The organism is Streptomyces sp. NPDC002057, from assembly GCF_040296665.1.
GTDB lineage: Bacteria > Actinomycetota > Actinomycetes > Streptomycetales > Streptomycetaceae > Streptomyces.
Genome location: NZ_JBEOXR010000009.1, coordinates 57,672 through 115,342, shown reverse-complemented (window position 1 = coordinate 115,342; position 57,671 = coordinate 57,672). Strand labels below are relative to the sequence as shown.

Annotated in this window: 39 protein-coding genes (2 of these 39 cut by a window edge); 32 read left to right on the top strand and 7 right to left on the bottom strand. The window is 73.9% G+C overall.

The genetic code is table 11. The features are described from left to right. A protein-coding gene (locus ABT129_RS10525; RefSeq protein ID WP_351899187.1) for an arsenic transporter crosses the window boundary here: on the bottom strand, positions 1-469 show its 5' end (the start). 779 nt of this gene lie to the left of the window's left edge; only the first 469 of its 1,248 coding nucleotides appear in the window; the start codon lies at positions 467-469; the stop codon falls past the left edge of the window. Between the two features lie 206 nt (positions 470-675). Between ABT129_RS10525 and ABT129_RS10520 the strand changes: the two genes are divergently transcribed. The 9 genes from ABT129_RS10520 to ABT129_RS10480 all read left to right on the top strand — a co-directional run bounded on the left by ABT129_RS10520 (position 676) and on the right by ABT129_RS10480 (position 8,547). After that, the gene (locus ABT129_RS10520; RefSeq protein WP_351899185.1) at positions 676-1,590 is read left to right on the top strand and encodes a dihydrodipicolinate synthase family protein; all 915 of its coding nucleotides are present in this window, start codon (positions 676-678) and stop codon (positions 1,588-1,590) included. A 222-nt stretch (positions 1,591-1,812) separates the two neighbouring features. Continuing rightward, positions 1,813-2,817, top strand: a complete 1,005-nt coding sequence (locus tag ABT129_RS10515; RefSeq protein WP_351899182.1) for a proline racemase family protein — start codon at positions 1,813-1,815, stop codon at positions 2,815-2,817. A gap of 110 nt (positions 2,818-2,927) precedes the next feature. Further along, positions 2,928-3,614: a GntR family transcriptional regulator gene (locus ABT129_RS10510; RefSeq protein WP_351899180.1), complete on the top strand. Its 687-nt coding sequence runs from the start codon at positions 2,928-2,930 to the stop codon at positions 3,612-3,614. A 198-nt stretch (positions 3,615-3,812) separates the two neighbouring features. Further along, a complete protein-coding gene (locus tag ABT129_RS10505) occupies positions 3,813-5,039 on the top strand; it encodes an aminotransferase-like domain-containing protein (RefSeq protein ID WP_351899178.1) in 1,227 nt (408 codons plus the stop codon). Between the two features lie 10 nt (positions 5,040-5,049). Further along, positions 5,050-5,568: a MarR family winged helix-turn-helix transcriptional regulator gene (locus ABT129_RS10500; RefSeq protein ID WP_351899176.1), complete on the top strand. Its 519-nt coding sequence runs from the start codon at positions 5,050-5,052 to the stop codon at positions 5,566-5,568. Positions 5,569-5,718: 150 nt separating this feature from the next. Next, entirely contained in the window at positions 5,719-6,150 is a 432-nt protein-coding gene (locus ABT129_RS10495; protein WP_351899173.1) for a cell division protein SepF, read from the top strand. Positions 6,151-6,205: 55 nt separating this feature from the next. Continuing rightward, on the top strand, positions 6,206-7,525 hold the full coding sequence (locus tag ABT129_RS10490; protein WP_351899171.1) for an ATP-binding protein: 1,320 nt from the start codon (positions 6,206-6,208) through the stop codon (positions 7,523-7,525). Between the two features lie 28 nt (positions 7,526-7,553). Beyond that, entirely contained in the window at positions 7,554-7,934 is a 381-nt protein-coding gene (locus ABT129_RS10485; RefSeq protein WP_351899168.1) for a nucleotide pyrophosphohydrolase, read from the top strand. A gap of 127 nt (positions 7,935-8,061) precedes the next feature. Continuing rightward, positions 8,062-8,547, top strand: coding sequence for a DUF6099 family protein (locus ABT129_RS10480; RefSeq protein WP_351899166.1), 486 nt, complete (start codon positions 8,062-8,064; stop codon positions 8,545-8,547). A gap of 44 nt (positions 8,548-8,591) precedes the next feature. On the opposite strand, the gene ABT129_RS10475 is transcribed toward ABT129_RS10480, so the two are convergent. Further along, positions 8,592-8,837 carry a hypothetical protein gene (locus tag ABT129_RS10475; RefSeq protein ID WP_351899163.1) on the bottom strand — a complete coding sequence of 82 codons (246 nt, stop codon included), beginning with the start codon at positions 8,835-8,837 and terminating at the stop codon, positions 8,592-8,594. Between the two features lie 249 nt (positions 8,838-9,086). On the opposite strand from ABT129_RS10475, the gene ABT129_RS10470 reads away from it, so the two are divergent. The 17 genes from ABT129_RS10470 to ABT129_RS10390 all read left to right on the top strand — a co-directional run bounded on the left by ABT129_RS10470 (position 9,087) and on the right by ABT129_RS10390 (position 39,975). Beyond that, a complete protein-coding gene (locus ABT129_RS10470) occupies positions 9,087-10,010 on the top strand; it encodes an LLM class F420-dependent oxidoreductase (RefSeq protein WP_351899161.1) in 924 nt (307 codons plus the stop codon). A gap of 13 nt (positions 10,011-10,023) precedes the next feature. Then, complete coding sequence (gene mmuM, locus ABT129_RS10465; protein WP_351899159.1) at positions 10,024-10,950, top strand: homocysteine S-methyltransferase; 927 nt, start codon at positions 10,024-10,026, stop codon at positions 10,948-10,950. Between the two features lie 117 nt (positions 10,951-11,067). Continuing rightward, the gene (locus tag ABT129_RS10460; protein ID WP_351899156.1) at positions 11,068-12,666 is read left to right on the top strand and encodes a 3' terminal RNA ribose 2'-O-methyltransferase Hen1; all 1,599 of its coding nucleotides are present in this window, start codon (positions 11,068-11,070) and stop codon (positions 12,664-12,666) included. Next, the gene (locus tag ABT129_RS10455; protein ID WP_351899154.1) at positions 12,663-15,236 is read left to right on the top strand and encodes a polynucleotide kinase-phosphatase; all 2,574 of its coding nucleotides are present in this window, start codon (positions 12,663-12,665) and stop codon (positions 15,234-15,236) included. Before ABT129_RS10460 ends, ABT129_RS10455 begins: the two co-directional genes overlap by 4 nt. Before the next feature lie 634 nt (positions 15,237-15,870). Continuing rightward, positions 15,871-16,596, top strand: coding sequence for a Crp/Fnr family transcriptional regulator (locus ABT129_RS10450; RefSeq protein ID WP_351899151.1), 726 nt, complete (start codon positions 15,871-15,873; stop codon positions 16,594-16,596). Positions 16,597-16,718: 122 nt separating this feature from the next. After that, positions 16,719-17,669, top strand: coding sequence for a hypothetical protein (locus ABT129_RS10445; RefSeq protein WP_351899149.1), 951 nt, complete (start codon positions 16,719-16,721; stop codon positions 17,667-17,669). Continuing rightward, positions 17,666-20,113 (top strand): hypothetical protein, encoded by a 2,448-nt coding sequence (locus ABT129_RS10440; RefSeq protein WP_351899147.1) that lies wholly within the window; start codon positions 17,666-17,668, stop codon positions 20,111-20,113. Before ABT129_RS10445 ends, ABT129_RS10440 begins: the two co-directional genes overlap by 4 nt. Further along, positions 20,110-21,792 (top strand): hypothetical protein, encoded by a 1,683-nt coding sequence (locus ABT129_RS10435; protein ID WP_351899144.1) that lies wholly within the window; start codon positions 20,110-20,112, stop codon positions 21,790-21,792. Before ABT129_RS10440 ends, ABT129_RS10435 begins: the two co-directional genes overlap by 4 nt. Then, on the top strand, positions 21,789-22,412 hold the full coding sequence (locus ABT129_RS10430) for a Pycsar system effector family protein (RefSeq protein ID WP_351899143.1): 624 nt from the start codon (positions 21,789-21,791) through the stop codon (positions 22,410-22,412). Before ABT129_RS10435 ends, ABT129_RS10430 begins: the two co-directional genes overlap by 4 nt. Positions 22,413-22,420: 8 nt before the next feature. Next, entirely contained in the window at positions 22,421-24,865 is a 2,445-nt protein-coding gene (locus ABT129_RS10425) for a VWA domain-containing protein (RefSeq protein ID WP_351899140.1), read from the top strand. A gap of 22 nt (positions 24,866-24,887) precedes the next feature. After that, positions 24,888-28,463 (top strand): tubulin-like doman-containing protein, encoded by a 3,576-nt coding sequence (locus ABT129_RS10420; RefSeq protein ID WP_351899137.1) that lies wholly within the window; start codon positions 24,888-24,890, stop codon positions 28,461-28,463. Continuing rightward, entirely contained in the window at positions 28,460-31,078 is a 2,619-nt protein-coding gene (locus ABT129_RS10415) for a hypothetical protein (RefSeq protein ID WP_351899135.1), read from the top strand. The genes ABT129_RS10420 and ABT129_RS10415 overlap by 4 nt, the downstream gene beginning before the upstream one ends. Continuing rightward, positions 31,075-33,369 (top strand): hypothetical protein, encoded by a 2,295-nt coding sequence (locus tag ABT129_RS10410; RefSeq protein WP_351899132.1) that lies wholly within the window; start codon positions 31,075-31,077, stop codon positions 33,367-33,369. The genes ABT129_RS10415 and ABT129_RS10410 overlap by 4 nt, the downstream gene beginning before the upstream one ends. Next, positions 33,366-35,891: a hypothetical protein gene (locus tag ABT129_RS10405; protein WP_351899130.1), complete on the top strand. Its 2,526-nt coding sequence runs from the start codon at positions 33,366-33,368 to the stop codon at positions 35,889-35,891. The genes ABT129_RS10410 and ABT129_RS10405 overlap by 4 nt, the downstream gene beginning before the upstream one ends. A gap of 104 nt (positions 35,892-35,995) precedes the next feature. Next, complete coding sequence (locus ABT129_RS10400; RefSeq protein WP_351899128.1) at positions 35,996-37,228, top strand: arginine deiminase; 1,233 nt, start codon at positions 35,996-35,998, stop codon at positions 37,226-37,228. Positions 37,229-37,363: 135 nt separating this feature from the next. Then, positions 37,364-38,383, top strand: a complete 1,020-nt coding sequence (gene argF / locus ABT129_RS10395) for an ornithine carbamoyltransferase (protein WP_351899125.1) — start codon at positions 37,364-37,366, stop codon at positions 38,381-38,383. 119 nt (positions 38,384-38,502) lie between these two features. Next, positions 38,503-39,975, top strand: a complete 1,473-nt coding sequence (locus ABT129_RS10390; protein WP_351899353.1) for an amino acid permease — start codon at positions 38,503-38,505, stop codon at positions 39,973-39,975. Here ABT129_RS10390 and ABT129_RS10385 read toward each other — a convergent pair. After that, a complete protein-coding gene (locus ABT129_RS10385; RefSeq protein WP_351899123.1) occupies positions 39,932-40,462 on the bottom strand; it encodes an ATP-binding protein in 531 nt (176 codons plus the stop codon). The genes ABT129_RS10390 and ABT129_RS10385 overlap by 44 nt on opposite strands. Positions 40,463-40,708: 246 nt before the next feature. On the opposite strand from ABT129_RS10385, the gene ABT129_RS10380 reads away from it, so the two are divergent. Beyond that, the gene (locus tag ABT129_RS10380) at positions 40,709-41,536 is read left to right on the top strand and encodes an enoyl-CoA hydratase family protein (protein WP_351899121.1); all 828 of its coding nucleotides are present in this window, start codon (positions 40,709-40,711) and stop codon (positions 41,534-41,536) included. Positions 41,537-41,538: 2 nt separating this feature from the next. After that, positions 41,539-43,926: a bifunctional salicylyl-CoA 5-hydroxylase/oxidoreductase gene (locus tag ABT129_RS10375; RefSeq protein WP_351899120.1), complete on the top strand. Its 2,388-nt coding sequence runs from the start codon at positions 41,539-41,541 to the stop codon at positions 43,924-43,926. Between the two features lie 4 nt (positions 43,927-43,930). Here the strand turns inward: ABT129_RS10375 and ABT129_RS10370 are convergent, their stop codons facing one another. Genes ABT129_RS10370 through ABT129_RS10360 form a run of 3 tightly spaced genes read right to left on the bottom strand, consistent with a single transcriptional unit; the run spans position 43,931 to position 46,975 of the window. Beyond that, on the bottom strand, positions 43,931-44,344 hold the full coding sequence (locus ABT129_RS10370) for a hypothetical protein (protein WP_351899118.1): 414 nt from the start codon (positions 44,342-44,344) through the stop codon (positions 43,931-43,933). After that, positions 44,341-45,177 carry a PaaX family transcriptional regulator gene (locus tag ABT129_RS10365; RefSeq protein WP_351899115.1) on the bottom strand — a complete coding sequence of 279 codons (837 nt, stop codon included), beginning with the start codon at positions 45,175-45,177 and terminating at the stop codon, positions 44,341-44,343. The genes ABT129_RS10370 and ABT129_RS10365 overlap by 4 nt, the downstream gene beginning before the upstream one ends. A gap of 58 nt (positions 45,178-45,235) precedes the next feature. Then, complete coding sequence (locus tag ABT129_RS10360) at positions 45,236-46,975, bottom strand: AMP-binding protein (protein WP_351899113.1); 1,740 nt, start codon at positions 46,973-46,975, stop codon at positions 45,236-45,238. 186 nt (positions 46,976-47,161) lie between these two features. Here ABT129_RS10360 and ABT129_RS10355 point away from each other — a divergent pair, with 186 nt between their 5' ends. The 3 genes from ABT129_RS10355 (at position 47,162) to ABT129_RS10345 (ending at position 50,554) form a co-directional block, all read left to right on the top strand. After that, positions 47,162-48,496 carry an acyl-CoA dehydrogenase family protein gene (locus ABT129_RS10355; protein WP_351899112.1) on the top strand — a complete coding sequence of 445 codons (1,335 nt, stop codon included), beginning with the start codon at positions 47,162-47,164 and terminating at the stop codon, positions 48,494-48,496. Beyond that, entirely contained in the window at positions 48,493-48,906 is a 414-nt protein-coding gene (locus ABT129_RS10350) for a RidA family protein (RefSeq protein ID WP_351899107.1), read from the top strand. Before ABT129_RS10355 ends, ABT129_RS10350 begins: the two co-directional genes overlap by 4 nt. 97 nt (positions 48,907-49,003) lie before the next feature. Next, positions 49,004-50,554, top strand: coding sequence for an MFS transporter (locus tag ABT129_RS10345; RefSeq protein WP_351899104.1), 1,551 nt, complete (start codon positions 49,004-49,006; stop codon positions 50,552-50,554). A 91-nt stretch (positions 50,555-50,645) separates the two neighbouring features. Here the strand turns inward: ABT129_RS10345 and ABT129_RS10340 are convergent, their stop codons facing one another. Further along, positions 50,646-53,741 (bottom strand): FG-GAP repeat domain-containing protein, encoded by a 3,096-nt coding sequence (locus ABT129_RS10340; protein ID WP_351899102.1) that lies wholly within the window; start codon positions 53,739-53,741, stop codon positions 50,646-50,648. 437 nt (positions 53,742-54,178) lie between these two features. Between ABT129_RS10340 and ABT129_RS10335 the strand changes: the two genes are divergently transcribed. Beyond that, on the top strand, positions 54,179-57,671 hold the 5' portion of the coding sequence (locus ABT129_RS10335; protein ID WP_351899100.1) for an RHS repeat domain-containing protein. It continues 2,615 nt past the right edge of the window; only the first 3,493 of its 6,108 coding nucleotides appear in the window; the start codon lies at positions 54,179-54,181; its stop codon lies beyond the right edge, outside the window.

Sequence of the window (57,671 nt, the reverse complement as noted above, 5' to 3'; positions counted from 1 at the left end):
AGACGGGCAGGAGCAGCGACGCCGTGTTCGACAGGTGGGCGCTCGCGTAGACGTGGGGTCCGGGGCGGGCTCCCATCCGGGTGGCGGTCGCGAAGACCACCGGGGTGAGCAGGACGACCGTCGCGTCCAGGCTCAGTACGGCGGTGATCAGCGAAGCCAGGGCGAAGACGGCGCCCAGCAGCCGCTGGGGGCGGCGGCGCGCCCAGCGGGCCATCCAGGTGCCGCAGGCGTGGAAGAGCCCCTCGTCGTCGCAGAGCTTGGCGAGGACGAGGACGGCCGCGAGGAACCCGATCACCGGACCGAGCCGCTCGGCCTCCTCGCGTACGGCCTCGGTGGTGGTCGCGCCGAGGGCCAGGACGGCGCCGGCGGCCGGTACGGCGAAGACCGCCTCGGGCAGACGGTACGGGCGGACGACGGCGCAGATCAGCACCACGGCCAGGGCGAGTACGGACACGGACGTCACGAGCATGCGTTCGATGATGCGGGGTCGGGGTGGCTGGACGCTCCGGGGGTCCCCTGTCGGAGGGTCGGCCGCCCCCTCGGCCCGCCCGGCCCGGTCACGTCCCGCCCCGTTTGGGACGGGCTGATCAACCGTCAGAACTGAGGGGTGACGGAACTCTTGTGGCGCGTATCCGGATCAGTAAAATGTCACACACCATACAAGGGAGTTGCTTCATGGCCCACGAGCAAGCCGCTGTGCACCGCGCCCGTCCCTGGCACGGCATCATGGTCGCCACCGCGCTCCCCCTGCGCGACGACGGCTCCGTCGACCACGACGCCTACGCGCGCCACGTCGCCTGGCTGATCGAGCAGGGCTGCGACGGGGTCGTCCCGAACGGCTCCCTCGGCGAGTACCAGACCCTCACCGACGAGGAGCGCGCCCGCGTCGTACGGACCGCCGTCGAAGCGGCCGGGGACGGCGCGCGGGTGATGCCCGGCGTCTCCGCGTACGGCGGCGCCGAGGCCCGGCGCTGGGCCGAGCAGGCCGCGGAGGTCGGCGCCGGCTCGGTCCTGCTCCTGCCGCCGAACGCCTACCGGGCCGACGAGCGCTCCGTACGCGCCCACTACGCCGAGGTCGCCGCGGTCGGCCTGCCCGTCGTCGCCTACAACAACCCGATCGACACCAAGGTCGACCTCACGCCCGCCCTTCTCGCCCGGCTGTACGCCGACGGCAGCATCGTCGCCGTCAAGGAGTTCAGCGGGGACGTCCGCCGCGGCTACGAGATCGCCGAACTCGCCCCGGGTCTCGACCTGATCGTCGGCGCCGACGACGTCCTCCTCGAACTCGCCCTCGCCGGCGCGGTCGGCTGGATCGCCGGCTACCCCAACGCCCTTCCGCGCACCTGCGCCACGCTCTACCGGGCCGCCGTCGCCGGAGACCTCGACGTCGCGCTCCCCCTCTACAGGTCGCTGCATCCGCTGTTGCGCTGGGACTCGAAGACCGAGTTCGTCCAGGCGATCAAACTGTCCATGGACCTCGCGGGCCGGCCCGGAGGCGCCACCAGGGCGCCGCGCGTCCCGCTGACGCCGGAGCAGGAGGCCGTGGTCCGCGCCGCGACGGAGAAGGTCCTCGCGGACGGCCACGCGTAACTCCGCGGGCACGCGGGCGCGTGCGCACGTACACCGCGCAGGCGCGCAGATACGTGCACGCGCCGGCATGTGGATACGTACACGTGCACGCGTGCAGAGCGGACACGTACACGCGCACGCACGCAGACACGTACACGCGCAGCCACGTTTACACCCACACCCGCCCACACTTACAACCCGCCCACACCCAGACACGTACACACGCAGAATCGAAGGGACCCCATGCGCACCCGCCACGTCTACCACGCGGTGGACTCCCACACCGAAGGCATGCCCACCCGGGTGATCACCGGGGGCATCGGCATCGTCCCCGGCGCCACCATGGCCGAGAAGCGGCTCCACTTCGCCGCCCACCTGGACCACGTCCGCACCCTCCTCATGTTCGAGCCGCGCGGGCACGCGGCGATGAGCGGCGCGATACTCCAGCCGCCGACCCGGCCCGACGCCGACTACGGCGTCCTCTTCATCGAGGTCTCGGGTCTCCTCCCGATGTGCGGCCACGGCACCATCGGGGTCGCCACCGTCCTCGTGGAGACGGGGATGGTGCCGGTCGTGGAACCCGTCACGACCGTCCGCCTGGACACCCCGGCGGGGCTCGTGAGCGTCGACGTCCGCGTCGAGGACGGCCGGGCGCGTTCCGTCACCCTCACCAACGTGCCCGCCTTCGCCGCCGGGCTCGACCTGAAGGTGGACGTTCCCGGGTACGGAACCGTCACCTACGACCTCGCCTACGGCGGCAACTTCTACGCCTTCGTGGACCTCGACTCCCTGGGGCTGCCCTTCGACCGCGACCGCAAGGACGAGCTGCTGGCCGCCGGGCTCGCCGTCATGGAGGCGGTCAACGCGGGTCCCGACCGGCCCGTGCACCCGGAGGACCCGGCCATCGCCGGGGTGAAGCACGTGTACCTGATCGCCCCCGGCTCCGACGCGGTCCGGTCCCGCCACGCCATGGCCATCCACCCGGGCTGGTTCGACCGTTCCCCGTGCGGCACCGGAACCAGCGCCCGGCTGGCCCAGCTGCACGCCCGGGGGCTGCTCTCCCCGGACACCGACTTCGTCAACGAGTCCTTCATCGGGACCGAGTTCACCGGGCGGATCGTCGGCGAGACGGAGGTGGCCGGCCGGCCGGCCGTGATCCCGACCGTCACCGGTCGGGCCTGGATCACGGGCACGGCCCAGTACTTCCTCGACCCCGAGGACCCGTTCCCCGCCGGGTTCCTGCTCTGAGGCCCAGGTGCCTCCCTCCGGGGGCTCCCGGAATCCCCGACTCCCGCACCGGCGGAGGGAGAAACGTGACATTGTACGATGCTCCTCCGTGACTTCTCGGAGGACGCACGATGGGTGACCTGAAGCAGTACGGCCTCGTCAGAGCGCAGGAACGGCTCCGCGACCAGGTCGGGCACGCCCTCCGCGCCGCCCTGATCGCCGGTGAACTGCGGCCCGGCCATGTCTACTCGGCCCCCGGACTCGCCGCCGACCTCGGCGTCTCCGCGACCCCGGTCCGCGAGGCGATGCTCGACCTGGCCCGCGAGGGCCTGGTCGAGCCGGTCCGCAACAAGGGCTTCCGCATCACGGAGGTCAGCGAACGGGACCTCGACCAGTTCACCGAGCTGCGCACCCTCATCGAGGTCCCCACCGTCGGCCGCGTCACCCGGCAGGCCGACCGGGAGCGGCTGGAGGATCTGCGCCCGGTCGCCGAGGAGATCGTCGCCCGCGCCCGGGAGCACGACCTCATCGGCTACCTGGAGGCGGACCGCCGCTTCCACCTCGCGCTGCTCGCCCTCTCGGGCAACGAACGCCTCGTCGAGACGGTGGGAGACCTGCGCAAGCGCTCCCGGCTGTACGGTCTGACCGGCCTCGACCGGGCCGGCAAGCTGGTCACCTCCGCTGAGGAACACCTCGAACTCCTCGACCTGATGATCGCCGGGGACGCGCGGGGCGCCGAGGCCTGCATGCGCCGCCACCTCGGCCACGTACGGTCGCTGTGGGCCGACGCCCGGGACGAACCGGTCGGCCGCGAATAGAGAACGCTCCGAGGTCTCTCTCCGGCCCCGTCGAGCCCGCTCCCAAGGCCCGTCGAGAGAGCTCCCCGAAGCCGCCGAGGGTGTTCCCCGAAGCCCCCGAAGGCGCTCCCCAGTGTGTTCCCCAGGGCGCCAACTGCGCTGTCCCCAGGCCCAGTCGGTCGATCTGGACAGCACCATGAACCTCTATATGCTGACACCATGCTCTCTGCCGCCTCCGAGCCCGCGAACGCCACCGCCTCCCTCCCCTCCGCGCCCACGCCGGCCACCGCCTCCCGGCTGGCCGGCGTCGGATCGTCGCCGGTACGGGAGATCCTGGCGCTGACCGCGCGGCCCGAGGTGATCTCCTTCGCGGGCGGCCTGCCCGCCCCCGAGCTGTTCGACGTCGCGGGCATCCGCGCGGCGTACGACGGCGTCCTGACGGACAACCCGCAGTACGCGCTCCAGTACTCGACCACCGAGGGCGACCCGGAGCTGCGTACCGCCATCGCCGCCCGGCTCACCGCGCGCGAACTGCCCACCGAGGCCGACGACGTGCTCGTCACCACGGGCTCGCAGCAGGCCCTCACGCTGCTCACCACCGCGCTCGTCGAGCCCGGCGCCGTCGTGCTCGTCGAGGACCCCTGCTACCTCGCGGCCCTCCAGACCTTCGGTTTCGCCGGCGCCCGGGTCGTCCCCGTGCCCACCGACGACCACGGTGTCGTCCCGGAGGCCCTGGAGGAGATCGCGGCCCGCGAGAAGCCGACCCTCCTCTACCTCGTGCCCACCTTCCAGAACCCCACGGGCCGCACCCTTCCCGCCGAGCGCCGCGCCGCCGTCGCCGAGGCCGCGGCACGGCTCGGATTCTGGATCGTCGAGGACGACCCGTACGGCGAACTGCGTTACGACGGGGAGCGCGTCCCCTGGATCGCCGCCGACCCCGCTGCCGCCGACCGCACCGTGCTGCTGGGCTCCTTCTCCAAGGTGATGGCCCCCGGCCTCCGGCTCGGCTTCCTGCGCGCCCCGGCCGGGCTGCGCCGCGCCTGCGTGATCGCCAAGCAGGCCGCCGACCTGCACACCTCGACCATCGACCAGGCGGCGGCCGCGCGGTACCTGCGCGACAGCGACCTCGACGCGCACGTCGCGGTGATGCGGGCCGCGTACCACGAGCGCAGGGATGCGATGCTCGAAGGCCTGCCGGCCGCGCTGCCCGAGGGCAGCCGGTGGAACAGGCCGGAGGGCGGCATGTTCATCTGGGCGACCCTGCCCGCCGGTCATGACGCGACGGCCCTCCTGAAGACCGCGGTCGGGCACGAGGTGGCGTACGTGCCGGGGGCGCCGTTCTTCTGCGGGGAGCCGGACCCGGGCGCGATGCGGCTCTCGTTCACCACGCACTCGGCCGACGAGATCAGGGAGGGGCTCCGCAGGCTCGCCAAGAGCTTCGCGTAGCTTCGTGATCATGAACTCGTCGACGTCCGCCGCCGGAACACCCGCCGCCCCCACGGTCACCGACCAGGCGCCTGCCGACCCGACCCTCACCGGCGACCTGCCGGCCACGCAGCCCATCGGCTACTGGAGCGGTCTGACACACTCCGTCGTCACCGGGCACCTGCGGGACGCCATGGCCAGGATCGACACCACGCAGCCGCAGTACTGGGTGCTCAACCGCGTCGACGCAGGACCCCCAGCCCCGGGCCGCGGCGAGGTGATCACCCAGCTGACGCCGATCGCCGACGGTCCGCACGAGATCGCCCGCGTGGTCGACCAGTTGCTCCACCGGGGCTGGCTCCGGGCCGACGGGGAGGACCGCCTCCACCTCACCGACGCGGGCGAGGCCGCCCGGGTGCGTCTGCGCGAACTGGTGACGGAACAGCGCGCGGTGGTCCACCAGGGCATCGGCGACGAGGAGTACATTGCCGCACTCAAGGTGCTGCGCAGGATGATCGCCAACGTCGAGGCCGCGGCCGGGAACGTCTAGGCGGTCGGCGGCGCGCAGGCCACGGCGGACAGCGTCGAGGCGGCCGACGGGTCCCGGGACGTGTCCGCAGGACGCTCCCCGGCTCCACCGTACGGCCTTCGCCTCGTGTCGTTGTTGGGCCGAACGGGTGAGGAGCGGGAGGATGTGCCCATGAGTAGGTACGAGAGGTACGACGTCACCGACGAGCAGTGGGAGGGCCTCGCCCAGGTCGTGCCCCTGCGCGGCCGTGACGCATGGCCGTCCAGGGTCGACCACCGCACGATCCCCGAGCAGTACGAATCCGCCGAGCAGCGCCGTATGGTCGTGCTCCGCGTGCAGGTGTTCGCCGACGCCCGCGAGGTCGCCGAGTACCTCACCGCCCAGATCCCGGTGCTCCTCGACCTGACGAGCGCCGACACCGACGTCGCCAAGCGCATCCTCGACTTCAGCAGTGGCGTGGTCTTCGGCCTCGGCAGCGTGATGCACCGCGTCGACCGGAACGTCTTTCTCCTCGCCCCGGCCGGCACGGAGGTCGAGGGCGCGGAGGGCGAGGACGAGGAGGAGGTCGTGGGCGGCCGGACCGCCGGAGTCCCCCGATCGTAGGAAGGTCATCTCGCCGTAACGGTTCGTCAGGGAAGGGACTGCGTACGGTCCGGGCATGGACCTCACCGGCGGCTTCGCGCTCGCCCCATCCTCCACGGCTGCTCCCTCCCCTCCGGCTCCCTCCGACGCCGTCCCACCCCGGGCCGGTGCTTCCGCTCCGCGCGTCGCCTCCGTCCCCGAGGCACGGGTTCCGTCGGTGTCGGAGGGCGGCCGGTCGCAGCGGGCGGCCCGGGGCGGTCCCGTCGGCGGGAGGCTCCGGGCCCGGCCCGCCGTCACCGAACTGAGGCTGTCCGCCTTCGCCGGTCACCGCGCGGGCGCGCACGCGCTGGGCCCGGTCACCCTCTTCACCGGGCCCAGCGGCAGCGGCAAGTCCACCCTCCTGCGCGCGTACGAGGCGCTCGCCAGGCTCGGCGCGGGAGACCCGCTCGACGAGGTCTTCCCGGACGCCGCCGACTGCGTCCCCGAACGGGCCCGGCCCGACGCCCAGGGCAGGCGCGGGTTCCGGATCGGGTGCACGGTCGACGGACCCGAGGGCCCCGTCCACCTCGATCTCGCCGTCCAGGCCGAACCCCGGCTCCGCATCGTCGGCGAACGGCTCACCGGCCGCGGCCGCACCCTGCTCGCCACCGCCCTGCGCGACCCGGGCCGCACCACCGTCCAGGCCGAGTGGCACACCGCGGGCGCCACCCCCGTCACCAGGGCGCCGCTCCCCGACGACCTCCTCGGTACGGCCCTGCTCCCGCTCCGGGTCGCGGGCAAGACCCCCGGGCAGCTCGAAGTCCTCGCCGCCGCCGAGCAGGTGGTCGTCGGGCTGCGGTCCGCCTTCGCCTGCGACCCCCGGCCCGAGCGGATGCGTGCCCCCGTACCCCCGGGCGAGGGGCGGCTGCGACGCGGCTGCGGCAACCTCGCCGAAGTCCTCCACCGCACCCACACCGACTGCCCGCGCCGCCACCACCGCCTCGCCGCCGTGGCCGGGGCGGGGTGCGCGGGTCCCGTCACCGGGCTCGCGGTGCAGGAGCTTCCGGAAGGCACGGTGCGGGCCGTCCTCGAACGGGGCGGCCGGCCCTCGACCCCGCTCGGCCGCCTCGGGGACGGGGAGCTGCGGTATCTGGCCCTCGCGCTCACCCTGCTCACCGGCCCCGGCGTCCTCGCGATGGACCGGATCGCCGAGGTGCCCGAGGCGATGCAGTCCCTGACGCTGCTCGCCGACGGCCTCGACCGCGGGCTCGACGGGCGGCAGGTGGACGAGCTGCTCGTGCTCGCCGCCGGCATCGCCGCCGACGGGCACATCCGGGTGGCCGGGACGGTCGGGGAGCGCGCGGCGGCACAGGCCCGCCGGACGCCCGGGGTGACGGTGGTGGAGCTGACCCCGTGAGGGGTGGTGGACCTGATTCCCTGGGGACGTGACGGACAACGATGTAGCGGGACTGCAGCGCAGGCTGGCCGAGTTCGCGGCCGCCCGTGACTGGCAGCCCTACCACACGCCCAAGAACCTCGCGGCGGCGCTCAGCGTCGAGGCGGCCGAACTCCTGGAGATCTTCCAGTGGTTGACGCCCGAGCAGGCGGAGCGGGTGATGGACGACCCCGACTCGGCGCACCGGGTCGCCGACGAGGTGGCGGACGTCCTGGCCTATCTCCTGCAGTTCTGCGAGGTGCTCGGGGTCGATCCACTGGCCGCGCTCGCGGCCAAGATCGACCGGAACGAGGTGCGATTTCCCGCGCGGAGGCGGGGCGGAGGGGGTGAGGAGGTGGATTCGACCGAAGATCGTCACTCTTCGGAGTGACCGACTTTTCCCCGTCGAGCTTCCTGTCCACAGATTTCCGAATTCCCCTGGTGTCGCGGCTCAGGCGGCCTCACTCTGGGTAGTGGACTCAGTGGGCAGATAAGTCGTACGAACGGGGGCGGCGTTGATGGATGCGGAGCGGCTCGTCACGCTCGGCCGACAGGCGTTGGCGGAGAGCGGAACGGCACAGGACATCGTGGTGGAGGCCTGGCAGGCCCAGGCGCTCGCGCAGGCGATAGGGAATCAGCTCGCGCTCTGCGGACCGCAGGAGTTGCGGGGCGAGGCGCGGGGGCTGAGCGAGATCGGGGAGTACCCGGCGTGGGGAGCCGGTGGGCCGCGCGCGGCCCGGTTGTCCGAGGTGGCGGACCCGCGCGGGTCGCTGACCGCGCTCGGGGAGCTGCTCGGGGAGGTGGGCATCGCCCTGGTCGGGGTGGCCTGCGCCACCGACGACGAGGGGCTCTACTGGCAGTGCATCGAGGCCATCGACGCCGCCGACGAGTCGAGCGACCGGGTGCGCGGGATGCTGCGACGCCTCGCGGTGCGGGACGGGGAGCGGGCCCGGCCTCCCGACCCCGCCTCGGGCCGCGCGGGCCCGGGGCGGGGCCGGTGGTGAGCGGGGCCGGACCGTGGCCGCTCGGGGTGGTGCCGCTCCTCGGGTCAGTACTGCTCGGACCGGGGGCCGTGGGGCTCGTGCTGCTCGGGCTCGTGGCGGTCCGGCTCGTGGCGGTCGGACGTGGACTGGAGGTCGGCGTCCAGCTGGGTGAGGTCGGCGGAGAGCGCCGCCATCAGTTCCTCCATCTGCTGGAGCAGGCCCTTGGGGGCGCCGGCGCCCTTCTGCTGGGGCACGGACTGCGGCACCGGCTGCTCGGGCACGGCCCGTTCCGGCGCGGCTTCCTGGGACATGGGGGCCTCCTCGGCCCGGACCCCACCGCCGAGGACGGGGCCACGAGAGAGAGCGACGCACCGGCAGCGGCCGCCGGCGCGCGGGCCGGGCGGTCCGGCTCCGCCCGAGCCAACGACGGGTGTCGGGCGCCGGTCACTGGCCAGGGCGGACGCGGCCCGCCAGGGGGTCGGTTATTCACCCGACCGGGCCGGGGCGCTCAAGGGGCTGACGGAGAGGTTGACACGCACCCGACGGTGCAGGATGGAGGTATGGATCTCCGCATTTTCACCGAACCCCAGCAGGGGGCCGACTACGACACCCTCCTCACCGTGGCGCGGGCCACCGAGGAGCTCGGATTCGACGCCTTCTTCCGTTCCGACCACTACCTCAGCATGGGCTCCGCCGACGGGCTGCCCGGGCCGACGGACGCCTGGATCACCCTGGCCGGGCTCGCCCGGGAGACCAAGCGGATCCGTCTCGGCACGCTGATGACGGCCGGCACCTTTCGGCTCCCCGGTGTCCTCGCCATCCAGGTCGCCCAGGTGGACCGGATGTCCGGCGGTCGCGTCGAACTGGGGCTGGGGGCGGGCTGGTTCGAGGAGGAGCACAAGGCCTACGGCATCCCCTTCCCGAAGGAGAAGTTCGGCCGGCTGGAGGAGCAGCTGGCGATCGTCACCGGCCTGTGGGAGACCGAGGTCGGCAAGACCTTCAGCTACGACGGGGAGTTCTACCGGCTCACCGACTCGCCCGCACTGCCCAAGCCCGCCCAGGACAGGATCCCGGTGCTGATCGGCGGGCACGGCGCGAGCCGGACGCCTCGCCTGGCCGCGCGGTACGCGGACGAGTTCAACATCCCGTTCGCCTCCCTCGAGGACAGCGAGCGCCAGTTCGGCCGGGTCCGTGCGGCCGCCGAGGCGGCGGGGCGGGCACCCGGCGACCTGGTGTACTCCAACGCGCTGGTCGTCTGTGTCGGCAAGGACGACGCCGAGGTGGCCCGCCGGGCCGCCGCCATCGGGCGCGACGTGGACGAGCTCAAGGCGAACGGTCTCGCGGGCTCGCCCGCCGAGGTGGTGGAGAAGCTCGGTCGGTACGCGGCCATCGGATCCTCCCGGGTCTACCTCCAGGTCCTGGACCTGGACGACCTGGACCACCTGGAGCTGATCTCCGCGCGGGTCCAGTCGCAGCTGGGATGAGTGGGGAGATCCGATGAAACCGGTCCGTACGCTCGCCGAGGTCCTCGGGGAGGGGACGCTCGTCCTCGACGGCGGGCTCTCCAACCAGTTGGAGGCGCAGGGGTGCGACCTCTCGGACGCGCTCTGGTCCGCTCGGCTCCTCGCCGACGGACCCGAGCAGATCGAGGCGGCGCACGCGGCCTACGTACGGGCCGGTGCGCGGGTGCTCATCACCTCCAGCTACCAGGCCACCTTCGAGGGGTTCGCACGCCGGGGTGTGGGCCGGGAGGAGGCGGCGCGGCTCCTCGCGCGGAGCGTGGAGCTCGCCCGGGCGGCGGCGAAGGAGGTCCGTGAGGAGGTCTGGGTGGCCGCGTCCGTGGGGCCGTACGGGGCGATGCTGGCGGACGGCAGCGAGTACCGGGGGCGGTACGGGCTGTCCGTGCGGGAACTGGAGGCGTTCCACCGGCCGCGGATCGAGGCGCTCGCCGCGGCGGAGCCGGACGTCCTCGCCCTGGAGACGGTTCCGGACGCGGAGGAGGCGGAGGCGTTGCTGAGGGCGGCCGAGGGGTGCGGGGTGCCCGTGTGGCTGTCGTACACGGTCGTGGGAGGACGCACCCGGGCCGGGCAGGAGCTGGCGGACGCCTTCGCGGTCGCCGCCGGGAACGAACAGGTCGTCGCGGTCGGCGTCAACTGCTGCGACCCCGCCGACGCGGGGCCCGCCGTGGAGCTCGCCACCGCCGTGACGGGCAGGCCGGCCGTGGTCTACCCCAACAGCGGGGAGCGGTGGGACGCCGGAGCGAGGGGCTGGCACGGCGACATCGCCTTCGACCCGGCGCACGCCACCGGCTGGGCCGCGTCCGGGGCCCGGCTCGTCGGCGGCTGCTGCCGCGTGGGTCCGGCGACGATCACGGCCCTCGCCACGACCCTGGCCACGACCCCGGCCACGGGGGCCGGGGAGTGACCTTCCCCCGACCCGGCGCCCGCCGGGCCGCCTGCCGGGCGGGACCACGGCCGGGGTCCGGGTGGGGGCCGGGAAAATGCCTGGTCAGGCGGGGAGGGGCGAACCATACTCGGAGGTGTGTTCCTGACGATCAGTACGACCGGCAACCCGGAGCGTCCCGCCACCGATCTCGGCTTTCTGCTGCACAAGCACCCCGAGCGCGCGCAGACGTTCTCGACCTCGCACGGCACGGCGCACGTCCTCTACCCCGAGGCGAGCGCCGAGCGGTGCACGGCGGCACTTCTCCTGGAGGTGGACCCCGTGGCGCTGGTGCGCCGCGGCAAGGGCAAGGGCCGGGGCGGTGCCCCGGACTCCGCGCTCGCGCAGTACGTGAACGACCGGCCCTACGCGGCGTCCTCGCTGCTCGCCGTCGCGCTCGCCAAGGTCTTCAAGTCGGCGCTGCACGGCGACTGCCGGGCGATGCCCGAGCGGGCCGCCGCGCCGCTGCCGCTGCGCGTCGAGGTCCCCGCACTGCCCGCCAGGGGCGGCGCCGATCTGGTGCGCGCGCTGTTCGGGCCGCTGGGCTGGGAGACGGTGGAGGCCGAACCGGTGCCGCTGGACGGGAAGTTCCCCGAGTGGGGCGACTCCCGTTACGTGCGTCTGGTCCTGGAGGGCGAGCTGCGGCTCGCGGACGCCCTCAACCATCTGTACGTGCTGCTGCCGGTCCTCGACGACGCCAAGCACTACTGGGTCGCGCCCGACGAGGTCGACAAGCTGCTGCGGGCCGGTGACGGCTGGCTCGCGGGGCACCCCGAGCGGAAGCTGATCACGGCACGCTACCTCTCCCGCCGCTGGGGACTGGCCCGCGAGGCGACGGAGCGGCTCGAACTGGTGCGGCTCGCCGAGGCGGAGGGCCTGGACGTCGACGACGTCGACAACGCGGTCGACGAGTCGATCGACACCGAGGAGCGGCCCGTGCCGCTCGCCGAGCAGCGCCGGGACGCGATCCTCGCCGCCCTGGCCGCCGCGGAGGCGAGCCGGGTCCTCGACCTGGGCTGTGGTCAGGGCCAGTTGGTGCAGGCTCTGCTCAAGGACACCCGGTTCACGGAGATCGTCGGCGTCGACGTGTCCGTCCGCGCCCTGACCGTCGCCGCGCGCCGGCTGCGGCTCGACCGGATGGGGGAGCGGCAGGCGGCCCGTGTGAAGCTGACGCAGGGCTCGCTGGCGTACACCGACAAGCGTCTGACCGGCTACGACGCGGCCGTGCTCAGCGAGGTCATCGAGCATCTGGACCTGCCGAGGCTGCCGGCCCTGGAGTACGCGGTGTTCGGCTCGGCCCGGCCGTGCACGGTCCTGGTGACCACGCCGAACGTCGAGTACAACGTGCGCTGGGAGTCGCTCCCGGCGGGGCACGTCCGGCACGGCGACCACCGCTTCGAGTGGACCCGCGAGGAGTTCGGGAGCTGGGCCGCCTCGGTCGCCGAGCGGTACGGGTACGACGTCGGGTTCACCCCCGTCGGCCCCGACGACCCGGAGGTCGGGCCGCCCACCCAGATGGCCGTCTTCACCCGCGCCACCGAGACCGACACCACCGCCGTCGCCGCCACCGGCACCCCCGAGTCCGGAACCGCCGCCACCGGCAGCGCCGCCAAGGGCGTCGGCACCGAGGGCTCGCTCACCGGCACGACCACCGGCACGACCACCGTGACGACCACAGAGAAGGAGGAACAGGCATGACCACCGAGACCACGGCACCGGGCCCGGCCGCCACCCCGGCCCGCACCCTGCCCGTCACCGACCTGTCCCTCGTGGTGCTCGTCGGCGCCACCGGCTCCGGCAAGTCCACCTTCGCCCGGCGCCACTTCAAGCCGACCGAGATCGTGTCCTCCGACTTCTGCCGGGGGCTCGTCGCCGACGACGAGAACGACCAGTCCGCGAGCAAGGACGCCTTCGACGTCCTCCACTACATCGTCGGCAAGCGCCTCGCGGCGGGACGGCTGGCCGTCGTCGACGCCACCAACGTGCAGCAGGAGGCGCGGCGCCAGCTCGTCCAGCTGGCCCGGTCGTACGACGTGCTGCCCATCGCGATCGTGCTCGACCTGCCCGAGGAGGTGTGCCGCAGCCGGAACGCCGCACGCCCCGACCGCGCGGACATGCCCGCGCACGTCATCCAGCGACACCGCCGCGAACTCCGCCGTTCGCTGCGCGGACTGGAGCGCGAGGGCTTCCGCAAGGTGCACGTCCTGCGGTCCGTCGAGGAGGTCGAGGCCGCCGAGGTGGTCCTGGAGCGCCGCTTCAACGACCTGCGTCACGTCACCGGACCCTTCGACATCATCGGTGACATCCACGGCTGCCGCTCCGAGCTGGAGACCCTGCTCGGGAAGCTCGGCTACGTCGACGGCCACCACCCCGAGGGGCGTACGGCCGTCTTCGTCGGCGACCTCGTCGACCGGGGGCCCGACTCGCCGGGCGTCCTGCGCCGGGTGATGGCGATGGTCGCCTCGGGCGACGCCCTCTGCGTCCCCGGCAACCACGAGAACAAGCTGGGCCGCTGGCTCAAGGGCCGGAAGGTCCAGGAGACCCACGGTCTCGCCGAGACGATCGAGCAGCTGGGGCGCGAGAGCGAGGAGTTCCGGGCCGAGGTCGGGCGGTTCATCGACGGTCTCGTCAGCCACTACGTCCTCGACGGCGGCGACCTCGTCGTCTGCCATGCCGGTCTGCCGGAGAAGTACCACGGCCGCACCTCGGGGCGGGTGCGTTCGCACGCGCTGTACGGGGACACCACCGGCGAGACGGACGAGTTCGGGCTGCCGGTGCGCTACCCGTGGGCGGAGGAGTACCGGGGGCGGGCCACCGTCGTGTACGGACACACCCCCGTGCCGAACACCTCCTGGATCAACAACACCCTCTGCCTCGACACCGGGGCCGTCTTCGGCGGGAAGATGACCGCGCTGCGCTGGCCGGAGCGCGAACTCGTCGACGTACCCGCCGAGCGCGTCTGGTACGAGCCGGCCAGGCCGCTCACGACCGACGCGCCCGGCGGGCACCAGGGACGCCCCCTCGACCTGGCCGACGTGCACGGGCGGCGGATCGTGGAGACCCGGCAGCTCGGCAACGTCGCCGTCCGGGAGGAGAACGCGGCGGCGGCCCTGGAGGTGATGAGCCGGTTCGCGGTCGACCCGCGGCTGCTCGCCTACCTGCCGCCGACGATGGCGCCGACCGCCACCTCGAAGGCCGAGGGCTACCTGGAGCACCCCGCCGAGGCCTTCGCCCAGTACCGGGCGGACGGCGTCGAGCGGGTCGTGTGCGAGGAGAAGCACATGGGCTCCCGTGCCGTCGCCCTCGTCTGCCGGGACGCCGAGGCGGCCCGCGAGCGCTTCGGCGTGGACGCCGAGGGGGTGACCGGCGCGCTGCACACCCGTACCGGACGACCCTTCTTCGACGACCAGGCCGTCACCGAGCAGGTCCTCGACCGGCTGCGCACCGCGATCGGCGCCGCGGGCCTCTGGGACGAACTCGACACGGACTGGCTGCTGCTCGACGGCGAGCTGATGCCGTGGTCGCTGAAGTCGGCCGGGCTGCTGCGCGCGCAGTACGCGGCGGTCGGCGCGGCCTCGGGGGCCGTCCTTCCCGGCGCGATCTCCGCGCTCGAACAGGCGGTGGCGCGCGGGGTCGAGGGGGTCGACGGGCTCCTCGCCACACAGCGGGAGCGGGCGGTGGACGCGGAGGCGTTCACCGAGGCGTACCGCAGGTACTGCTGGCCCACCGAGGGCCTGGACGGGGTGCGGTTCGCGCCCTTCCAGCTCCTGGCGGCGCGCGGGCGCGCGCTGACGTCCGTGCCGCACGACGAGCAGCTGGCCTGGCTCGACCGGCTCGTGGAGCACGACCCGACCGGGCTGCTCCAGGTCACCGGCCGGCTCGTCGTCGACACCGGCGACGAGGCCTCGGTCCGCGCGGGCACCGACTGGTGGCTGGAACTGACCGGCGCGGGCGGCGAGGGCATGGTCGTCAAGCCGCTGGCCGCGCTCGTCCGCGACGCCAAGGGCAGGCTCGGCCAGCCGGGCGTGAAGGTGCGCGGCCGGGAGTACCTGCGGATCATCTACGGCCCGGAGTACACCCGGCCGGAGAACCTGGAGCGGCTGCGTCAGCGCTTCCTCGGCCACAAGCGGTCGCTGGCGCTGCGCGAGTACGCGCTCGGCCTCGAAGCCCTCGACCGCCTCGCGGAGGGGGAGCCGCTGTGGCGGGTCCACGAGGCCGTGTTCGCGGTCCTCGCCCTGGAGTCGGAGCCGGTGGACCCGAGGCTGTGAGGCCGGCCGGGGTGAGGACGTGAGGGTGTGAGGGAGAGGGCGTGATGTCCTGAGGAGCGAGGGTCGTGACGTCGTGATGTCCTGAGGAGCGAGGGTCGTGACGTCGTGATGTCGTGAGGAGCGAGGGCCGTGACGTGGTGACGTCGTGACGTCAGGCCGTCACGTCGGGCGTGGATCCTTGCGGGTCGTCGCCTGGCGTCACCGGCCTCGTCCGGCCCTCGCCGGCCCTCGTCCCGCCCTCGTCCGGGCTTCGTGAATGCGTCGTGAGTGCGTCGTGGGGACCCCGTCCGTTCCGGGCGGGGTCCCGCGTCGTTCGTGCGCGCCCCCGGGCGGGCACGTTCGCCCCCGCTCCGTGAAGGCTTCGCAGGGCCCTCGTCAGGCGTTCGCGGGGTCTTCGCCCGGCCGCGACGGGGGCGCAGGGGTGTCGGGAGCGGCGCTCCCCTGCGCCCCCCGTGCCCGTTGACGCGTTTCTTCCGCACCCTCTAGCGTTCTTCACCCCATGACGTGACGCAGCGTCAACTCTGTGACGGGGCACGTCACATGAGGTGGGAACACACACGCGATTCACGCCGGTCGATCACCGGTGGGCGGTCTTCCCCGGAGGGCCCGAGGACGGTACGGGGGTGAGCGGGCGGTGAGTCTCTTCGGCCAGGACCGCTCCTTCCTCCACGCCCTCCCCGCGGCCGACCGGCGGTCCCTGCTCGCCGAGGGCGCCCGGCGCGTCTACGAACCCGGCGAGGTGATGATCCGCGAACGCGACACCAGCGCCTTCGTCCTGGCGCTCCTCTCCGGCTGGTCCGTCGTCTCCGTCGGCACCGAGCGAGGAACACGGCTCATCCTCGCGCTCCGGGGCGCGGGCGAGGTCGTCGGCGACCTCGCGGCCGTCGACATGCGTCCGCGCAGCGCCAGCGTCACCGCCCTCGGCACGGTCGAGGCGGTGGCCATCTCCGGCGACCGGTTCCGGCGCTTCCTCGCCGCCCGGCCGCACGCCACCTCGCTGATCATGCGGCAGCTCGCCACCCGGCTGCGCAGCGCCGACGTCGAGCGCCGGGCCCTCGCCTCCGAGACCGTCCTCCAGCGCCTCGCGGCCCGGCTCGTCGAGCTGGCCGAGCGCGCCGGACGGCGGGCCGACGCCGGGACCGTACTCGAACTCCCGCTGCCGCAGCACGATCTGGCGGCGGCGATCGGAGCCACCCGGGAGGCGGTGGCCAAGGCGCTGCGCCTGCTCCGGGAGCAGGACGTGGTCCGCACCGCGAACCGCACGGTCGTCGTCATCGACATGCGGGTCCTGGTGCTGCTCGCGGAGGGGCGCGCACGCCCCGGCGGGGACCCGGCGGACGAATCTCCGCCGGGTGTGTAAACGGCTACATCGCCGGTCGCCCGACGCGGCCAGTCTGGACACGCACCACCACGGCACCGGGGCATCACACAGGGAGTCCGAGAGTGAGCAGTGCGGGAGTGAACGGGGAAGGCGGCGGAGAAGTGGGCGGAGAAGTGGGCGGCATCCACCGGTTCGTCGTCTTCGGCGACATCTGCGGCTCCGGGATGCTCGACATGGCCGAGAAGAAGCACCAGCGGGCGGCGATGTACGCCGCCTTCGACGACGCCTACAGCTCCGTCGGCGTCGAGCCCGGCACCTTCCACCAGGAGGACCGGGGCGACGGCATCCTCGCGGCGCTGCGCCCCGACGTGCCGCCGACCCTCATGGTCGGACGGTGGATCGACACCCTGTACGAGAGCCTGCGCGACCACAACCAGGGCCGGACCCGGCCGCTGCGGCTGCGGATCGGCATGAACGCGGGGCTCGTGGTCCAGGACCGGCACGGACTCGTCGGCCGCGCGGTGGACCTCGCCGCCCGGCTCTGCGACAGCCCCCCGGCCAAGCGGATCATGAACGAGACCCCGGGGATCGACCTCCTGGTCGTCGTCTCCGACTGGCTGTACGTGAACGTGGTCGACGAGGGCGGGCGCTATGTGGAGCCGGACCACTACCGGCGGGCCCGCATCCGCTCCAAGGAGACCGACGAGGCCGCCTGGTTCCTCGTACCGCGCAGGCCCGCGCCGCCGCTGATCGGGCCCGACGGGGAGCTGCCGCCCGAGGGACCGGGTGCGTCGGCGACTGGGGGCCGGGGGGAGCCGGCGGCCGTGGGGGATCGGCCGCCGGCGGGGTCACGGACCGGCGTTGGGCCGTCGCGGGGGGACGGCCCAACGCCCCGGACCGGGGGAGGGAACCGTACGTACCACGTCGGGGGTGACCTCCTCGACGTCCACGGGAACACCATCCACGGCCCGTTCACGGGCATCCGCAAGGATTCCGGCACGGGCGCCGCGACCGTCTCCGGGACCGGTTCCGCTCCGGGCTCCGGTACGGGCTCCGGGACCGGTTCCGCTCCGGGTTCCGGTTCCGGTTCCGGGGCGGGTGAGGCGGAGTGAGCGACCAGGACGACGCGGGGCAGCACGACGACGCCTCCGGCGGTGGCCAGGGCCACGGCGACCGGGGGACGGACGCCCAGGACCGGGGTGGCGACCGGGGATCCGACCGCGGGTCCGACAGGGGGTCGGATCGAGGTTCGGACCGGGGGTCCGACCGGGGTGGCGCCGACCGGGGGGACCGGGACGGTGACCGGCCGGGCGGGACCGAGCGGACCGACGGCACCCCTGAACAGCCGCGCGAGCCCAGCGTCTTCGCGGCCGCCGACCGGGGGCCCCTCGGCGGCGAGAGCGACACCGGCGGCGCCGCCACCGCCCGCCGGGCGCTCCGCACCTGGGCGGGCGGCGGCGCCGACCGGCTCACCACCATCCACGGCGACGGAACCGTCTTCGAGGGCAACCAGATCTTCGCCCTGTACGGCTCCGACCGCACCTCGCACTTCGTGCAGGGCCCGGTACCGCCCGAGACGCTCGACCACCTCGGCCGGGTGTACTGCGCGACCTCCGGCTACCGGCGGATGCGGGACCGGCTCCGCGACCACCGCGTCCTCGTCCTGTGCGGCGAACCCGGCAGCGGCCGCAAGGCCACCGCGCTCGCCCTCCTCGACGAACTGACCGGCGGCAAGGTCTTCCGCCTCGACCCGCGCCACGGCGTCGACGAGATCACCGAGGAGGTCCTCCAGGAGGGCGGCGGCCACCTCCTGGAACTGCTCACGGAGGACGTGCGCGCCGAGAGCGAGCCGCGCCCCGCGCGCAACGGCCGGGGCGAGCACACCGGAGGGGCCCGCCGCCCCGCCCCCCGCCTCTCCGAGCTGCACCTCGACCGTTTCGGCGACCTGCTGCGCGGACGGGACGCCTACGGGGTCGTCCTCGTCGAGAACGGCGAGCTCGCCGACCGGCTGCTGCGCGGGCGGTACGGGATGTACTGTCCGCCGCCGCCCGCGGACGAGGTCCTCCAGCGCCACCTGTGGCACCGGTTGCGGGCCGAGTCCGACGAGGCCCTCGGCGACGCGCGGGCCCGCGCCGGGCGTCCGGACGTCGTCGAGGCCCTCGGTCTGGAGGAGCTGCGGCCGCGCGAGGCCGCCCGCCTCGCCGACCACCTCGCCCGGCACTGGCGCGGCGAGGTGACCGACGCGGAACTCCTCGCCGAATGCGCCTCGTTCGTACGCTCGCAGGCCCGCGAGTGGTTCGCCGGATCAGACCGGCCCGGCGCCCTCCCCGAGGCGCTTCCGGCTCTCAACGCCGGGGCGTTCCGCATCGCCGTCGCCGTCTTCGACGGCTCCGCCTACAGCCTCGCCGCCGAGGCCGCCGAACTCCTCGCCTGGGAGCTCGCGGTCACCCTCGACCCCGACCACGCCCCGGGCCGGCGGCTGTTCGGCACCCACGCCGAGCACCGTCCGGTCCAGGCCCGCGCCGTCCTGGAGGACGGCGAACTGGACCTGGGCCCCGCCAAGGTGCCGGTGCGGGCCGTCCGCTTCCAGGGCGAGGCCCTCGCGGGTGCCGTCCTCGGCGAGATCTGGCACGGTTACCACAACGTCCGTGGTCCGGTGGCCCGTTGGCTCCGCTCGCTCTGCGACGACCCGCGCCCCGAGGTCTGGGTGCGCGCCTCCATCGCGGCCGGCGTGCTCTGCTCCTGGGACTGGATCCACGGCTTCCGCGAACTGGTGGTGCCGCTCGCGGTGACGGACGAGCCGAGGGCCCGCATGGCCGCGGCCACCGCGCTCGCCGAGTCCGCGCGCGACCCGCGGGTCCGCCCCGCCGTCGCCGCCGTGCTCAAGGACTGGGCCGGCTCCGGCGAGGACGAGCTCGTCGGGACCGCCCTGCTCGCCCACGGCTACGTCCTGGCCGCCGGGAGCGTCTCCGGCTCGCTCGACGCCCTCGCCCGGGTCGTCCGGGCGCGCGAGGCGAGCGACATCGAGGTCCTCGTCGCCGCGTCCTTCAGCGTGGCGCGGCTGCTCGCCTCGGGGGAGCCCGCGCCCGTGCTCCGGCGGCTCCGGCAGTGGCTCGACGACGGACGGCTCAACCTGGCCAACCTGGTCCACCTCGCCGTCATCCGCGCCCTGAGCACCCGAACGACCCACCTGTGGGGGCTGCGGGAGGTCCCCGAACTCGACGGGCACGCGGCCCGCCCCCTCTTCGTCGCCCTGCTCGCGACCCGGCCCGAGCTCGCGCCCGAACTCGCCGCGCTGCTGCGGCACACGCTCACCACGGCACGCTCCGGGGAGGCCGCCCTCGAAGCGCTCGGCGGCCTGCTCCGGCGGGCCGCGAAGGACCCGGAGTCGCTCGGGCACGTCTGCGCCCTCCTGCCGCGCCTCGCGGTGGACCGCCGGGACCGCGACCGGCTCAGGGGCCTGCTGAACGAACTGGTCCGGGACCGTGACCGGCCCCTGGACAGGAACGCGGCGCGCCGGATGTGGAACGCCGTGACGGAAGGAGCGAACCGATGACCGGGCCCGAGCAGGACAGGAACGCGCGGCCGGACGAGCGGGCGCGCCAGGACGGGCGGGACCGCGACGAGCGCGCGTGGGACGGCCGGGGACGGGACGAGCGGGGCCGCGACAGCCGGGAACGGGACGGCCGGGAACGGCAGCGGTACGACGGGCAGAACGGCGGCGGCCGGCACGACGGCGGCCGCGACGACGACGAGGACCTGGACATGGACCCGGACGAGGACCTGGAACGCGGCCAGGACCAGGCGCGAGCACGCGTACGGGGGCAGGGCGGGCGGCGGGACGGAGCGCCCGGCGGCGGGTCCGGGGCCGGTTCCGGCCGGCGGACGCGCGGGCCCCTGATCGGCGAGTACGCGCCCCCGTACCGACGCCGCAGCGGCCGGGTCGCCGCCGTGCTCCTCTACCGCAACGGCGGCCACCGGGTGGTCTGGCCGGACCGCACCGAGGACGTCAACAAGCCCATGTTCGGCTCCCCGTACACGGTCTTCGAGGTGCAGCTCGGCCGCAATGTGACCGAGTTCAGGCTCCAGCTCCCGGCCGCGGGGGACGGCGTCTTCTTCGAGGCCGTCGCCAAGGTCCAGTGGGTCGTGACCGACCCCCATCTGGTCGTGCAGGAACAGGTCGAGGACGTCGCCGAGCTGCTGCGCGACGAACTCCTCGACGGGCTGCGCAGGCTCTCCCGGCGCTTCCGGATCACCGAGGCGCAGCGCGCCGACGAGGCGGTGCGGGAGGAGCTGAGCGCCGGACGCCTCAGCTTCGGCCGGGACATCGGGCTGCGGACCCGGGTCCTCGTCTTCATCGACCTCGACGACTCCGTCAAGGCCGAGGTCTCCCGGCGGGACAGGGTCGGCGTCACCATGGAGGCCGACGAGCGCGTCGCCGAGGCGGAGCGGCGCAGGGAGGCCGCCGAGCGGGTCCTCGTCGCCGACCGGGCCCGTGAGATGGAGGCCCTCTTCCGGCGCGGCGACCTCGCCCAGATCGCCCACCACATGGCGATGCACCCCGACAAGCAGTGGGAGATCCGCACCCAGCTCCAGCGGGAGCGGCGCGAGGGCCAGGAGGACTACCTGGCCGTCTTCAACCGGCTCCTGGACACCGGGGTCCTCGAACGCCACGACATCGGCGAGCAGATGTACCAGGTCCTCATGTACCTGCGGACCCAGACCGGCACCGTCCTGGACGGCATCACCGACCGGGTGCTCAACCCCTCGGGCGGGGCCCCGCCGCGCCGCCTGGCCCTGGAGGACGCGCTGCCGGAGCCGAGCCGCCCGGACTGGGACGAGGAACACGGCGAGCGCGGTGCGCGGGGGGAGCGGGGCGAGCGCGAGGACGCCCCGCACGACCCCCGCGTCTACGAGCCGACCCGGGTCGAGTCCGGCTCCGAGCGGGAACGTGAGCGTGAGCGGGGGAGGGGACGGGACCGGGACCGGGAGAGGGGCCTCGACGGGGACGACCGCGACCGCGGCCGGGCGAGGGACCGCCACGACGACGGCTACGACGACGGCCACGACCGGCACGACGACGAGGCGCGGTACGGGCGGGGCGACGACGCGTACGAGCGGAACGACCGGTACGACCGCGACGACCCGTACGACCGGGACCGCCGCGACCGCCCCCGGCGAACCGCCCGGCCGGCCCGGCCCAGCTCCGAGTTCGACGACTGGGACGACGCGTGACGGCGGTCCCGGGTCCCACGCCGGACCCGGCCCCGAACCCGAACCCGGACCCGGCTGCCCCTCCCGCCTCCGCCGCCGCGCCCGCCCCCACTCCCCGCCCCGCGCCCGCCCCCGCGACGATCCCCGCCCCGTCCCCCGCCGCCACCCCCGTACCGTCCGAAGAGCTCAGGTTCATGGCCGAGCGGCTGCTCGCCACCGTCCGTGAGGACATCGGCCGGGCCGACACCAAGGCCGCGATCCTGCTCTCCGGCGCCCTCGCCTTCCTCGCGGTCGTGTTCTCCGGGGACCGCGGCCCCCTGCCCGTCTCCGGCCCCGGACTCGCGCTCCTGCTCCTCGCGGGGGCGCTGTGGACGGCCGGTGTCCTGATGCTCGTCTCGGTGGTGCTGCCCCGCACCCGGATCGGGGCCGACCGCACGTTCCTGCGCGAGCTGACGGCCGGGCCGTCAGAGGCCGCGCTGCGCGAGCGGCTCTCCGCGTCCGGCGCGGACGCCACCGGCTGGCTCCTCGAACAGGCCAGCGTGCACGGCCTCGTGCTCGCGGCGAAGTACCGGTGGCTGCGCCTGGGCGTGTGCGCGCTCGCGCTCGGCGCCCTCCTGGCCCTCTTCAGCGAACTGTGGTGAGAGTGAACATGCAGTGGACCAACAAGGGGGGCGTCCTGCTCCTCGCCGGGGCGCTCCTCGCGCTCTCCGGCCCGCTCGCGGCGACCACCGCCTCGGGCGCGCCCGGAGCCCGGGGCGCGCTCGGCGGTCCCGGGGCGCAGGCCGTGCCCCGTACCGCCGCCGACCCGGCCGACGGGCCCGACCCGATCGACTTCGCCGTCGTCGTGGACCAGTCGGCGAGCCTCGCCGACAAGGATCTGGCGCGCGAGACCGAGGCGGCGGCGCTGATCGTCCAGGGCGAGATATCGGAGCGCTCCCGGGCCGCCGTGATCGGCTTCGGCAGCTCGGAGAAGCCCGGCCAGTCGCCCGTACGGGAGGTCTGCCCGCTCTCCGCGGTCGACGCGGCCGGCCGTGAGCGACTCAGCGACTGCGTGCAGGAGCTGAAGCGCCGGGACCCCGCCCGCACCGGTCCCGGCACCGACTTCCCGGCGGCCGTCCGCCAGGCCGTCACCCGCCTCACCGGAGCCGGCGCCCCGTCCGGGACCCAGGCCGGGAAGACCACCCCCAAGGTCGTCTTCCTGCTCACCGACGGCAGGCTCGACGTCGCCGACAGCCCCGAGTACGGCACCGACCCCGAGAGCCGCCAGTCCAACGGAGCGCGCCGGCTCACCGAGGAACTCGCCCGCGCCCGGGCGGCCGGCGTGCAGATCTGGCCCCTGGGCTTCGGCGGCGAGATCGACCGCTCCGCCCTCACCGCCATGGCCGACGGCGGCTTCCGGGGCGCCTGCTCCGAGATCCCCGGCTCCGCCCCGCGCATGCGGGTCGTCGGCACCTCCGCCGAGATCGACAAGGCCCTCCAGGAGACGTTCGCCGCCGCCCGCTGCGCCCGGATCTCGCACGGCACCGTAGGCAAGCCGCCCGCCGACCTGACCGTCACCATCCCGCCGATCGCCACCGACGGCTCCCTCACGGTCGCCAAGCACGACCCGAAGGTGCAGGTCACCTACTACGACCCGGCGGGCCGCAAGGTGCCCGTCCGGGGCGAGTTCGACGGCTCCGCCTTCGAGGTCAGCGGACAGAACGGCCCGGTGGAGGCGCTGCGGGTGAAGAACCCGCTGCCCGGCCGCTGGCGCGTGCACATCGAGGCGCCGGAGGGCCACCGCGACCGCGAGGTGGCCGTGCGGGCGATCTGGCAGGGCCGTCTCCGCTCCACCGTCGTCCTCGACCCGGCGTCCCCGCGCGCCGGGGAGCGGGTGAAGGTCGAGGTGCGGATGCAGACCCGGCGGGGAGTCGTCGTCACCGACCCGCGTCAGCTGGCCGGTCTCGCGGTCGCGGCCGACCTGAGCGGCGCGGGCTTCGAGCCGGTGAGCTTCCGGCTCGCCGACGACGGCAGGGCCCCCGACGCCAGGGCCGGCGACGTGCGGTTCACCGGCACGCTCACCGTCCCCGCGGGGGCGACCGGCGCCCTGGAACTCGTCACGCGGATGGAGGCGCCCGGGATCACCTCCGACCGGCGCCCGCTGCACGCCGTCGTCGCCGCGACCGCGCCCCTCGTGACCGCCGGGATCGCCGTCGAGGGGGCCACCGTGCATCCCGGCGGCACCGTCCACGGCACCCTCGACGTCACCAACAACGACGCGGCGCCGCACACCCTGCGGCTCGCCCTGGGCGACCAGACGCCGGGCGCCGAGCTCGCCGTCACCCCGGCGACGGTCACGGCCCCGCCGAACCGCAGCACCCGGATCCCCTTCACCGTGACCCTCGGCGAGGACACGCCCTTCGGTGAACTGGGCGGCCAGGTCAGCGTCGTGGACACCGGCGACGGCGACCGCGTCCTGCGCGGCGCCTTCCTGAACGTCCGCGTGGTGGCGCCGCCGACCTGGTGGGAGCGGTGGTGGAAGGCCGTGGCCGGGGGCGCCGCCCTCGTCCTCGTGGCGGGCACCGTGGTGGGCATCCGGCTCGCCGCCCGCAGGCGCCGGCGCGACCTCACCGGCGTCACGCTCGAACTGTGCCAGGACGGGCGCCCGATCGACTCGCTGACCGTCCGTCGCGGGCAGAGCCCCGGCGGCGTCTTCGCCTTCGCCGTCGACGAGCCGTACGGGGCGCCGCCGACGCTCCGCCGGATCCCCGGCGGCGGCTCCTCCGCCACCCACGTGCTGCGCCGCACCGGCGGGGGCGAGCTGCTGCTCCGGCCCCGGGGCGGGGCGCAGGTCCCCGTCAGGGCCGGTGAGCCGACCGGGATCGGCGACCACGAGCTGGTCGTACGGGGCGGTCGCCAGGCCCCGGCCGGCGGCGCCCGCGCCACCCCGTGGTCCCGCCGCCCCCGCCGTACCGGCACCGGACCGGGCACCAGGGGCGGCGGCGCGGGCTCCGGTTCCGGCTCCGGGTCCCGCTCCGGTTCCGGCTTCGATCCCGCCACCGGAGCGGGCCCGGGCACCTCCACCGGCGCGACCGACTACGACGGCAACTTCTGAACGGGTCACCGAGGAGAACGACATGAAGATCTACCAGCCCATGCTCTTCGTGGGACTCGGCGGCACCGGCGGACGCATCGGCAGCGAACTCGAACGCAGCCTGCGCCGGGAGCTGTGCGGCCCCGACGGCACCGACCTGGTCGACGGCGGCCGCCGGCTTCCCTTCCAGCTGCCCGACTGCCTCCAGTTCGTCTACGCCGACTTCAGCGAGGCCGAACTGCTCAACCAGCCGCAGTTCAAGGCGAAGGGCGCCGAGGGCGCCGCCTTCGCCCGTACCTCCCGGATGGTCCGCGACCTGCTGCCCACCGACTTCGACTCCTCGCCCGAGGTGACGCGGATGCTGCGCGTCTCCGTCCCCGAGGAGACCCGGCAGTGGCTGCCGCCGCAGGCCCGCCAGCCCCGCGTCGCCCCGCTCAACAACGGCGCCGGACAGCTGCCGACCGTCGGGCGCGCCGCGCTCTTCGCGACCCTGCGCTCCGGACTCGAACCCGTCCTGCGTCAGCTCCGCGAGGCGATCGGGGCCATCGGGCAGTCCGCGGGCGACCTCCGGAGGGTCGGCGGCGGCCGGATCCGGGGCTGCGACGTCTTCGTCGCCTTCTCCGTCGCCGGCGGCACCGGCGCCGGCATCTTCTACGACTTCATCCACCTCATCGGGCACGAGTTCCGCAACGCCCGGGTGCCGGGCGTGAAGATCTACCCGCTGGTCGTCATGCCGTCCGCCTTCCCGCCCGAGGCCGGCGGCGGACGCGAGGCCGAACTCAACTCCGCCCGCGCCCTCGTGGACCTCTCGCGGCTCGTCGACGACCAGAACGTGCCCGACGCCCTCGACCAGGTCGGCGACGTCGAGGACCGCGGCCGGCTCAGCGTCACGTACCCCGGCGACGGCGTCGTCGCGCTGCGCCCCGCCACCATGCAGACCGCCTTCCTCTTCTCCAAGCCCTCCGTCATCGGCAGCGAGGACCTGCGCCGCTCCATCGCCGCCATGGTCCTCTCGCTGATCGGCACCGACCTAGGCGAGGACAACGGCTCGGCGACCCGCGTCGAGGAGGACTACCAGTCCTTCGCCGCCAGCTTCATCAACAAGAGCGTGGAGCGCTCCACCCCGGCCCGCACCGGCATCGGCTACCGCGGCATGTCCACCAGCCTCGCCGCCTCCCTCACCGTGCCCGTCGACGACCTCGCCGAGATCGTCGCCGCCCGCCTCCTCGCCCAGGCCGTACGCGGCATGTCCGAGCGCGCCCGCCGGGTCGACCGGGAGGGGCAGGCATACGTCCGGGACCTGTTCACCCGCTCCGGCGTCGGCCGCCTCTGGACCCGGGACGCCCCCGACGTCCCCGCACCCGAACAGCTCCCCCGAGGGAAGGGGCGGATCATCCAGGAGCTGCGCAACCGGCTCGGCGACATGGAGGAGGCCCTGCGCCGCCTCGACGGCGGTCTCGCCCGCGAGATACCGCGCCTCACCGAGGACTTCAGGCCGAGCGCCGGGGTCCGCGAACTCCTCAGCTCCATGGACCCGTTCCAGGTCGAGGTCGTCCTCGCGGGCCTGCCCGGCCACTCCGACCGGGTGGCCAGGGAAGGCTTCACCGGCATGCTCGACAACCGGCGCAACGAACCCGAGCGGCCGCCGAACGTCCAGACCTCCGCACCCCCCATCCCGCCGATCAGGGGCAGCGTCGGCGGCGTCGTCCCGGCCCGGTGGAGCGACCCCGACGTCCAGGAGGCGCTCGCCGCCCAGCAGGCCTGGTACCAGTGGCGGGCCAGAACCCTCTGGCACCGGGGCTGGCAGGCGGGCGAGGCCCAGTGGCGGCCCTCCCTCAACGTCGTCTCCGTCGAGGTCGCCGAGTTCACCAAGGCGCTCCGCGCCCACGAGCACGACGAGGCGAAGTCCTTCGCCGACCGTCGCCGCGACCTCTACCGCGACGACCGCGCGGGCATCGCCTACCTGCTGCCGCCGCAGAACACCCTGCGCGCCTTCTACGACGACGTCGTCGACCGGCTCGCCCAGAGCCTGGGCCTGCCCGAGTCCGCCGACGCCGCGACCCTCCTCGGCCGGCTCGTCGGCCCCGACGACTGGCGGCGCGCCCTCGACACGGTCCGCCGCTCCTCCTCCGGCGCCGCCGTCAAGGAGATCAAGCAGGTCGTCGAACGGCGGGTCAAGAGGCTCTTCGGCGAGGCCAACGAGGACGTCTTCGCCCGCCCCCTGCTGCCCTCCATGGAGCTGCTCCTGCGGGCCGCCTCGGGAGACGAGACCGCCGAGGCGAAGGTCGACCCGCGCTGGCTCGACCAGTTCCGCTCCCGCCTCGCCGGACTCATCCCGGTGGGCTTCGTCCCCGACGGCAGCGGTCCGCTCAAGATCCTCATCGTGCACCCGGCGAGCGAGGCCGACGGCCGGGCCCGCGACTACCTGGAGCAGGCCCTCAACCTGCCCGCCCGGGTCACCCCCGAGAGCCGCGCCGGCGACACCGACTCCATCACCGTCGTCTTCTTCCGCAGCGGCATGAACCTCACCGACATCTCCGAGGTCCGTAGCGTCCTCAGCCTCTGGTCCGAGGCCCGCGACTCGGCCGGCGAGGACGACTTCCTGCACTGGCGCCAGCGGCTCGGCTACCAGGACGACTGGCTGGTCTCCACCGAACACGACCGGCAGCGCATCCTGCACCGCCTGCTCTGCGCCATGTGGAACGGACACATCGACGCCGAGGGCGCGGCCGGCTCGCCCCACCGCGTCCGCATCCGGCTCCAGGACGGCGAGTCCGCGACCATGTCGCTGCGCCTGGAGGACTTCGACGGCTCGCTCTCCAGCTGGGCGGGGCTGCTGCGCGCGTACGAGCGCTGGGCGCTGCTCGACGAGGGGCAGATCATCGAGCAGTTCTGCGAGCGCCTCATGCAGGCGCTGCCCAAGGGCCTCGCGCAGGTGCCGGCGCCGCCGTCACCGCTCTTCACCCACTTCGTGGAGAAGGTCGCGCCGCGCCAGCTCGTCCTGATCGACGAACTCATCGCCGAGTACGGGGAGTACGGCGAGGCGGACAGCGAATGGCTGGCCCCGCTGCGCCACTTCTGGGAGGTCACCCTCCCGGGCGCCCTCGACATGCGCTTCCCGAGGTCGGCCCGCGCGACCCGGCCCAACCTGCGTGCCCTGTACGAACGCCACGCCCCGCGCCAGGGCTCCGGTCCGCGGGCGGGGGTCGGACAGCAGCGGGCACACGAGCCCGAGGGGTACGAGCCCGAGGGGTACGGCCCCCAGGGACACGAGCCCCGGAGGTACGGGAACGGCGCCGGGCCCGGGTACGGGAACGGCGCCCGGCCCGAGCGGGGAAGCGGCGGGCGGCCCGGGTACGGGCGCGACACCCGCACCGGGTACGGGAACGACACGCGCCCCGAGTACGCGAACGGCTCCGGGCCCGACCCCCGTACCGCCTACGGGGAGAGGGACACCGCCGGAAGCCCCGGAAGCCCCGGAAGCCCCGGCACCGCCGCTCCGCCGCCCCGGCGGTCCTCCGTCTACGAGGGGGACTGGGAGCTGGAGCCCGAGCCGGACTTCGCCCTCGACCTCGACGACGAGCCGTACCCCGGCGACCGGGCCGGGGAGGCGGAGTGAGCCCCCGCGTGCTTCCCGAACGGCCGCTGCCCGGCCACGCCGTCTGCCTCGACCTGCGGGGCACGTCGGGGCCGCACGACCCCGACGCCGCCGTCCGGGCGGCCCTCGACGCCCCGCAGCCCGGCGGCGAGCGCCGCTTCCTCGTCGTCGACGAGGCCGACCGGCTCGTCGCCCACCAGCTGCTCTACGAGCGCCTCTCCTCCTACGGGCCCGCGCACATCGTCTGCCTGGCCGTCGGGTCCCGGGAGCAGCGGAGCCTGCGCCGCACCCTCACCCTGCGCCCGCCGGCCGCCGGGGTCCTGTGGGTGTTCGACACGGCGGAGGACGGCGTCCCGAGCGAGGCCGTGCTGCGCCCGCTCGTCGACGTGCTGTCCACGCCCGAGGTCTTCGACGCCGCCCTGAGCGCGCTCGGCGCGGTGGTGCACGGCGTCGCCGTGCCGGCCGTGCGCGTCCTGGAACACGACCTCACCGACGAGGCCCGGGCGCGGGCCTGGCGGCAGGCGGTCGAGGGGCTCACGGGCCCGGACGTCCCGGCCGGCGCCGCCTCCACCGAACAGGTGCCGGCCGCGCTGGCGCCGCTGCTCGACGAGGGCGTGCCGCGTGCGCTCTCCGACCACCGCTGGCTTCCGCTCCACGGCCGGGCCGGGATCCGGCTCGCCGCCTGCGACGAGGCCGTCGGGGACGCCGTCGACGGCTACCACCGGGTGCGGGGCGCGGCGGGACTGCTCACCGGGGCGGGCCGCGCCGTCGACCTGCCGGGGGACATCGAGCGGGTGACGGGGGAGCTGGAGCGGTTCCGTGCCGCCGTCGCGGAGGCGTTCGCCGCCGCGGGCGGCAGCAGGATCACCGCCGAACACCGGGGTGTGCTCCGCGACCGGGGGATCGAACTCCCCGAACTGCCCCGGGAGATCTCGCGGGCCGGGATCGTCCCGGCCCTGCGCGACCACACCCACGAGCTGATCGGCAGGGGGCTCCCGCTGCGCTCCGTGGCGGCCCGGCTGGCCGCGCTCTCCGCACGTACCGAGCCCGTCGGCAGCGCCGCCCGGCTCGCCGAACTCGACGCGGTCTGCGGGCCGGAGAGGCTGCGGAGGCTCGGCGCCCGCCACCCGTTCACGGCCGGCGGTTCGCGCCCCGCCGCCTTCGCCCTGACCGGACTCCTCGCCCTGATCGCCGGGGTGTGGCCGCTCCTCGGCTGGGTCCTCGGCCCGGCCGTCGGTGTGCTCGCCGCCGGACTCGCCCATCTGATGCTGCGGCGCAGGCCCAACCGTTCGCCGGACGGGAGGATCGACGGCGGCGGCGCCACGGGCGCGGCGCCACGGCTCCTCGGCGGCGTGCTCGGCGGCCTCGCCGGGGCGGGCCTCGGCCTGTTCCTCGGCCTTCCGCCGTGGGCGGGGGCCGTGGCGCTCGCCGTCTCCCTGACGGCGGTCGTGCTCCTCGCGCTGCGGGACTGGAGCCGGGCCGTGGACGACTGGTGGGCGCGGGCGGACCCGGAGGAGGCCTGGCGGATCCTGCGGGAGATCCAGACCCTGGTCGTCACCACCGCCGTGCACGACTGGCTCTTCGCCGAGGTGCGCCACCACTGCTCGGCCGGGGCCGGCGCGGTGGCCCGGCTGCTCCGCGACCTCGCGGGGACGGCCGACGCGCACGGACAGCCGTACGGGCAGGGACAGCCGTACGGAGAGGGACGGCCGTACGGGGACGGGGAGCCCTACGGGGACGGGTTCGCGTGGGGCCCTTCGCCCGCGGCGCCCGACACGGGCGGCCGGGCGCGGGCCGACGCGCCCCCGGGCCCGGACGGCGGCACCGCGTCCTGGAGCTGGGAGGACTGGGACCAGGCGGAAGACGACGTCTGGTCCGACATGGACGAGGAACCCGCGCCGGCCCGGACCGCCCCTCCGCCCCGCCCCGCCTCCCCGACCCCTGCCGCGCCCCCGTACGCGTCCGGCCCGTCCGGCCGGGGCCCCGCCGGCCCCGTCGGCGGGCCCTCGTCCGTACCCGCGCCCGCGTGGCTGGAGCGGCGGTACGGGGACGGCGGCCCGCTGCTCGTCGACACGCTCGTCGCCGACCTGGTCGCCGGCACCCTCCTGATCCTCGACCAGTGCTGGGCGGGCGTCGAACGCGATCCGGGGGTCCTGTCGTCCGCGGTCCACGAGCGGCGGATCGCGGAACTCCTGGACGAGACCCGCCTCCGCCTGGAGCGCGATGTGGCCGCCTCGCCGCCGCCCCGGTACGACGGCCTCCGCGGCCCGGAGGCGCTCTCCGGCCTCGGGCCCCTCACCGACCGCTCCGACCGGCCCGACGCCGCCCGGCTCACCGGGGTCGCCCCGGACGCGGTGGCCCGGCTGCTGCTCTCCGACGACGACCCCGGCCGCACGGTGGCGCTCTGCGGCCCGGAGCACCTGCGGCTGCTCTCCCACGACCCGATCGCCGCCCGGCAGGTCCGGTTCGTGCCCGAGGCGATGCGGCGCGGGGCGGCCGGGGACGACGTGTGGCGGGGCACCGCCGAGGACGTCGTGTGGACCGGTGCGGGACGCCACGCCGGAATCCTCCGTCTCGTACCCCTGCGCGCGGACGTCGTGCACACCGTCCGCGCCGAGGAGGCGGAAGAGACGTGACCGACCCGAACCATCCGAACGACCAGAGCCATCCGGGCGACCCGAACCGTCCGGGCGACCCGAACCGGCACGGTGGCCCGAACCGTCCGGGCGACCCCCACCACCCCATCGACCCGGACCATCCCGACCACCTGAGCGAACCGACTCCGCCGCCCCACCCGTACTACCAGGAGCTGGAGTTCCTCACCGCCTGGGAGGCGCGGGGCCGCTTCGCCGTGCGGTACGGCGAGGACCACCAGCTTCCCGCGCGCCCGGGGTTCCTCGCGCGCCGGGCGCTCCTCGGTACGGCGGCGGCCCCGGTCCTCCAGTACCGGCTGGTCGCGTCCGCGCAGACCGACCCCCGGGCGTACGGACTCCTGGAGCGGGAGGTGGCGGCGGCCGTGGCCATCGAACGGCGCTACGGAGCCGAGAGGTTCAGCGCCGTGCTGCCCCGTCTCGTGGGCTTCGACCTCACCGCGGCCGAACCCTTCGTGCTCTACCGTCCGCAGGCCGGCCGCCCGCTCTTCGAGTGGGCGGGGCGCCTCGGCGCCGACGACCAGGAGCGGATCACCGGTCAACTCGCCATGGCCGTCAGGCTCCTGGGGGACCTCGACCTCGTCCACCGGGCGATCGCGCCCGACACCGTACGGTGGGACGGCAGCCGGGTACGGCTCTGCGAACCGTACGCGGCGCTGCGCGCCGGGGAGCCGCGCGAGGCCTTCGGCGCCGCCCCCTGGGCCTCGCCCGAACAGCGCGCGGGGCAGGGCGCCACCGACCCCCGCGACGACCTGTGGTCCGTCGCCGAACTCGCCTACTACCTGCTCTCCGGCCGCCCCGACCGGGGCGATGGCCCCCCGGTCGACCTCGCCGACTACCGGCGCCTCGCCGCCCTGGGACACAGCGGTCTCTTCTCCCCGCAAGCGGCGGGACGACCGCGTCCGGCCGAACTCCTGCGGCTCCTGCACGTGCCCGACCCGCTCGCCGCCGGCGCCGGAGCGGCCGATCCGCTGGACCGCCGCCGCGCCGAGTACGACGCCCAGATCGCGCGGAAGCGCGCACTGTCCGGGCGGGACCGGCCGGGTGCGGAACCCGCCGGGGAGACATCGGCGGCCCCCGCGCGGAGCCAGCGCCCCACCCTGTGGGGGCGGGTCTTCGGCGGCGGGGACGACCCCCGCCGTCCCGTCGCGCCCCCGCCGCCGTCCGAACCCCTGCCGGCGCCACCGTCACGGAGCCGGATGTGCCCGCACTGCCTGCTCCCCGTCGAGTACGACGAACGGCTCCTCGTCACCATCGACGCCAAGGGCAACCGCATCCCGCTCGACCTCAGCGCCGAACGCCGGCCCGGCCATGTGACGGACGCCCTGCGGAAGGCCTACCACCTGTGCCCGCACACGGTCGACGGCGACGAGGGGCACGAACTCCCCGTGCCCTACCTCGTCAACGGGGAACCGCTCTCCATCGCCCTCGTGGGCAGCTCCTCCGTCGGCAAGACCCATCTCCTCGCCGCCATGCTCGGCGAGGTCGAACTCGGCGGCCTGGAGCCGTACGGACTGAAGTGCCGGCCGCTCAACCCCGAGGCGCACCGCACCTATCTGCGCGAACGCGTGCAGAGCCTCCAGCAGGGGCGGCAGCTCGGCCGCACCGGACAGCAGACCTTCGCGCGGTTCGCCGACGGCCTGCTCGTCTCGGCGGGCGGCGCCACGCCCCGGCCCGTCGTCTTCTTCGACCTCGCGGGCGAGGACCTCGCCCAGGACAGCGAGGTCGGCCGCTTCCTCATGGGCGTCGACGCCTTCGTCTTCGTCCTCGACCCCCTGCGCTCGATCCGTCTCTCCTCCCTGGACCCGATCCGGGAACAGAGCGGGGTGCGGCGGCGCGACCTCGGCGACGAGGCCTTCGCCACCGTGCTCAACCGCATCCCCCGGCAGCGCGGCGGACTCGTCGCCGCGCCCGCAGCGCTCGCCGTCAACAAGAGCGACCTCGTGCGCTTCGAACCGGTCGTGGACCGCTGGCTCGGCCGGGCCCTGCCCGCCCGGCACGACCCCGCCGCGCTCCGGGCCGAGAGCCGGGACGCGTACGCCTTCCTCGCCGACCGGGCCGGCCCCGCCTGGCTCAAGCCCTTCGACGACTGCGCCGACTGCACCCTGCACTTCGTCGCCGCGACCGGCGGGCAAGCGCGCGGTGACCGATTTCCGCACGGGGCCCGGCCGCGCCGGGTCCTCGCACCACTGCTGTCGCTCTTCGCCATGTGCGGGCTGCTGCCCGGGGCGGAACCCGCGGGCCCCGCGGGACCTACGGAGGGGATCGTCCGATGACACGGTCGGAGAACGAGGTCGACCAGATCGTCTTCCGCTGGGACAGCGAGAACCTCTCCGGCAGCACCGGCTTCGGACCGGTGGCCTGGTCCGGGCCCCGTGACGAGGCGGAGAGCCTCTACCGGACCTCGGGAACCGTCCTGCGCGCGAGTGGCGAGGAGACCCGGCCCGCCCTGATCCGGCTCCAGCGGCGCTCGGAGGTGATGCTGATCCGGCGCACCCCCTTCAAGGACGCCGACGGCGGGACCTCCGTGCTCTGCCACGCCCTCGTGGGCTCGCCCGAGCTCCTCGAACCCGCCACCTGCCTCGGACTCCACGCCTGGGACTGGGAGGGCGCGGACGTCGACACCGCCCACGTCCGCGGGCGGCTCCCGGCGATCCCGGAGGAACTCCTCGTCCCGGCGACCGGCCGGGGGCAGGGGGAACTGGACCGCACCCTGGAGGGCGTGGCCGAGGAACTGACCGGCATGGTCGCCGAGTTGCTGCGCCGCCCGGAGGAACGCTTCACCGTCCTGGACGCGCGGGGCGACACCGCCTGCCCCGTGCTGTGGGGGCTGCACAGCATGTTCGGCACGCTCACCGAACGCCGGTGGACCTTCGCCACCCACGACACCGTCGAACTCCCCGCGCTCCGCTTCGTGTTCGTCGGCCGCTGGGCGGGCGCGGCGAGCCGCAACACCGAGCGTCGCCGGGTCGACCCGGGCGAGCGGCTCGGCGACCGGGCGGACGAGACCGCCGCCCGGCTCGTCGCGCACCATCTGCGGGGGGTCGAGGAGGGCGAGGGCGGCCTGTACGCCGTCGGCAGCGCCCTCCACGCGGCGTCCTCCGCCCGCCGCGGCTCCCTCCTGGACACGGCCACGCGCGCGGTGGACGCCCTCGACCGCCGCTCCGGCGGCCCGAGCGCGGGCCCGGCCACCGGTCAGGGTGCCGCCGGTGCCCGCCCCCCGGTCCAGGTCCCGCGGCCCCCGGCCGCCGACCCCGCCCGGGGACCCGAGCCCTCGGACCCGCGGGGCTCGGACCCGTCCGGGGTTCCACCGGAGACCCGGCGGAACCCCGGACGGAAGTGGGGACGGCCCTTGGGGGGCCGGGCGGCCGAGGACACCGTGCCGCCCCCGGACGGCCCTCCGGACACCGGGGCGGGCGCGCCCCGGGGAGCCGGCCGCCCCGGCCCGTCGGAGCGCCCGGACCTCTGGTTCCGCCCGTCCCCGCCCGAACCGGAGCCGTCCCCGCCCGAACCGGAGCCGGCGTCGGGCCCGGACCCCGACCCGTACCGAAGCGGCCGGCCGGGGCCGGACCCGCGGGCCGACCCGTACCGCTCCGGCCCGCCGCGGTCGCAGCCGCAGCCCGACGTTCCGGACCAGCGGGCCAGCTCGTACGAGCGTCGCCCGGCGGAGCCCCGGTTCCCCTCGCCCCCCGGCGACCTCCCGGCCGTGCGGCCCGCTCCGTCTCGCGGTGGTGGCCGGACGGAACCGCAGCCGGAACCGTCCCCGCACCCCGACCCGTACCGACGCCTCGGAACGGACCCCGACCCCACCCCCGCTCCGACCCCTGTCCCCACCCCCGACCCGGGTCCCGCTCCGCGTCCGCGACCCGTCGATCCTCCCCGCCGCCCCGATCTGTCGAAGCCCTCCGCCGAGCCCGGCGACCGGCCGGACTCCCCGGGGCAGGGCGGCGGTCCGCCGGGCGGCGCCGGGGCGCGTGCTCCCGAGTGCGAGGGCGCGCGGGACGCGCCCTCGCACCGGCCGGGGGCCGACCCGTACCCCCGGCCCGTGCTGCCCCTCGTCGCGCCCACGTGGACCGGGCCCGGCACGTTGGCCGGGCGGCCCTGGGCCACGGTGCGCGGCCGCGGGCGGGAGAGGGAGGCGGAGACGGGGCTCGTGCACAAACTGCCGGCCGCCCGCGACGAGGAGGAGGCCCGCGAGCTCGTCGAGCGCGGCGGCAGCCGTGAGCTGCTCGACGCGCTGCGCCGCCCGCAGGCGTACCTGGTCCTCACCGTCCTCCTCCGGGAGACGGCCCGCCGCGTGCCGTCCTGGGAGCGTCCGCTGCGCCGGGAGCTGTGCGAGGTCGCCCTCGACCGGGAGCTGTGGGCCGTCGCGCCGCCGGGCGGCGGGGCCGACCACTCCGACCCGCCGGAGGAGCAGCGCGCGGCGAACGCCGCCGCGCTGCACGGCTGGGCGGTCCGCCCGCTCCTCGGCGGGGGTGACGCCCCGGTCGGCACGGTCGCCGCGCTGCTGACCCGGCTCCGTAAGGGGCCGGAGCCGTCCGCCCGCGAGACGTTCTGGCTGATCGTCGACGGCGAACGGCCGGGGCTGCCGGAGGCGGTCTGGCTCACCCTGCTCAAGGAGGCGTACGGGGTGCCCCGCACGGCGCCCCGGCCGGGCGCCCCGGCGCCGGGAGCGGTGCCCCACCCGGACGACGCCGGCAACGGCTACACCCGCCGCTTCCTCCGGCGCGCCGGGCTGCTGCTCGGCGGCCTGGTGGGCGCGATCCTGCTGGTCACCCTCTGGGAGTGGTTCACCTGACGCCGGTTCACCCGACCGGGCCGGGCGGCTCCGGGCCGACGCGTCCCGGCCCGGCCTGCGCCGAAACACGGGCCCCGGCCGCCCGGCTCCGTCAGGATGGGCCCATGGGATTCCACGTCGATTCCGAGACCGGGCGGCTGCGCCGCGTCATCCTGCATCGGCCCGATCTGGAGCTGAAGCGGCTCACGCCCACCAACAAGGACGCTCTCCTCTTCGACGACGTGCTGTGGGTCCGCCGGGCCCGCCAGGAGCACGACGGCTTCGCGGACGTGCTGCGCGACCGGGGGGTGGAGGTGCATCTCTTCGGGGACCTGCTGCGCGAGTCCCTGGAGGTGCCGGCCGCCCGCGCGCTCGTCCTCGACCGCGTCTTCGACGAGAAGGAGTACGGGCCGCTCGCCACCGACCACCTCCGGGCCGCGTTCGACTCGCTGGACGCCGGCGCGCTGGGCGAGGTGCTCGTCGGCGGCATGACGAAGCGGGAGTTCCTGGCGGCCCACCGGGAGCCGACCTCGGTCCGCTTCCACGCCATGGACCTGGACGACTTCCTGCTCGGCCCGCTGCCGAACCACCTCTTCACCCGGGACACCTCGGCCTGGATCTACGACGGCGTCTCGATCAACGCGATGCGCTGGCCGGCCCGGCAGCGCGAGACCGTCCACTTCGAGGCGATCTACAAGCACCATCCCCTCTTCACCGGGGCCGAGGCGGGCGGCTTCCACCACTGGTCGGAGGGGCAGGCCGACTACCCGTCGACGATCGAGGGCGGGGACGTCCTCGTCATCGGCAACGGAGCCGTCCTCATCGGGATGAGCGAGCGGACGACCCCGCAGGCCGTGGAGATGCTGGCCCGGGGGATGTTCGCGGCGGGTTCGGCGCGCACGATCGTCGCGCTCGACATGCCGAAGCGGCGGGCGTTCATGCACCTGGACACGGTGATGACGATGGTCGACCAGGACACCTTCACCCAGTACGCGGGCCTCGGCATGCTCCGCTCGTACACGATCGAACCGGGGGACGCGGGGCAGCCCCTGCGGGTGACCGACCATCCGCCCGAGCAGATGCACACCGCCATCGCCGCGGCGCTCGGGCTCCCGGAGATCCGTGTCCTGACGGCGACGCAGGACGTGCACGCGGCGGAGCGCGAGCAGTGGGACGACGGGTGCAACGTGCTCGCCGTGGAGCCGGGAGTGGTGGTGGCGTACGAGCGGAACGTCACGACGAACACGCATCTGCGCAAGCAGGGCATCGAGGTGATCGAGATCCCGGGCAGCGAGCTGGGCCGGGGGAGGGGCGGCCCGCGCTGTATGAGCTGTCCGGTGGAGCGGGACGCGGCCTGAGGGACCGGGGCGGGGCGGACCCCCCCCGGGGGGCTGTATATAAATGTTGAAGTGCGTATAGACTTCCAGGGTCCCCGACCGCCGGCCGTCGATCGCCGACGCCGCCCCCGACCGTACCCAACAGGAGCGCGACCCATGGCCACAGACCTCATCGGCCGCCACTTCCTCAAGGAGCTGGACTTCACCGCCGAGGAGTTCCGCGGCCTGATCGCGCTGGCCGCCGAGCTCAAGGCCGCCAAGAAGGCGGGCGCCGAGGTCCAGCGGCTGCGCGGCAGGAACATCGCCCTGATCTTCGAGAAGACCTCGACCCGCACCCGCTGCGCCTTCGAGGTCGCCGCCGCCGATCAAGGCGCCTCCACCACCTACCTCGACCCCTCCGGCTCCCAGATGGGTCACAAGGAGTCGGTCAAGGACACCGCCCGTGTCCTCGGCCGGATGTTCGACGGCATCGAGTACCGGGGTGACAGCCAGGCCGCGGTCGAGGAGCTCGCCGCCTTCGCGGGGGTCCCGGTCTTCAACGGGCTCACCGACGACTGGCACCCCACCCAGATGCTCGCCGACGTGCTCACCATGACCGAGCACGTGGACAAGCCGCTCGACGGGATCACCTTCGCCTACCTCGGCGACGCCCGCTTCAACATGGGCAACTCCTACCTGGTCACCGGCGCCCTGCTCGGCATGGACGTCCGGATCGTCGCCCCGGAGGCGTACTGGCCGGCCGCGTCCGTCGTCGCCGCCGCGCGCCGGCTGGCCGAGACCAGCGGTGCCACGGTCACCCTCACCGAGGACGTGGCCGAGGGGGTCCGGGGCGCCGACTTCGTCGTCACCGACGTCTGGGTCTCCATGGGGGAGCCCAAGGAGATCTGGGACGAGCGGATCGCCGCCCTCGCCCCGTACTCCGTGACGATGGACGTGCTGCGCGCCACCGGGAACCCCGACGTCAAGTTCCTGCACTGCCTGCCGGCCTTCCACGACCTCGGTACGGCCGTCGGCCGGGACATCCACGCCCGGCACGGCCTGTCCGAGCTGGAGGTCTCCGACGAGGTCTTCGAGTCGGCCCACTCGGTCGTCTTCGACGAGGCGGAGAACCGGATGCACACGATCAAGGCGGTCCTGGTCGCGACGATGGCCGGCGGAGCCCCCTCCCCGGCATAGCTTTACGCCCGATTGGGTGAATATGCGTGGTGCGGTTTACGATCGCATCCTTCAGGGGGGTTCGGGCATACATGCCCGGACCCCCCTCACGTGTGCCCATGAGAGATGAGAACCACCGCATGACCCCGTCCGCCCCGCGGATCCCCCTCCTCCGGCGGCTTGCCTCCCCCCAGCGGATCAAGTCCCCGCAGCTGCTCCTCGCCGAATCCGGCGCCGACCTCGAAGGCCACGGCCTCAAGCGCACCATGGGCCTCTTCCAGCTCGTGTGCTTCGGCGTCGGAGCGATCGTCGGCACCGGCATCTTCGTCGGTCTCTCCGACAGCGTCGCCGAGGCGGGCCCCGCGGTGGTGATCTCCTTCGTCCTCGCCGCGATCACCTGCATCTTCACCGCCTTCTCCTTCGCGGAGCTGGGCGGCGCGATCCCGGTCTCGGGCTCCTCCTACTCCTTCGCCTACGCAAGCCTCGGCGAGCGGGCCGCGTTCCTGGTCGGCTGGTGCCTCCTCCTGGAGTACGGCGTCTCCGTCTCCGCGGTCGCCGTCGGCTGGAGCCAGTACCTCAACGAGCTGCTCGACAGCCTGACCGGCTGGCAGCTGCCCCAGGCGCTCTCCGCCGGGCCCGGCGACGGCGGCGTCGTCAACGTGCCCGCCGTCGTCGTCGTCCTGCTCGCCGCCACCCTGCTCGTGCGCGGTGTCCGGGAGAGCGCGCGGGCGACCGCCGCCATGGCCGTCCTCAAGATCGGGATCCTGGTCGTCTTCTGCGCCGTCGGCTTCTCGGCCTTCCAGGCCGGTCACCTCTTGCCGTTCGCCGAGCACGGCGTGGGCGGGATCACCGCGGGCGCCTCGGTGGCCTTCTTCTCCTACATCGGCTTCGACGCGATCACCACCGCCGGCGAGGAGGTGAAGAACCCGCGCAGGAACATCCCGATCGCCATCCTCGTCTGCATCGGGCTCGTCACCCTGCTCTACTGCGCCGTCGCGCTCTCCGCGATCGGGGCCCTCGGCGCCGACGCCGTGGCCGACCAGCCGGCCGCGCTCTCGCTCGTCGTCGACCAGGTCACCGGATCGTCGGTCGGCGGCGGGATCATCGCGTTCGGCGCGGTGGTCGCCATCGCGTCCGTCGTCCTCGCGGTGATGTACGGGCAGACCCGCATCCTGATGTCGATGTCCCGCGACGGACTCGTGCCCCGGGTCTTCGAGCGGGTCTCGCCGAAGACCGCCACCCCCGTGGCCAACACCTGGATCGTGGCCGCCGTCTTCGCCGTACCGGCCGCCTTCGCCTCGCTCGACGTGGTCGTCAACCTGACCACCATCGGCACGCTCGCCATCATGGCGGTCGTCAACCTCGCGGTGATGGTGCTGCGGCGGCGCGATCCCGACCTGAAGCGCTCGTTCCGGGTGCCGCTCTTCCCGCTGAGCCCGCTGCTCGGCATCGGCTTCTGCCTCTACCTGATCTGGGGCACGGGGTGGACGACCTGGCTGCAGTTCGCCGGGTTCCTGGTCGTCGGGACGCTGGTGTACTCGGGGTACGGACGCCGCCACTCGCGTCTGGTCACGGCCCCGGACGGCGCTGCGCCGGTATCCCCGGGAGCGTGAACCAGACGGCCTTGCCGTGCGCGGTCGGGCGGTGTCCGCAGTCGCTGCTGAGCGTCCGGACGATGAGGAGGCCGCGGCCGTGCTCCTGCCAGGGGTCGACCTCGGTCCCCGGTTCGGGGCAGTCGAGGCCGCCGGGGCGGGCCGGCTCGGAGTCGTGGACCTCGATCTGACAGCCGCCGGGCGCCGCGAGCAGCTCGACGACGAGCTCGATGGGGCCGAGGCCCGCGGTGTGCTCGACGGCGTTGGCGACGAGTTCGGCGGTGAGCAGCTCCGCCGTGTCGCGGTCGGGGCGGCCGGCGGCCCCGGGGCCGAGGTCGGTGAGCGCGGTACGGATCAGGGCGCGGGCGATCGGCACGGCGGCGGTCGTGTGGGGCAGCCGGACGCGCCAGGAGGTGGCGGGTCCGGCGGGCTCCGGGTCGGCGGGTCCGGTCGCGGGGTCGGCGGGGCCGGTGGGCGGGCAGGCCGGCGGTCCGACGGCTTCGGGCATGGGGGCGGGCTCCCTTCACCGAGTGGGGGCGGGTGGGGTGAGTGGGTGCATCCCGGGACATCCTGGTTTCAACCATACGAGGTGCAATTCCTTTCTCCAGGGGCGCCCCTCCCTGATCGCCAGGGACCTCGGTCACCTGTCGTGGGGACCTTGGGCGCCGCGCCCGCCCTCCTCCTCTATCGCGTGCTCGTGACGACGGTCACAGTACGGTGATACCCTCCGAACGGAGGAAGGAGGCCGTTCCGCATGAGCCCCTTTACCGGCTCCACCGCCCGCACCGAGCGCTGGCGGCATCTGCGCCTCGACATCGACCGGGGCGTCGCCACCGTCACGCTCACGCGCCCCGCGAAACTCAACGCCCTCACCTTCGGCGCCTACGCCGACCTGCGCGACCTCCTCGCCGAGCTCTCCCGCGAGCGGGCCGTCCGCGCCCTCGTCCTCGGCGGCGAGGGACGCGGCTTCTGCTCCGGCGGCGACGTCGACGAGATCATCGGCGCCACCCTCTCCCTCGACACCGCCCAGCTCCTCGACTTCAACCGGATGACCGGACAGGTCGTCCGGGCGCTGCGCGAGTGCCCCTTCCCCGTCGTCGCCGCCCTGCACGGCGTCGCCGCCGGAGCCGGGGCCGTCCTCGCCCTCGCCGCCGACTTCCGGATCGCCGACCCCACCACCCGCTTCGCCTTCCTCTTCACCCGGGTCGGGCTCTCCGGCGGCGACATGGGCGCGGCGTACCTGCTGCCCCGGGTCGTCGGCCTCGGCCACGCGACCCGGCTCCTCATGCTGGGCGAGCCCGTCCACGCGGCCGAGGCCGAGCGGATCGGCCTGCTCTCCGAACTCACGGAGGAGGGCCGCGCGGGGGAGCGCGCCGCCGCACTCGCCCGTCGTCTCGCCGACGGGCCCGCGCTCGCCCTCGCCCAGACCAAGGCCCTGCTCACCGCCGAACTTGACATGCCGCTGGCCGCCTCGATCGAACTGGACGCGGCCACCCAGGCCCTGCTGATGAACGGCGCGGACTACGCGGAGTTCCACGCCGCCTTCACCGAGAAGCGCCCCCCGAACTGGCGGGGGCACTGACCATGCCCGGCCCCGACCCGCGCACGGACGACACCGGCACCGGCCCGTGTACGGCTGACGGCGCCGACCCGCGCACGGGGGACAGCACCGCCGCCGGCCCCCGTGCGGGCAGCGGCTCCGGCGCCGCCCCCCGGGGCGCCCCCTCCCGGATCGCCGTCGTCGGGGGCGGGCCCGGAGGGCTCTACGCCGCCGCCCTGCTCAAGCGGCTCGACCCCGGCCGCGAGGTCACCGTCTGGGAGCGGAACGCGCCCTCCGACACCTTCGGCTTCGGCGTCGTCCTCTCCGACGAGACCCTCGGCGGCATCCGGGACGCCGACCCCGTCGTGTACGAGGCGCTCCGCCGCGACCTCGTCCGCTGGGACGACATCGACGTCGTCCACCGGGGCCACCGCACCACCTCCACCGGCCACGGCTTCGCCGCCCTCGGCCGCCGCCGGCTCCTGGAGATCCTGCACGCCCGCTGCGCCGACCTGGGCGTACGGCTCCGCTTCCGCACCGAGGCCCCGCCCGCCGACGCCCTCGCCGCCGACCACGACCTCGTCGTCGCCGCGGACGGCGTCCACAGCCGCACCCGCGAGGACCACGCCGCACACTTCCGCCCCCGGATCAGCACCCACCGCTGCCGCTACATCTGGCTCGCCGCCGACTTCGCCTTCGACGCCTTCCGCTTCGAGACCGCCGAGACCGAGTACGGCGTGATGCAGCTGCACGCCTACCCCTACGAGGCCGGTGCCTCCACCGCCATCGTCGAGATGCGCGAGGAGGTGTGGCGGGCCGCGGGGTTCCACGAGCTCGACGAGGCCGAGTCCACCGTCCGCTGCGCGAAGATCTTCGCCGAGGCGCTCGGCGGCCGCGAGCTGCGCTCCCACCGCTCGGCCTGGACCGCCTTCCGTACCGTCGTCAACGCGCACTGGTCGTACGGCCACACCGTCCTCATCGGCGACGCCGCCCACACCGCGCACTTCTCCATAGGCTCCGGCACCAAGCTGGCCGTCGAGGACGCCCTCGCCCTGGCCCACAGCCTCCGCGACCACCCCGCCACCGACGAGGCCCTGGCCGCCTACGAGGCCGAGCGCCGTCCGCTCGTCGAGTCCACCCAGCGCGCGGCCGCCGCCAGCCTCCACTGGTTCGAGGAGCTCGCGGGCCACGTCGACCGGCCACCCCGCCGGTTCGCCTTCGACCTCCTCACCCGCAGCCGCCGCGTCACCCACGCCAATCTGCGGCTCCGCGACCCGGCGTTCACCAGCACCGTCGAACGCGACTTCGGCTGCCCGCCCGACACCCCGCCGATGTTCACCCCGTTCCGGCTCCGCGGACTGACCCTGCGCAACCGGATCGTCGTCTCGCCCATGGACCAGTACGTCGCCGAGGACGGTCTCCCCGGCGACTTCCACCTCGTCCACCTGGGGGCCAGGGCCCTCGGCGGCGCCGGACTCGTGATGACCGAGATGGTCTGCGTGAGCCCCGAGGGCCGGATCACCCCCGGCTGCACGGGCCTGTGGACCGACCGGCAGGCCGACGCCTGGACCAGGATCAACGCCTTCGTCCGCACGCACGCGCCCGGCACCGCGCTCGGCGTCCAGCTCGGCCACTCCGGCCGCAAGGGCTCCACCCGGCGCATGTGGGAGGGGATCGACCAGCCGCTGCCCGACGGCAACTGGCCGCTGGTCGCCGCCTCGCCCCTCCCGTACCGGCCCGGGGTCAGCCAGACGCCCCGCGCCCTCGACCGTGCCGGGCTGACCGCCGTGCGCGAGGAGTTCAGGTCCGCCGCCCGGCGCGCCGCCCGCTCCGGCTTCGACCTCCTCGAACTGCACTGCGCCCACGGCTATCTGCTCTCCGGCTTCCTCTCCCCGCTCACCAACCACCGCACCGACGCCTACGGCGGCGACCTCGCGGGACGGCTCCGCTTCCCGCTGGAGGTCTTCGACGCGGTGCGGGAGGTGTGGCCGGAGGAGCGCCCCATGACCGTCCGCGTCTCGGCCACCGACTGGGCCGAGGGCGGGACGAGCGGCGAGGACGCCGTCGCGATCGCCCGGGCCTTCGCCGCGCACGGCGCCGACGCGATCGACGTCTCCACCGGACAGGTCGTCCCCGACGAGACCCCCGCCTACGGCCGCTCGTACCAGACCCCGTACGCCGACCGCATCCGCAACGAGACCGGGGTCCCCGTGATCGCGGTCGGCGCGATCTCCTCCTGGGACGACGTCAACTCCCTGCTCCTGGCGGGCCGCGCCGACCTGTGCGCCCTCGCCCGCCCGCACCTCTACGACCCGCACTGGACCCTGCACGCGGCGGCCGACCAGGGCTACGAGGGCCCGGCGGCGCCCTGGCCGGCCCCGTACCGGGCCGGCTCCCGCCCGCCCCCGACCGGCCGGCGCGACGGCCCCTAGGGGATCAGCCGACGGGCAGCCAGGACGGCCACCACGGCGGGACGTTGCTGTCCGGGCAGAGCCCGGAATCGCCCGGGTACCCCGCCGGGGTGCCCTGCCAGGCCACGTACCACCAGGCGATCGCCCCGGCCACCAGGAGGACCGCCGCGAGCTGGGCGGAGGCGCGCACCGGGCGCGGGGCGCGCACCGTCGCCGTCCGGGCGAGGACCGCCACGACCACGGCGGCGACGGCGGTCGCCGCCGCCAGGACGATCAGCTCGAAGAGGTGGGCGAAGCGGTGCTGCGGCTCCCAGGCGGCGTCGCAGAAGGACCGGGCCCTGGCCACCAGGGTGCTCGCCCCGTAGGCGATCCCGAGGCCCGCCGGGATCGCCGCGACCCAGGCCAGCCACTGCCCCCGTGACACCGTGTAAGCGCTCATGCCTCCTGGGGACGGTCCCCGGACACGAACGGTTGCACGAATGCGGCGCCCCGGTCCCGCAGCAGCTCGTGCAGGGCCGCGAAGACCTCCGCCGAGCGCCGGCCCGGCCAGTCGTCGGGGAGCAGCTCCGCCGGGAGCACCGGGTCCGCGTACGGCAGCCGCCGCCAGGAGTCCAGGACGAGGAGATAGTCCCGGTAGGCGTCCTCCGCGCCCGCCGGGGCCGTCCGCCACGCCCGCAGCACCGGCGCGTGGGCCGCGAGGAACTCCTCGTGGAGCCGGGCGATCGCCGGCAGGTCCCACCAGCGGGCCACCGCCCCGGCCGTCGCCGCGTACCCGAGGTGGTCGCCCCGGAAGAGGTCCACGTACGGGGAGAGCTCCAGGCGCTCCAGGGCGTTCCGGGTCTCCTCGTGCAGCCGGGCGGGCGCGATCCAGACGCCGGGCGCGGCCGTGCCGAAGCCGAGACGGGCCAGCCGGGAGCGGAGGAGGTGCCGCTTGTGCCGCTCGGCCTCGGGGACGGAGAAGACGGCGAGGACCCAGCCCTCGGAGAGCTTGGGCTCGGTACGGGCGTAGATGCGGCGGTCGCCGTCGTCCAGGAGCCTGCGGGCGTCCTCCGAGAGGGCGTATCCGGCGGCCCCGTCGGCCGTCCGGCCCGGCAGGAGCAGTCCGCGCCGCTTCAGCCGCGACACCGAGGAGCGCACGGAGGGCGCGTCCACCCCGAGGACCGCGAGGAGCCGGATGAGCGCGGCCACCGGCATCGGCGACCCGTCGGGCGTACGGCCGTACGCGCCGTAGAGGGAGACGATCAGGGATCGGGGAGTGTGCTGCTCGGCCACGTGATCACTTTAGGGGGTGGCTCACGGGCAGCGCCCTCTTCCGGTGGGCCGGTGCCTGTCACGGGGCGCCCGGCTCGCCGACCGCGTCCCGGGCCGCGTCCGGTGCCGGGTCGGGTGGCGCGACGGTGGTCGGTCCCGGGTCCGGTGGCGCGACGGTGTCCGGTGCCGCGTCCGGCGGCGCGTCCTCGCGCAGCCGGAAACGCTGGAGCTTGCCCGTCGGGGTGCGGGGCAGGGCGTCCAGGAAGACGATCTCCCGGGGCGACTTGTACGGGGCGAGCCGGGCGCGCACGAAGGCCCGCAGCGCGGCCGCCGTGCCGGAGTCGCGCGGCACCCCGTCCCGTACCACCGTGTACGCCACGACGACCTGGCCGCGCAGGGTGTCCGGGCGGCCCACCACCGCCGTCTCCACCACGTCGGGGTGGTCCAGGAGGACCTCCTCGACCTGGGGTCCCGCGATGTTGTACCCCGCCGAGATGATCATGTCGTCGGCCCGGGAGACATAGCGGAAGTAGCCGTCGGGCTGGCGGACGTACGTGTCCCCCGTGACGTTCCACCCCTCCTTCACGTACTCCGCCTGGCGGGGATCGGCCAGATAGCGGCAGCCCACCGGGCCGCGCACCGCGAGCAGCCCCTCCTCGCCGTCCGGGACGCCGCGCCCGTCGCGGTCCACGATCCTGGCCTGCCAGCCGGGCACCGGCCGGCCGGTGGTGCCGGGGCGGATGTCGCCGTCGGCGGCGGAGATGAAGATGTGCAGGAGTTCGGTCGCGCCGATGCCGTTGATCAGACGCAGCCCGGTCCACCGGTACCAGGCCGTCCAGGTGGCCTCCGGCAGGTTCTCGCCGGCCGAGACGCAGCGGCGCAGGGAGCTGACGTCCGGGGCGGCGCCCTGGGCCAGCTCGTCGAGCATGACCCGGTAGGCCGTCGGGGCGGTGAAGAGCACCGACACCCGGTGCCGCTCGATCGCCGCGAGCAGCTGCTTGGGGCCGGCCTGTTCGAGGAGGACCGCGCTCGCCCCGGCCCGCAGGGGGAAGACGACGAGCCCGCCGAGGCCGAAGGTGAAGGCGAGCGGCGGCGAACCGGCGAAGACGTCGTCGGGCAGCGGGCGCAGGACGTGCGCGGAGAAGGTGTCGGCGACGGCCAGGACGTCCCGGTGGAAGTGGACGCAGCCCTTGGGCCGGCCGGTCGTGCCGGAGGTGAAGGCGATCAGGGCCACGTCGTCGGCCGCCGTCGCCACCGCCTCGTAGGGGCCGGGGCGGCGGTCGGCCAGGGCGAGCAGGTCGTCGGGGCCGTCTCCGCCGAAGGGGGTGATCCGGAGCCCCGGTATCCGGGCCCCGAGGAGCTCGTCGACGACGTGGACGTCGCAGAGCGCGTGGGTGCAGTGGGCCGCGTCGGCCATCGCGGCCAGCTCGGGGGCGCGCTGCTGGGCGAGGACGGTGACGGCGACGGCGCCCGCCTTCATCACCGCGAGCCAGCAGGCGGCCAGCCAGGGGGTGGTGGGGCCGCGCAGGAGGACCCGGTTTCCGGGCCGGACCCGCAGGTCGGAGGTGAGCACGTGGGCGATGCGGTCGACCCGGTCCTGGAGTTCCCCGTAGCTCCAGACGGCGCCCTCGCCGTCGTGGAAGGCGGGACGGTCGGCGCCGAACCGTTTCACCGTGCGGTCGAGGAGTTCCGCGCCGCAGTTGAGCCGGTCGGGGTAGGCGAGCTCGGGGAGGTCGAAGAGGAGACGCGGCCACCGGTCCGGCGGCGGCAGCCGGTCACGGGCGAAGCTGTCGAGGTGGGCCGAGGGTGTCAGCTCCATGAGTCCGTCCCCCTGTCGTGGTGGGGTCGCCCGTCGCTCCACGAGCGTATCGTGTTGGTGACGGCAGTCAACGGTCCGCGACAAGGGTGGCCGGGAGCACCCGGAGGAAGGCGCCGGGCGGCGCAGGGACGACGGCGCCCGACGGCGCGGGGACGAAGACGCCCGAGGGCGTCGGAGAGGGCCCACATGCCCGCATTCTCGCTCGATCCGGAACAGATCACCTGGTGTGCGGAGCTCCGCGCGCTCGCCGCCGAACGGCTGAGGCCCCTCGCGGAGAAGGGCGAACCCGGCCGGGTCAACCGCCCCCTCGTGGCCGCGCTGGGGGAGTCGGGCCTCCTCGCCCGGCTCTTCGACGCCGGCGCCCTCGAACTCTGCCTCCTGCGCGAATCACTCGCCCGGACCTGTACCGAGGCCGAGACCGCCCTCGCCCTCCAGGGGCTCGGCACCCACCCCGTCGCCGCCTTCGGCACCCCCGCGCAGCGCGCCCGCTGGCTCCCCGAGGCCGCCGCGGGACGGGCCGTCGCCGCCTTCGCGCTCTCCGAACCCGGCGCGGGCTCCGACGCCGCCGCCCTCGCCCTCGACGCCGTCCCCGACGGACACGGCGGCTGGCACCTGCACGGCGAGAAGCAGTGGATCTCCAACGCCCCCGAGGCCGACTTCGCCACCGTCTTCGCCCGCACCACACGGGGCGCCGGCGCCCGGGGCGTCACCGCCTTCCTCGTCCCCGCCGACCGACCCGGCCTCGGCGGGGAACACCTCGACATGCTCGCCCCGCACGCGCTGGGCACCCTCACCTTCGACGGCGTCCCCGTCGGCCCCGAGGACCTCCTCGGCGCACCCGACCGGGGATTCCGGGTCGCCATGCACACCCTCAACCTCTTCCGGCCCAGCGTCGGCGCCTTCGCCGTCGGCATGGCCCAGGCCGCCCTCGACGCCACCCTCGCCCACACCGCCGCCCGCCCCGCCTTCGGCGGCCGGCTCGCCGACCTCCAGGCCGTCTCGCACCGGATCGCCGAGATGGCCACCCGCACCGAGGCCGCCCGCCTCCTGGTGTACGCGGCGGCCGAGGCGTACGACCAGGGGGACCCGGACGTCCCCCGCCGTTCGGCGATGGCCAAGCTCCTCGCGACCGAGACCGCCCAGTACGTCGTCGACTCCGCCGTCCAACTCCACGGCGCCCGCGCCCTGCAACGCGGCCACCTGCTCGAACACCTCTACCGCGAGGTCCGCGCACCCCGGATCTACGAGGGCGCCACCGAGGTCCAGCGCACGATCATCGCCAAGGAGCTGTACGCGTCACACGCGTCACCTGAGCCCCGGGGGCCCGGCCCCCACCCGGCGGCCCCCTCACAGGCACCCGTCGCGTCGCACGGCCCCCACTCGGCGCCCCCCTCACACACGCGCGGCCCGTCGCGCGGCGGGCACGCCCCCGACCCCTCCCGGACGCCCGCCCAGCCGCGCGGCGGGCCCGGGCCCGCCGACCCTTCCCGGACGCCCCGTCAGGAGGAGCGCACCTCATGAGCCTTCACCGGCACAACCCCGCCGAACTCGCCCCGCCCGCCGGCTTCACCCACGCCGTCACCGCGACCGGGAGCCGCTTCGTCTTCCTCGCCGGGCAGACCGCGCTCGACACCGACGGCACGATCGTGGGCGAGACCCTGCCCGAGCAGTTCGCCACCGCCCTGGGCAACCTGCTCACCGCCCTGCGCCACGCCGGGGGCGCCCCCACCGACCTCGCCCGCGTCACCGTCTACACCACCGACGTCGACGACTACCGCGCCCACACCCTCGAACTCGGCCGCATCTGGCGCCGGTCGGCGGGCCGCGACTACCCGGCGATGGCCGTCATCGGAGTCGTACGCCTCTGGGACGAACAGGCCCTGGTGGAGCTGGACGGCTTCGCCGTCCTGGACGAACCCGCGCACGCTTGATCAACTGGTCGGCCGTACGGGCCGGGCTTAGTGTCGAAAGGTGGACCGACCGGCCCACGGCTGCCACAGGTGAGGGCGTTGCGCGCCATGAACAGCCATGACTAGTACTCCGAAGCCGACCCCCACGGCGACCGCACCCCGCAAGGGCGGGGGAGACGGCAAGGGCATCGCACTCTTCGTGATCGCGTCCTGTCAGCTGATGGTGGTTCTCGACATCACCATCGTGAACATCGCGCTGCCGCACATCCAGACCGCGCTGGACTTCTCGACCACCAGCCTGGCCTGGGTCGTCAACGCCTACACGCTGACGTTCGGCGGTCTGCTGCTCCTCGGCGGGCGCGCGGGCGACATCCTCGGACGCCGCCGCGTCTTCATCTTCGGCGTGCTGCTCTTCGGAGCCGCCTCGCTGCTCTGCGGACTGGCCCAGAGCGAGTGGCAACTCCTCGCCGCCCGTGCGCTGCAGGGCGTCGGCGGAGCCATCGCCTCGCCGACCTCCCTCTCGCTGATCACCACGACCTTCGACGAAGGCCCGGAACGCAACCGGGCGTTCGGCGTCTTCGCGGGTGTCTCCGCCGGCGGCGGAGCGATCGGCCTGGTGGCGGGCGGCATGCTCGTCCAATGGCTCGACTGGCGCTGGATCTTCTTCGTGAACGTCCCCATCGCCCTGGTCATCGCCTTCCTCACCCCCCGTCACGTCAAGGAGTCCGCGCGGCGTCCGGGCCACTTCGACCTCACCGGCGCGCTCACCTCGACCCTCGGCATGGTGGCCCTCGTGTACGGGTTCATCCGGGCGGCCCAGGAGGGTTGGCGCGATCCGTACACGATCGGTTCGTTCGTCGCGGCGGTCGTGCTCCTGGCCGTGTTCATCCTGGTCGAGCGGCGTTCCCAGCAGCCCATCACACCGCTGCGCATGTTCGCCGACCGCAACCGCTCGGGCACCTACGCCATCATGCTGTGCCTGGCGGCGGCGATCTTCGGGATGTTCTTCTTCCTCACCCTGTTCGTGCAACAGGTGCTGGGCTTCAGCCCCCTGGCGACGGGCATGGCGTTCCTGCCGGTCAGCGCGATCATCGGGGTGGGCGCCGGGCTCACCTCGAACCTGCTGCCCCGCTACGGGCCGAAACCCTTCATGGTGACGGGTTCGGTGCTCGCGGCGGCGGGCCTGGCCTGGCTGACCCTCACGGACGTGAACTCCACGTACCTGGGCAGCATCCTCGGCCCGATCCTCGTCTTCGGCCTCGGCATGGGCTTCATGTTCGTCTCGCTGACCATCATGGCGCTGTCGAACGTCGAGCAGCGGGACACGGGCGCCGCGTCCGGCCTGCTCAACGCCATGCAGCAGGTGGGCGGCTCGCTGGGCCTCTCGATCCTGGTCACCGTCTTCGGCACGGCCAGCCGCAACGAGGCGGAGGTCCAGGTACCCGCCTTCCTCTCCCAGGCGGGCCCCCTGGAGAAGGCCCAGTTCGCCAAGTCGGGCGTCCTCCCCCCGCCGTACGGCGACCAGGTCCTGACCTCCGGCGTCTCCGCGGGCTTCGTCACCGCGGCCGTGTTCGCCGTGGTCGGCGCCCTGATCTCCCTCTTCGTCATCAAGGTCCGCCAGTCGGACATCGACCGCCTCAAGGGCGGGACACCGATGCCAGGCGGCTGAGTTCCGGTGCCGCCGGCGGGCGGCGGAACGGGGTGCGGCCCCCGGCGGGGAATGTATCCCGCCGGGGGCCGCACCGCTGTATCCGCCGGGGTCAGCTCAGATCCTGGAACGAGCCCCAGCCGCCGGTACCGACGACCGTGCCCGCGCCCAGGGCGTTCGGGTAGAAGTAGAGCTTGCCGTCGCCACCGGTGGACCAGATGTCCGAGGTCCCGTCACCGTTGGCGTCGGGAACGGCGGTGAACAGCGGACGGTTGGCCGGGGTCCAGTTCGTACCGATGACCGTGGCCGTGCTTCCGTTCCCGAGGCCGGTGCCGTCGGGGGTTCCGGGGTAGAAGCGGAGCTCGCCGTTGACGCCGTACCGTGCGATGAGGTCGACGTCGCCGTCCTTGTCTCGGTCACCGGGAGCGGCGATCGTGAAGTTGGTCCAGCCACCGGTACCGACGAGTACCGGGGGCTTGACGCTGTCGAGCCGGTGGTCGGCCGACCCGAAGTAGAGCCACAGCTTGCCACCCTCCTTGACGAGGAGGTCGGGGTGGCCGGGGACGTCGATGGTGCCGTCGGCGTTCGTGTCCAGCGGCCCGTCCACGTCGCCGATCGCGAGGATCTGGGAGGCCTCGGCCCAGTGGTTGTTGGCGGAGTCGAACACGGAGAGCCGGATCTCGTCGTACTGGCAGGCCTTCGACACGCCGTCGGCCTGCTCGTCGCGCGCGGAGCACGCGTAGCCGAAGCCGTTGTTGGGGTGGACCGTCAGCGTCTTCCCGTCGGTGCCGGCGTTGAGGGCGACGAGGTCCTCGAACCCGTCCTGCGTCCAGTCGCCGCGGCGGGTGATGTCGGCACCGGTGAAGTCCTGGCTCGAGGCCGTGGTGGACGGCGCCAAGGTGCCCTTGCCGTGACCGCTGTAGAACCAGAGTTCGCCGTCGGTGCGGACGCCGTAGAAGTCGGCCGTCCCGTCACCGTTGAGGTCGCCGGGCTTGTCGGGGGTTCCGGGACCGTTGGCGTAGAACCAGTAGCGGGTCGTGTCGGAGACGTTGCCCCCCGCGTCGAGCTGCCGGACGCTGAGGGCGTGCCTGCCGACGCTGGGCGGGGTGAGCTTGACGTCGGCGACGACGCCACCGACGAGACCGAATGAGATCTTGCGGACGGTCGGATCCCAGTCGCTCCAGTACTCGAAGGCGGTCGCGGACTCCGCGGCTTCGTTCCTCAGCCGGAACGTACCCTCGCTGCGGGCGTTGCCGGTGGTCTCGGGCCAGCCGTCGGAGCCGTCCGGGAACTGGGCCGAGGTGACGCTCGGCGGAGAGCTCGGCCTCGTGGCGTCGAATCTGAAGACGCAGGTGGGGGTCCAAGCGCTGGTGAGCTCACCGTCCTCGGCGCGCGCGTGCCAGGAGAAGAGACCGTCACTGGTGGTCCCGGCGTCGGCCAGGAGGCTCTTCATGGTCGCTTTGAGGACAACGAGCTTCGCGCCCTTTCCGGACGGGACGTCGACGAGCCGGTTGACCTCGTTCGTGGGACCGCCGTGGCCGTAGGGCCACAGGACGAAGCGCGCCTTGACCGTGCCGCCGTCCGGGTCGGAGAAGGTTCCCGACAGGTTGATGTCGGTGTTTCCGATCGTCGGGGTGCCGAGGGTCGCCTCACCGTTCACACACGCGTTGGTGTTGGTGTCCGGCGTGGTGTCCAGGTTGGACGGCGCCTTGGGGTAGCTGTTGAAGTCCGTGGTGAGGACCGCCGTCGCCACGTCGAACTTCTTCCACGCGTAGACGTCGGTCTCGCTGCTGGCGCGAAGACCCAGCGTGATGTTGTTCCACTTCTTCGTCGCCGCCTCGGTGGCCGCGGACGTGACGTCGAAGGCGAGGTTTCCGGCCGGGCAGTCGCCGCCCCAGCCGAGGGAGGCGTCGGAGTGGCTCAGCTTCCTGGCCCACATGGAGGAGTTGTCCTGGCTCGCCCAGGTCGTGGCGGTCGAGATGCCGCCCGTGAGCCAGAGCTCGGTCCGTCGGTCGTTGCACGACCACGACCAGGTGTTCCTGATACGGAACGTCGACTTCTTGATGTACTTCTTGGTGTTCCAGAGGTTGTTGGAGTCCATCCGGAAGAACGAGCGGCCGAGTCCGTTGGTGATGTTCTCGTAGCCCACGCGTGCTTCGGTGGTCCCGACGCTGCCGTCGGAGTTGTGCCAGCCGGCGCCGTTGAAGTAGGCGGTGTTGGGCGTGCGCTTGTAGGCGAGGGCCCAGGCCTCGCGCGTCCCGGGGACGGCGTAGGTGGGGTCGATGTACACCGGGTAGGTGGTGTCGCCGCCGGTGAGCAGCGGCTGGTCCGGGGTCAGCGTCATGGAGCCCTTGGTGACGGAGAGGCCCAGGTCGGCCTCCTTGGCTCCGTGGCCGGGCTCGAACCGGTCGGTGGGCGGCGCGGGTGCGTCGGCGGCGGCGCGTGCGGTGCCGAGTCCGTTGGAGGTGGAGCTGTCCCACATGCGGGGCGTCGGCGCGGTGAAGACCTGCTGGCCGGCGGCGTCGACCGCGGCGAGGTTGCCGTGTGCGTCGGCCGAGACGTTCACGCCGTCGGTCGCCATGGAGAACCTGATGGACCTGAGCGCCGGGTTCGCGGCGGCCTCGGGCGTCTTGACGACGAGGAGCTGGCCGAATCCGGCGTTGCCCGCGCGCAGCGTCAGGTCGACCCCGGGAAGCACCTCGGCGTAGGTCGCGGTGTCGCCCCGCGTGGTGGGCTTCGGCAGCGGGTCCGGCCAGCTGAGCGAGAGCTTCCGGCCGTTGTGGACGATGCTCACGGCGGGGCCCGTGCCGCCGCCGGAGAAGGAGAGGCCGGCCATGGTGGCCTTCGTGCCTATCCGTCCGTCCTTCGTCGGCACGAGGCCCGTGTCGATGGGGACGAGCTGGTTGCTCTTCCGCGTCCATCGGGGCAGCGCGTACTGCTCTTGGGTGTAGCCGCCCGACGGGTTGGCGAAGAGCTGGGACGTCTCGGTGCGGCGGGCCAGGACCTCGACGCGCTTGCCGGTCTCCTCGGCCCGCTGCGCGGCGGCGACCTCCGGGGCCGGTGGCGGCGAGGCGGTCAGCGCGGCGGCGGGCGTGGCCTCCGCCGTCGGCTGGGGTACGAGCGCGGTGCCGATGACGGCCGCGGCGGTGACGGCGACGACGGCGACGACGGGTCTTCTCGATCTTCTTCGGATGGTCCGATTCCTCATGATCTCCCCTCCCAGGATTCGGTCGCCCCGCACAATAGATCGTTTTCCGTCGAAGCGGCGGACCGCTTTCCCATCTATGTCAGTTGGCTTGTTCTCGGCTGTCGAGATGAGGATTTGAAGGACATCCCCTTCTATGTCCGCGATTGTCACTGGTACTTGACTGACTCGGTATTCATTTCCTTCGGCTCCGGCCGGTCGTGGCAGATCCGCTGTTACTTTCCGTCGGTTAGTGATGCATCCGTGTGATGCATGTGTCCAAAGGGTGGGGAGAAGCGCACGTGAGTGGGCTCGACAAGAGCAGAAATCTCTTGGGGAGAAGACGGATTCGGACAGTCGCCGTCCTGACCGCGGGATTCCTTTCCGCGGGTCTGCTGGGGGGACCGGTGGCGGCGGCCGTGACCGAATGGCGGCCGGACAAGCCTCGGGAGACCGATCCCGTGCAAGTGGAGCCGGTGGCTCCCGGCCAGCAGGGCTCGCGCCAGAAGCCGTCGTCGGCGAAGACCTGGCGGGCGCCTCAAGTGACCTGGCCGGACCCGGCGTCGGCCGAGCAGGGCCTCGGCAGGACGTCCGGCGCGATCCCGAACGCGAAGACGGGCGCCCGGGCGTCGTCGCCGCTCGTCGCCCCGACGGTCTCGGGCGTCCGCGTCTGGAAGCAGAACGCGAAGGCCGCCGAGCGCACGCGTGTGAACGTACTCGGCCGGGACGCCGCCAAGCGGCTCGGTGTGGAGGGGGTCGTGCTCTCGGTCCAGCCCCTCCAGAAGGGGACCGGTGACGTACGCGTCGAGCTGGAGTACGACGCGTTCCGCGGCGCCTACGGTGGCGACTGGGCCTCCCGGCTCCGGCTGAAGGCGCTGCCCTCCTGCGCGCTGACCACGCCCGGGGCCGAGGACTGTGCCGTCGGCACCGAGCTGCCGACGGTCAACGACGTCGAGAGGGGGACCCTCTCCGCGCCGGTGACCCTGTCCGCGGCGGCGGGGGAGGCCACCGTGCTCGTGGCCACCGCGGCCGCCTCCGGCTCTTCCGGCGACTTCAAGGCGACCTCGCTCGCCCCGTCCGCCTCCTGGTCGGCCGGCGGCTCCGGCGGCGGCTTCTCCTGGAACTACGACATCGATGTCCCTGACGTCCCGGGCGGCGTCGGCCCGCAGCTCAAGCTGGGGTACGGCTCGCAGTCCGTCGACGGCCGGACGGCCGCCACCAACAACCAGCCCGGCGGCATCGGCGACGGCTGGTCCATGGAACCCGGCTACATCGAGCGCCAGTACGTCTCCTGCACGGACGACAAGTCGGGGAGCAACAACACCACCGCCAAGGTCGGAGACCTGTGCTGGAAGAAGGACAACGCGGTCCTCAACCTCGGCGGCAAGACCAACCAGCTGATCTGGGACACCGCGTCGAAGACCTGGCACCTGGAGGCGGACGACGGCACCGAGATCGTCAAGGCCACCAGCGCCGCCGGCGACAACTACGGTGACAACAACGGCGACGACAACGGCGAGTACTGGAAGGTGACGACGCCGGACGGCACCGAGTACTACTTCGGCGCCAACCGGATGGACGGCTGGGCCGCCGGCAAGACCGAGACCCGCTCCACCTGGACGGTTCCCGTCTTCGGCAACCACGAGGGCGAGCCCTGCTACAACGCCGCGTTCAAGGACGCCTGGTGCCAGCAGGCCTGGCGCTGGAACCTCGACCTCGTGGTCGACCCGCACGGCGACGCCATGACGTACTACTGGGGCGAAGAGGCCAACCACTACGGCCGCAACGTCAACCCGAACACCGGCGCCTCCACCGCGACGGAGTACGACCGCAGCGGCTACCTCAAGCGCGTCGAGTACGGCCTGCGCTCCACCGGCCTCTACGGCCAGCCGTCCGCGAAGGTCGAGTTCACCAACACCGAGCGCTGCCTGACCGGCTGCACGACCTTCGACAAGACCAACGCCAAGAACTGGCCGGACGTCCCCTTCGACCAGTACTGCGCCTCCGGGACCGAGTGCAAGGACCGCTACTCGCCCTCCTTCTGGACCCGGATGAAGCTCTCCGCCATCGCCACCTCCGTCTGGTCCGGCGGTGCCTGGAAGCCCGTCGACAGCTGGGCCCTGGACCACGACTTCCCGGTGACGGGCGACAGCTCCACCTCCAAGCCGCTCTGGCTCAAGTCGATCACCCGCAGCGGTCACACCGGCACCGGCACCGTCAAGCTGCCCCCGGTGACCTTCAACAGCGTCGCCATGCCCAACCGCGTCGAGGGCGCGACCACGGGCGGCGACCCCGACCCGGTCCCGGCCATGTGGCGCCTCCGGGTCTCCGCCGTCAACACCGAGACGGGCGGCACCATCGGTATCGGCTACACGCCGCCGGACTGCTCGGCCACGAGCGTGCCGTCCCCGGCCTCGAACACCCGGCGCTGCTACCCGGTCAAGTGGTCTCCGCCGGACGCCCCGGCCGCCGACTACGAGCCGTACCTCGACTGGTTCCACGCCTACGCCGTCCAGCTGATCACCGAGAACGACAACACCGGTGGGGCGCCCGCCAAGCGCACCGAGTACACCTACCTCGACGGCATGGCCTGGACCAAGGCCAAGGACGACGAGTTCACCAAGGCCGCGCATCTCACCTACAGCGACCGCAAGGGCTTCGGGCGCGTCCAGGTGCGGACCGGCGCGTACCCGTTCCAGCGCACCCTCAAGGAGTACCGCTACTTCCGCGGCATCCCCGGGGCCCCGGTCAAGGACAGCGAGCAGATCGCCGTCACCGACCACGAGTCCTTCGCGGGCATGACGCGTGAGGAAGCCACCTACAACGGCGAGAACGGTCGGCTGGAGTCGACCAACGCCTTCACACCGTGGGTCTCGGCCGCGACCGCGACGGAGACCAGGGCCGAGGGGCTGCCCGCCCGGCACGCCTACATCACCGGCGGGGAAGAGGAGAAGTCCCGTACCGCCGTCGGCCAGGGCTGGCGCACCACCGAGATCCACCGGACCTTCGACGCGAACGGTCACGTCCTCACGGAGTCCCGCCTCGGCGACACGGCCAAGTCGGGCGACGAGGAGTGCACCACGACGTCCTACGCCTCCGGCGCCCTCCTGGGGCTGCCCTCCGAGGTCCGGACCGTGGCCAAGCCCTGCGGCACCGCGCCCAGCCTGCCCGCCGACCTCATCTCCCTCGACCGTCGCTACTACGACGGAGCCACCTCCCTCACCACCGCGCCGGTCAAGGGTGACGTCACCCGCATCGACGAGCAGGACGCGGCGGGCACCGGCTCCCTCACGACGACCAAGCACACCTACGACCAGCACGGGCGCGAGCTCACCGACACCGACGCGCTCGGGCAGACCACCACCACGGGATACACCCCGACCACGGGGATCCCCACGTCCATGACGGCGACCAACGCCCTCGGCCACGCCGCGGTCACGACCTACGACCCGGTGCGCGGCGTCGTCGTCGCCACCGTCGACGCCAACGGCAAGCGCACGGACGCGGTCCACGACGGGCTCGGCCGGGTGCTCAAGGTGTGGCAGCCCGGCTGGACGAAGGCCGATCACGCCACTCAGCCGTCCGCGGAGTACACGTACAGGATCTCCGCGACGCAGGCCAACGCGGTCACCACGAAGACCCTGAAGCAGGACGGCACCTACCGCACCACGTACGCCCTGTTCGACGGTCTGCTGCGCGAGCGTCAGGCGCAGGCCCCGGCCGGCGGCACCCAGCACACGATCATGACGGAGACCCGCTACGACTCCCGGGGCTGGGTCTGGAAGAGCTTCGCCCCGTACTACGCCGACGTCGCACCGTCCGCCACGCTCTACACGGCGAAGGACGCCCACCAGATCGACAACGTCACGGAGAACGTCTACGACGGCATGGGCCGGGTCACCGACGCCCTGTCGCTCTTCCGCGGCGACGAGAAGTGGCGCACGACCACGGCCT

Excerpts from the sequence above, each read along its gene's own strand:
- ABT129_RS10520 (WP_351899185.1), top strand. The coding sequence starts at position 676 with ATGGCCCACGAGCAAGCCGCTGTGCACCGCGCCCGTCCCTGGCACGGC.
- ABT129_RS10515 (WP_351899182.1), top strand. The coding sequence starts at position 1,813 with ATGCGCACCCGCCACGTCTACCACGCGGTGGACTCCCACACCGAAGGC.
- ABT129_RS10510 (WP_351899180.1), top strand. The coding sequence starts at position 2,928 with ATGGGTGACCTGAAGCAGTACGGCCTCGTCAGAGCGCAGGAACGGCTC.
- ABT129_RS10505 (WP_351899178.1), top strand. The coding sequence starts at position 3,813 with ATGCTCTCTGCCGCCTCCGAGCCCGCGAACGCCACCGCCTCCCTCCCC.
- ABT129_RS10500 (WP_351899176.1), top strand. The coding sequence starts at position 5,050 with ATGAACTCGTCGACGTCCGCCGCCGGAACACCCGCCGCCCCCACGGTC.
- ABT129_RS10495 (WP_351899173.1), top strand. The coding sequence starts at position 5,719 with ATGAGTAGGTACGAGAGGTACGACGTCACCGACGAGCAGTGGGAGGGC.
- ABT129_RS10490 (WP_351899171.1), top strand. The coding sequence starts at position 6,206 with ATGGACCTCACCGGCGGCTTCGCGCTCGCCCCATCCTCCACGGCTGCT.
- ABT129_RS10480 (WP_351899166.1), top strand. The coding sequence starts at position 8,062 with ATGGATGCGGAGCGGCTCGTCACGCTCGGCCGACAGGCGTTGGCGGAG.
- ABT129_RS10475 (WP_351899163.1), bottom strand. The coding sequence starts at position 8,837 with ATGTCCCAGGAAGCCGCGCCGGAACGGGCCGTGCCCGAGCAGCCGGTG.
- ABT129_RS10470 (WP_351899161.1), top strand. The coding sequence starts at position 9,087 with ATGGATCTCCGCATTTTCACCGAACCCCAGCAGGGGGCCGACTACGAC.
- mmuM (WP_351899159.1), top strand. The coding sequence starts at position 10,024 with ATGAAACCGGTCCGTACGCTCGCCGAGGTCCTCGGGGAGGGGACGCTC.
- ABT129_RS10455 (WP_351899154.1), top strand. The coding sequence starts at position 12,663 with ATGACCACCGAGACCACGGCACCGGGCCCGGCCGCCACCCCGGCCCGC.
- ABT129_RS10435 (WP_351899144.1), top strand. The coding sequence starts at position 20,110 with ATGACCGGGCCCGAGCAGGACAGGAACGCGCGGCCGGACGAGCGGGCG.
- ABT129_RS10425 (WP_351899140.1), top strand. The coding sequence starts at position 22,421 with ATGCAGTGGACCAACAAGGGGGGCGTCCTGCTCCTCGCCGGGGCGCTC.
- ABT129_RS10420 (WP_351899137.1), top strand. The coding sequence starts at position 24,888 with ATGAAGATCTACCAGCCCATGCTCTTCGTGGGACTCGGCGGCACCGGC.
- ABT129_RS10405 (WP_351899130.1), top strand. The coding sequence starts at position 33,366 with ATGACACGGTCGGAGAACGAGGTCGACCAGATCGTCTTCCGCTGGGAC.
- ABT129_RS10400 (WP_351899128.1), top strand. The coding sequence starts at position 35,996 with ATGGGATTCCACGTCGATTCCGAGACCGGGCGGCTGCGCCGCGTCATC.
- argF (WP_351899125.1), top strand. The coding sequence starts at position 37,364 with ATGGCCACAGACCTCATCGGCCGCCACTTCCTCAAGGAGCTGGACTTC.
- ABT129_RS10390 (WP_351899353.1), top strand. The coding sequence starts at position 38,503 with ATGACCCCGTCCGCCCCGCGGATCCCCCTCCTCCGGCGGCTTGCCTCC.
- ABT129_RS10385 (WP_351899123.1), bottom strand. The coding sequence starts at position 40,462 with ATGCCCGAAGCCGTCGGACCGCCGGCCTGCCCGCCCACCGGCCCCGCC.
- ABT129_RS10380 (WP_351899121.1), top strand. The coding sequence starts at position 40,709 with ATGAGCCCCTTTACCGGCTCCACCGCCCGCACCGAGCGCTGGCGGCAT.
- ABT129_RS10375 (WP_351899120.1), top strand. The coding sequence starts at position 41,539 with ATGCCCGGCCCCGACCCGCGCACGGACGACACCGGCACCGGCCCGTGT.
- ABT129_RS10370 (WP_351899118.1), bottom strand. The coding sequence starts at position 44,344 with ATGAGCGCTTACACGGTGTCACGGGGGCAGTGGCTGGCCTGGGTCGCG.
- ABT129_RS10360 (WP_351899113.1), bottom strand. The coding sequence starts at position 46,975 with ATGGAGCTGACACCCTCGGCCCACCTCGACAGCTTCGCCCGTGACCGG.
- ABT129_RS10355 (WP_351899112.1), top strand. The coding sequence starts at position 47,162 with ATGCCCGCATTCTCGCTCGATCCGGAACAGATCACCTGGTGTGCGGAG.
- ABT129_RS10350 (WP_351899107.1), top strand. The coding sequence starts at position 48,493 with ATGAGCCTTCACCGGCACAACCCCGCCGAACTCGCCCCGCCCGCCGGC.
- ABT129_RS10345 (WP_351899104.1), top strand. The coding sequence starts at position 49,004 with ATGACTAGTACTCCGAAGCCGACCCCCACGGCGACCGCACCCCGCAAG.
- ABT129_RS10340 (WP_351899102.1), bottom strand. The coding sequence starts at position 53,741 with ATGAGGAATCGGACCATCCGAAGAAGATCGAGAAGACCCGTCGTCGCC.